Raw genomic sequence first — 55,794 nt, forward strand, 5'->3', positions numbered from 1 at the left:
AATCCGAATAGTTCACCATCGTGTTGTGCTTGGAAATCTAATGTCTTGTTGATGTTTATAGTGCGATTTTTAAAGTCAATATCTTTCCACTGTAATGCAGCTGCTTCACCCTTCCTCACACCTGTCTCAATCATTACTTTGAAAAATAACCAATGTATATATCCATATTTGTAAGCTTCACTTAAAAATGAGCTAATATCAGAGGAATCAATAAATTTGATATCTAATTTTTTATCTTCCCCTTTAACGATAGCCCCTTCACAAGGATTTCTCTTAATTCGCTCAAGGTGGTAAGCTTTCTCCAAAGCACCCCTCATAGTACCGTGAACGATTTGTCTAGTCCTTTTACTGTATCCACAATCATAAAGGTGATTTAAGAACTTCTGATACATCACAGGTTTTACATCTTTTAATTTTATTTCTTTAAAATAAGGGATAATGTGGTTCTCAATATTTCTACGATGTAATTCGTATGTGTTCTTTCTTACTGAATTCTTTTTATACTCATTAAGCCATTCATCAAGAAAGTCTTTTAAAAGGGCAGTCTCAGTAACGATTTCGTAACTGTTCAGTAGCTTATCTTCCATCTCCTGTGCAGCAAACCTTGCTTCTGGTTTGGTTTTAAATCCTCTTTTGGATTTTTCTCTCCTTTTCTGTGTTAACGGGTCTACGTACTTTATGCGATATTCCCAATTTCCTTTTCCATGTTGTCTGTAGCTTATAGGCATGTATAAACCTCCTATACATTAATAACAATTTTCTTAAGTTTACCTAGTATCTTTACATCATCAGAAATAAAACGAGGGGGATAGTTAGGATTTTCAGATTGTAAAATGCAAGTGTTGTTTCTCTTATATACACGTTTCAAAACTGCCTCATCATCGATTAAGACTGCAGCTATTTCCCCGTCCTCTACATCAGGTTGTTGTCTAATTAACACAAGATCCCCATCATGTATCCGAGCCCCGCTCATACTATCGCCTTTAGTTCTTAGATAAAAATAGGACCCTCCATTTAACCATGATTTTGGTGTGTCTTCATAACCTTCAATTTCTTCGAATGCCACTTCTCCATTTCCACAAGATATCTGTCCCACGATAGGTAACTTTTCAAATGCTGGAACTTCATAAACTACTGATTCCTCTTTTTCAGATTTTACTTGTTCATTTTCTGATCCAAAAATTTCATCTAGATCTACGTCATAAATTTTTGCTAATTTTTGTATGGTTTTTAAACTGGGTGTTCTATTTTCTCTTTCATAGTGACTATAAGTTTGTTTTGAAACACCGATCTTTTTAGCGACAAATTCTTGTGTCCATCCTTCTATTTTCCTTAATGATTTTAATTTTTCTCCAAACATTTTTAATCACTCCTGACTAGTACCTATAATAAGGTTCTTTATCGCTGGTGTCAACAATAGGTTGACAAAATATGCAGAAAACACTGGTTTTACTGTAAATTATTTGTTGACAATCGCCTCACCGTTGATTTAACATTGAGTCAACAGATAGGCGACAACATAGAAGGGAGTGAAAACATGGGGGTTATTGAAGAACAAAGGAAAGAATTGAAACTCACTCAAGAAGAAGTTGCACAGAAATTAGGAATCTCTCGTCAGTACTACAATTTAATAGAAAACAATAAGAAAAAGCCATCTGTTACTCTTGCCAAACAGTTATCCAACATATTGGGAGTTGACTGGACTATTTTTTTTACCTGATTAGTCAACAGATAGGCGACAAAAATGAAAGGGTGACAACATGGAATCTACAGATAGCTGTTCTGAACTAGAGAAATATGAGTTGAAGAAAAAACTTCTTATCGAAATTTATGAGGAGGTTCAAGAAAGGCAAGGTGAAGCTCATGATCCAGGTTCAAATTGATGAAGCTGAAGTAAGAGAGATTTACCTGAAAAAGATTGAAGAGAAGTTAGAGGAAGTTGATTCTGAATTAGTGTTTTGGGATCGAAAAGAGCTGATGAGAAGAACTTGTTTATCTTGGAACACTATCCAAAAAGAGTTCTTCTTTGATGCAGATTTCCCGAAGTACAAGGTTGGTACAAAATGGCTTTTTCCTGCGGATAAAACGAAGGACTTCTTGGTTAAGTGGTTGGAAAGAAAGAGTGTTGCTTCATGAACATTAGGGATTGGAAAGACGTTGTCTATTTACTTGGGTTCTTGGCCATGTGCACCTGGTACTTCTGGTTGATTTAGAAGGGGAGGGGTTGAATGAAGCAAATGACTTCCGGTGAAATGAAGATCTTCACCCAAAGGTTTAAAAAGAGCATGGAGCTTCCAATCGACCGTCATCATAAGGAAGGAAGTGAATTTAGCAGCTCTAAAAGTAAAACGCTTTAATCAATTTAGAAATAGGGGGAGAAAGTAAATGAAATCAACAGGAATTGTAAGGAAAGTAGACGAGCTTGGTCGTGTGGTAATTCCGAAGGAGCTTAGAAGAAATCTAGAAATCTATGAAAAGGATCCAGTAGAAATTTATGTAGAGGATGACAAGGTAATCCTTAAAAAATACATTTCGAGCGAAGAAAAAGCGGCATCTGACAGAGAAATAAAGAAGCTTGTTAAGTATTGTGATGATTTAAAAATCCGCGTTGGACCTGCTCAAAAAGAACATCTAGAGCAAATTCAGAGTCACTTACTTAAATGAAAAAAGCCACCCGGATGGCGGTCCGGATGACTTTAAACAATCAAATCATTTACGAGTACTCCTAGCTTACCATGCATGTTAGTCGCAGAGCAAGGTATAAGGAGTGGTCAAAATGATATCGACAGGTTCAGCCTGTCGTTGAGATCAGGAATGGCGCCCCCCTTTTCCTAATAGTTGAGGTGTTCCTGGTCTCAACGATGCGCTGGCATCAGATTGGGGGTGATACATATGGACGAGTATGAAATGAAATTGAGTGAAGTTGCAGACGGCGCTTTACAGGAGCAATTTAATTCAGAGCACCAACGTGTGGTAGAAAACATGTTTGATCGCAATACGGAAGCGAAAGTGAAGCGGAAAATCACCATCGAGTTGGTTTACCAGCCAAATGAACAGCGTGAAATAGCTGGTCTGACAGTCCAAGTGAAATCGAAGCTCGCTCCGGCTGTAAGTGTTCCATCCAGTGTAATGATTGGAGCGGATAGCAACGGTCAAGTAATTGGAAAAGAACTACGTTCAGGAGTCAAAGGGCAAACGTACTTTGAAGAGGACGGGATCAAACAAGATGATGGAGAAAAGATTTACGAATTCAAAAAATCCAAAGAAAAGTAAGGAGTGGCACTTTTGTTAAAAGAATTTGCTCAATACCTTGTGAAACTCGGTACTACAGATGTATTTACTGTTAACAAGCAACAATATTCTAACCAACCACTTCATTTATTGAAGAAACCGACACCTTCAACCATTGGTGTAAGGAGCTTATCTGGACTTGTCGATTATATTCAATCCGAATTTGATGGATCCATTCCACTTATGATTCATGTTGAAAGTCCAACCCGCGTTAAGGTCTTTTCCCAAACAAACGCTGATGAAGAGCGTGACCATGTGATTGTGGCCGATGCTATGATTCCTGAATTCAGGTTTGATCAATTCTATGATACGGAGGCCTTCAACATCAAGTTGCAATCATGTTTCGTTAAGAATGAAGACCGAGACATTATGTTGAAAGTCGTTGGCAGCATCAAAGAAGAAGGTGTCCAAGAAGTAGGGGACGACGGAATTTCTCAAGCAGTTACCGCTCGTACTGGCGTTGCTACTGTTGGGAACGTTAAAGTTCCTAATCCAGTGGAGTTGGCACCTCGTAGAACGTTTGTTGAGGTGGATCAGCCTGAGAGTGATTTCGTCTTCCGAATGAGGTCTGGACCGAAATGTGCTTTGTTTGAAGCGGATGGTGGGGCCTGGGAACTTGAAGCTATGGAAAACATTGCGGATTACTTAGAATCTTCTCTTGAAGATCAAGTCAAAGCAAGTCGCATTCACATTATTTCATAAAGGGAGCGGGCGATCCATATCGCCCTTTCAGAAGGAGGACAAACATGAATCAACTAAATCTCGTTACTTATGACGGGCAACTTCTCGTTGATAGTCGTGAAGTCGCTGAAATGACATACAAAAGACATGATCACTTGGTGAGAGATATAGATAACTACGTGAAAGTGATTGACCAAAACCCAAATTTGGGGACTGATGATTTTTTCATTGAAAACAACTACAGAGCAGGAACAGGACGACTTTATAAACATTATCTCCTAACCAGAAAAGGATGCGACATGGTAGCTAACAAAATGACGGGTGAAAAAGGTGTGCTGTTTACAGCTGAATATGTAACAAGGTTTGAAGAAATGGAGAGCAATCAACCTAGAGTCCTTTCTGATAAAGAACAGCTTATGGCATCCATGAAACTATCACTTGAAACGTCTGAGGAAATTGGAGAAATCAAAGAAAAGGTTTCTACGTTGGAGTCTCGTTTCGAGAATGAACTGACTCTCAAGCATGCTCAGGCACAAGCTCTTCAGCATTCTATCAAGAAGCGAGTAGAGCAATTATTTGTTGATGGAGTTATGGGAGTACTGGAGTCGAAGAAGCAAATGTATTCGAGAATTCACAGCCAATTAAGAAAGGCCTTCCAAACGCCCACATATCGTGAAATCAAAAGGGATGACTTCGACGAAGCAATGCAATGGGTGAACGCTTGGAGGCCCCTGTAATAATCGAGAAGCGGTTAGATGCACCACCATCAGCCGCTTCCTTAAATACCTGAATGCATTATACCACACATCCAGGAGGGTTACTAGATGGCAAAATTTAGGCAAGTGTACACAGAATTTTGGGACGATGCGAAAGTGACGGAAGAAATGTCACCTGAAGACAAGCTCTTTTACCTTTATTTATTAACCAACCCAAATACGACTCAAACAGGTATATATCAGATCACTAAGAAGAAAGCAGCTTTTGAGCTTGGCTATTCAAATGAAGCTATTAATAGCTTATTCGATCGGTTCATGAATTATCACAAATTGATTCGTTATAACCCGGAAACTAGAGAGATAGCCATTAAAAATTGGGGCAAATATAACCTCAACCGTGGCGGTAAACCGATGCTGGATTGCGTAAAGAAAGAATTGGGTGAAGTAAAAGATCGGACTCTTATCCATTTTGTGGGAGATAACGTTAAAAACGCGTCAATAAAGGATTTGTACGACACGTACCACGATACGTCCGCGTCAAGGGGGCAAGAAAAAGAAGAAGAAGAACAAGAAGAAGAATTAAAAGAGGAGGAACCCGTGCGTGGGGGAGACCAAATTATTCAAGCATTGATTGATAACCATATCGTGACTCCTGGGGGACTGACTGCCACTTTAAGGGACGATCTGATTGATGTCATGGAGAGCTTTGATTTTGAGGATCCAGAAGAAATGATCTTAGAAGCCATTAAAGATGCGGTAAGGGGAAATGGCCGCACATGGAAATTCATTTATCGAAAACTAGTCCTCTGGCAGAAGCAAGGTATTAAAAATAAGTCTCAGCTACTTGGAATGATTGATGTTAGCAGCAAACCTAAACAGGGGCAACGGAAAGTGAACTGGGAGGAGCTGGACGTCAGTGGATAAAAAACAAGTTCTTGAGATATTCAAAGTGTTGCAGAATATCTATCCTCGTTTTATGCCTGAATCCACAGAAGAAGCTCAAGATAAATTGAATACTTGGACAAGAATGATGCGGGACATGGACTTTAAACGAGTGATGAAGAAGGTTGAAGAACATATCATTGCCAACAAGTTCCCACCTTCAATTGCAGAAATATCAGCTTATGCTCCTAAGGATAATGAAAGCTTGAGGAAAATGGAGCAATGGAGAAAGGAAGCTGAAAATGTACCGCAAGAAACGAAAGACCGCTTCCAAGCCAAATTAAAAGAGCTGATGGAGGCGAAAACAAATGGTCAATAACTACGAAGCAGAACAAGCCGTATTAGGGGCGATTCTCTTAGAGAGTTCTATCATCGGAAATTTGACTCTGGAACCTTCCCATTTTTACAAAGGGTCGCATAGCAGAATCTACGAAGCTATGAAAGATGTAGCGGATCGTAACGAGGAAGTAAACACAGTTACTGTTTCTACGGAACTTGGCGAAGAAATCAATAAATGTGGTGGGGTAACTTACCTGATTCAACTTGCTGATGCGGTGCCAAGCACAGAACCAGTGATGCATTATCAGCAAATGATATACGATGCTTATCGAAACAGAATGAAGAGGGAATTAGCGCTCAAGTATGCTGAACAACCTGGTGACGATTCCCTTGATCAATTAATAAAATCACTAACTGACCTAAGAGGCGTAGGTGTCCAGGTAGAAGAGAAAAGTACTTATGATTATCTAACTGAAATAGCCAATGATATGGTCTCACCTCCAGATGAATCAGCCCATGGATATCCTATCGGCTTTAAGGATTTCGATGATATGACCGGTGGCGGTCCGCATAGAGGAGATTTGTTCATTATAGCTGCCCGGCCATCAATGGGGAAAACAGCCTTCGCATTAAACATGGCATCGGGTCACTGCAAGAATGGTGGATCCGCTGATGTCTTCAGTCTTGAGATGGGGGCAAAGCAACTTCTTCATAGAATGATCAGTGCTCAAGGAAATATCGATGGTCAGAAATGGCAGACGATGTGTTTCTCAGAAGCGGATTACAACAAAGGCATCAATGCTATCGGAGAAATGACCGGCTGGGACTTAGATATTCACGAAAAAGCAAGAACTGTCGCGGAAATGAGAGCGGCCATAAGACGATCTGTTAAGGAGTTGAATCGAGATAATCATATGGTGGTTATCGACTATCTGCAACTCATGAGCGTAGTTGGTTCTTACGAAAGAAGAGATCAAGAGGTTGGTTCTATTACTCGTGAGTTGAAGCTACTCGCTCGAGAATTGAATATACCAATCATCCTTCTTTCTCAGTTATCAAGAGGTGTGGAATCTAGACAGGATAAGCGCCCAATGATGAGTGATTTAAGAGAATCCGGAAACATTGAACAGGATGCGGATGTTATTGGGTTTCTATACCGGGATGATTATTACAATGACGATTCGGAAAATCAAAACATCGTTGAAATTATATTGAAGAAGCAGCGGAACGGTCCTACTGGGACAGTAGAATTAGCTTTCATTAAAGAGTATGGGAAGTTCGTGGATTTAGATAGAAGGTATGGCGAGGCCGAGGTACCTTCGGCTTAGAAATCTTATGGAGGAGTGATTCGATGAGTAAAACTTATGATGATACATTGACCACTTACAAGATGGATGAAGATGAGAGGAGAAGGCGAATGGCCGTCAATCCGTTAAATTATATTGAGATGAAAGAAAAAGGGTGGTCGGATGCAAAGATAGCGGAACAATGGGGGATGCATCCGCCTGATGTTAGTAAAAAGAAAGATTCTTGGGACTTCATAGGGAGATCGCTCGATGAAATGAAAAAAATCGCCAAAAAGAACATGAGCAAAGCGCAAAGGAATAAGGCACAATCCCATTCTATGCAGGACCAAATCAAAGAAGAAGTCCAAGAAAAAGAAGCGGAAAAAGATGTTCAGAATTCTAAACTGGAAAAGGTTTTAGAGGAAGTGAATGGGGAAATTAAGCGGCTCAATCAAATCAAAGGTGACCTGGAAGAGAAACTAAAAACGAAGTCTTTAAAGTTGGAGCAAATCTCCAAAGAATATGAAGCATTAGAGAATAAGTACCGTGATCTGGAAGAACAATTTGATGTGCTGCAGGAACAGTCTAGCTCTCCTAAACAAACTGTCCTTCTTGTCGAGAAGCAATTGAACGAAGAAAAGCAAGCTCACCAAATAACTCAATTAAAGGTTGAACATCTTCAACGGGAAAAGCAAGTACATCTCAATCAGATTGAAATCCTGACTAATAACAATGAGCGGTTCCAGCGTCAATATCGAGAGGCGCAGAAAACTCATGAAGCATTAGCGGCATACACCCAACTTGTGATGCCATCATGATTCATCCCTACAGCAAAGAACAACAGCTAAAGTCAGATAGTTTACCTTCCAAGGCCAAAAGGTCAGAATTTACTACCAAGCAAAGAAAAGAAGTGAAGCGGATCTACGGGGATTACTGCCAGATATGCATGAATCCCCATACCCAGATCCATCACAGAAAGTTCCGATCCGGGAGTGGTCGAAATAACCCAAGGAATGGAGCGCCCCTTTGTCATGAGTGTCACGCCTTTGTACATGCTCACTTTGAAGCAGCTGAAGAATTGCGTACTGAAGCGTCCGACCACTTTGGCCCTTATTACTACTACGACAAATATGATTGTTTCTTTGAAGCATTGATTGATGAGCCGACAGACAAAGCCTTTGAGGACTTTATGGAACAGGAGGAGCGGAGGGCTCTTGAAAATTTACGTGTGCGAAATGGTGGAGAAGGACCAGAACGGGGATGAAATGAGTGTTATTCGGACGTACCATAGCAAGCCACATAAATACGATTACATTATCTTTGTTGAAAAGTGAGGAGCGGAATTGATGAAAGATCTTACCGAGAAACAAGAACAGATTCTTTTATTTGTAATTAAATCCATTCAGGAGCGGGGTGTATCTCCAACCGTGAGAGAGGTCGGCGATCATGTCGGCCTTACCTCCAGCTCCACGGTGCATAAGCATTTGAATAATTTGGTTGAAAAGGGATATCTGGAGAAAAACGAGCATTCACCACGTACATTGCGATTACCTAAAAATGATTCTCCTGAGGTTAATATAACCAAGCGCTTAATAGCAATGGATGATGATGTCTCAGACATTATCCGTGTTGAAGGTCAGTGCTTCTATGTGCGGAGAGCAACCCCTGAGGATATTGAAGAATGGATTGGAGAAGAGGGGTTAGCTCAATGAATCTTGAGAAACTATACGAAATCCAGGGCGGGCTTGATGCTCACATTATTAAAGAAAAAGGGCTTGAAGGAGAAAACTTAATACCTAACTTGTTCCTTGCTTTAAAAGTCGAGGTAGCAGAGCTGGCTAATGAAACTCGATGCTTTAAGCATTGGAGTAATAAAAAAGCCAGTCCTAGAGAAGTCATTTTAGAGGAATACGCGGACGGTCTTCACTTCGCATTGAGTCTCGGAAATCATACTGGTTTCCATAAGAATCATGGAGGCTATACGCGGGGTGGAAGTTTAACTGATACCTTTAATGATTGTTTTATTGCTATTGCTGATTTCGAAGCTAATTCTAATCAACAAACTTATGACAACCTTCTAGCATCGTTCTTCCAGATTGGAAAGACCTTAGGTTTTTCACTGAAAGAAATCGAAGAAGCCTATCTGAAGAAGAACGAAATTAACCACCGTCGCCAAATGGATGGATATTGAGGTGAGAAAAGCGTGATTGAATTGATCGCTTATATGTTTCGTATTTCTGGGATGGCTGATTCTACTCTGGTGTGAAAAGGAGTGAACGTATGAAGGACCAAGTAGTTCTGATGTATGTAAAGAATGACACTTTGTATCCAGTAGCTTTAACGGAAGAGCAACACCACATGCTCCAGTCAACACTAAGGTTTTTCAACCCATTAACCATTGTGCAAAGTGAGCCACAAGGACAGGTAGTTAATTTGTTCGGCAGAAAGAAGGGGTTAGGTCGTGAAGGTGGCAGAGATTGAATACAAACGAAAGCATGTTATCGATCAGCTACATCAACTAGGGATCAAAGACACCGACGGACTGGATTATCATCAGCTGGTTAGGAAGTTGGCTATTGCAAGAGCTTCTGAAGTGGATGTAACAAGAGACAGTAACAAGTGGTTTTAGGAGGAAAGAATATGCAAAGGATTTTAGTTGCTTGTCGGATGTTCTGGTTCGACAAAGAACACGAGGACACGCTATACATGGATAACAGACAGATTCGAGAAGAACTTTGCGACGGTAGAAAGTTAGAAGTGAACCCTGATCTTGTTGCTGACTTTAGAGACATGCCATTTGAAGATGAATCATTCTACATGGTCGTATTCGATCCTCCTCACCTATTAAAAGCCGGAGAAGGTTCCTGGCTGGCAAAGAAGTACGGGAGACTAGATGAATTATGGCAGTTTGATATACAGCAAGGGTTTAACGAATGCATGAGGGTTTTGAAGAAGAATGGAACGCTGATTTTCAAATGGAATGAGGACCAAATAAGTACCAAATAGGTAATTGAAGCAATTGGCCAAAAGCCTTTGTTCGGAAACAGAAGATATAAAAACTCATTGGATGGTGTTCATGAAATAAAGCGTCCTCAGAAAAGGAGTGAAATAAATGGAAGTTAGAATACGTGATATTCAGCTTCAAATTAATCAAAAAGAAGAACAAGCAGAGCTTGTTAAAGTAATAAATGGTATTGAAATGTATAAGGACATGGATTTTGGTGGCTTTATGGTGATAGACGGAAAGAGTTACCGGCATTGTAGTTATAACATTGAAATGGACATCTTGTCTGTGAAACCTGTTGAATTGAATGAGGATCCAGAAGAATTAGAATACGAATCTGATTTTAAATGTCCTTATTGCGGAAACGTAGACTATGACGCCTGGGAGCTTGAAGATGAAGGCGAAACATATTGTGGTGCTTGTGGTTCTGAACTGGAGTACGAAAGGGTCGTGACTATTGATTATAATGTCAGACCTAAGAAATGCGCTCCAGTTACAAGAGTTTAAACCAAAAAAGTGAGGATAAGACTCATTGAGAGTAGCAAGAAAGGGTGAAAGGACATGAAAGAAGTTACAGTTAATTACCAAACAGTTAGGGACACTTGTACTTGCTGTCATCAAAAACTCCAGCAGGAAGAGAAAAACGAGAGAAAGTTTAGCTTTAGTAAAGAAGATTTTCTGAATTGGGGTAGCTGGGAACATTGGAAGTTTTGTCAGGAAGATGAAGACATACTACGAGAAAGTATTGAGGAATTTGTTTGTGAAACTATCAGATTCTTCGCTTTAAACATGGACACTAGATTAAGTGTAGGGAATAGCGAATTGGAAAAGGTAGAGAAATTCTTTAAAGAAGAAGTTGCTGCGTAGTTTTAAAGGGATTTAAGGGGAAGCAAAATGAAAAGACAAAGAAAACATAGTTACAAATGGTTGAGGTTAAAGAGAAAAACAATAGATTATCAATCAGAAACTTTTCCAACTTCTAGATTGATTAAAAGAGCAAGTGGAAAAATCGTTCCCAAACCTTTAACTACAAACGATTTTATCAATGCTAATCCAAGGAGATAAAGAAGGTGAAAGCGGTGCTAAATAAAAGGGTATTAAACCGGATAAGCGAATTGGAGAGAAATCATTGCAAAAAGTGCAAGAAGAAGAAAGGAAAAGATTCAACAGCATTAATACGTACATGTAAGGCGTGTCCAGTTGGCCAGGAACTTCTCAAGCTAGGGAGCCAGTTAGAAGTAAACAAGGTTGACAGAGTAATGGCCAAAGGTAAGGATATGACATTCTCAGATATCCGCTTCTGTATCCAAAGAGGGGTAAATCCTGAAGATATAAAGAAAGCAGCTGGTATGAGTCATGGTAAAACATTTAAGAAATACATGAACAATCATGGATACGACACTATGGGAAAAGAAATTGTTTAGGGAGGTATCATGATGACAGAACATGAACGGAACGAAATGATTGCTCGTTTAGTCTGGCAGAAAGGCTGGCACCCGGAAGCATTTGAACGAAAGACAGATGAAGAACTGATTGAGTACGATAAGCGGATAAATGGATGACATGAATTCCAACACTCGTCCAGAAGCGGATTACCTACAAGCTTACCTGGACGAGGTGCTTAGATATCAGCAGAGGATTGAAAGGTGCCATCCAGAAATGCGGGTGCGACTTATAGAACTTAAATCAAAGCAATTAGTCTTCGTAGGGAAGTTAGCGGCTGAGTTTGCAGAGATTAGTAAGATGACATACGCCACTCGAAAACAAGTTTACACTGAGGCATTCTTTGCAGCTGAAAAGTATAAGAAAGAAGAAGCGGAGAAGGCAGTCTTTGAGTGGAGAAAGCAGGAAGCTAAGGACTACGGGAACTGGCAACGATGGAAAAATGCCAAGGATACATTGAAAGAGGAAATCAATGCTTTGAAATATCATGTCAAACAGGACATTGCTGATGGAAGTAGACAGGGGTAATAGAGGGGGCTGATCGTGATGATTGAGTTACTGTACGAATACAAGCAAACGCTTCGTCACACCAAGAAGTTGCGTGATCGGTTGAAAGAATCCATAAAGACACCTAAAGACGAAGAAGATCTTGACCAATACAATCACATGATCAGCGATCTTCAATACATCATTGAATGGATAGAACACGGCCGACAACCTTATGCCAAACGTGGAATTGACCGAAGAGAAGCATACAGGAGACTTGTTTACATGGAAGAAGAAGCCATGACTGTATTAGGCAGGCCTCTATTTGCTGAAGAAGAGCATGAGGAGTTGAATGATTTCGATCGGGAGCGGCTGGAAGATTGTTTGTCTGTACTTACAAAAAAAGAGAAAGATATTTATCTTATGAATAAAGTGGAACAATTATCTTATGAAAGAATAGCTGATATTCTAGGAATTAAGAAAGGGACTGTTCAAAGTTATATTAATCGCGGGGAAAATAAGATCAAGGAACAAATCGAATCTAGTCTTTTTTGTGTAGTATAGGAGGGAATACCCCCTTCTTTGTCGAATTGGTTATTAATTACAGAAGGGGGAGTTTTTATGTTTTTACCTACAATTTATTGGTGTGATGGGAAGAAAACTGAAGAGTATTTGGAAATGTTAATTGAGGACTTTATGAAGGAGTACAGTTTTGCAACTGTTAATGGTAAAGATTCTGCTACTGAGTTGAGCGGGAATATTGGGAAAATTGCTGCTAAATACCGTAGTACTAATCAAGGAGAAACTCAAAGAGAAGGAAGTGTAAGCAGGTCTACCGCTGCACTATTTACAGATTTACATCAAATGTTAGAAGGGAAACAGTTAATTCAAAGTCTATATGGTTTTGACGAAGATATATGGAAACAGTTAACTACAGGGGAGTTTGTAGAGGTCGAAGGAGAATTCAAACAATCTCCTGCAGAATTGGTGTTATCATCTACATTGGATTTTTTTGAGCAATTTAAATCTCAACTTGAAGTAACATCTTCACCTAAAGAATTAGGAGAGTATGAATTAATGAGTTCTATAATGAACTTGCAAAAAGTTACAAGTATTATCCAGCCTTATGTAGAAGGTGACTATAAGTTTTTCACATCCCTGGATAGCGATAACTTTCATGAAGATCGCTATGAATTAGAGGGGGAGTTTACTATCCTGGGTAAGATCAAAAAGATCTACAAACCATTGCAAGAAGTGGATTTAATTAAGATGCTACCTGGTAAGATGCGATTTAAGAAAAGTCAACTCATGTCGCTCCTTAAGGACTTGCCAAATGATGAATTAGATTTTGACGTCAGTGAGATAAATGAAGATTCGTTCACTTTAAAAGGTCCTGCAATTGAATTGACTCCAATTGCTATTTATCAAAAATAAATTTCGGGGATTTATCATACCTTTTGCCAACAAGATAAATATGGATACTTTAGGGCATCTGCATATTGTAGGTGTCCTTCTTTACGACTTAATCCGGTTCGTAAGAGTGAAGAAAGGGACCTTGCATAGTAACAACAAACGTAGGGATAACAAAGTAAATAAACAAGTCGAATCTAGTCTTTTTTGCTTGTAATAAAAGACTTTTTGTTATCTTTGTAAATATTTTGCTTTTGCAAGAAGGGAAACGAACACAAAATATAGAAGGAAAGGAGGTGGGTAAAAATTACTAATTATTGGAGTGTTTTTTATGACAAACGAAGTAGCAAATGAATTTACTCTAAGGCCAGATTTTAAGTCTGATATAATTAATAGTAGATTGAGTAATTTCTTAAACAAGTATGGGGTTGAATACAACTATATTCAATCTGATATGTTTAGAGCTTTGGAAGATGGTGTGAATAATGGGTATATTCCAGAAGAGGAAGCTAACCATTTTCTCTATAGAGAGACCAAATATGGGGAAAATAGAACAATTTTTTATTACGAAATTTTTAATGATGATCTTGATGAGTTTAGAGAATATGAAGCGAATGATATGGAAGAAAGGCTAAAGAAGAAAGGATGGAAGGTTCCAGAAAAAAATCTTCTGGAATACTACCATCCTGAAGAATTAATGGTGACAGAATGCAAGGTTGAAAAAGGTCGGAAAATAGAACTAACCTTCACAGAAACAGTCTCTACTCTCCATAAAAGCAAGCAACAAACTACAGTTAAAAGAGAGAATAATTACTACTTTGTAACGATTGACTTGGAACACAACGAATATTCCTTGAGAATGAGACCAAGGTACACAATAGTACAGCCACCTGATGAAAATCCAATTCCATACACTGTGTTTTTCCATTATATAACAAGAGCAGTGCAAGATATCTTCGGCATAGAATTTATTACAACAGTCGATTTTAAAGAGACTTTATACCGTATAGCAAGAGACATGACTGAAAGAGCAGAGAAAAAGTGGCGAGAAAAAGTTAATAAACATAAGACAGAAATTGAAGAATTTGCTCAGAGTATGGAAAGTAAGTTGGATGAAATAGATAAAAATGAGTTTGATTTGGAGTTTAGATTAAAGAGGCTATTAGAAAGAGCACTAATCCAAAGTAACTTTGATGAAATGACAAAGGATGAACCTGGAAAAAAAGGCTATGTTTCTATGTTTCATTTTTCAGACGGTTCAGGCGGTAAGATAAAGGCAAGCTCAAAAGAGAAAGAAACAGCCATAGAGTTATCAGAGATTTATTACGACACTCGAGATACCATTGACAAATCTAAAGAGTACGATATACTTTGGGTTTATTGGTTCGTTGGTGATGAAGAGATAAAAACAAGGCTAGAAGTAACATCAGAATATTATCAAATTCATTTCTATAAATATATTACTAAAGAAGGGTTTGAAAATGTACTTTCCAAAATTAGAGGATATAAAAATTCATGATGAATTAAATGAGTACACCGTAAAAAGGTTAGACGAATGGCTAGGATCAAAACCGACGAGATATTTAGAATATATCAACCCTCTTGAATTTATAACAGAAATCAATATTAGCAGAGAGTTGGGACTAACATTATTTTCTGTTGCAGCTGATGAAAATAATTTCGAGGGTGATCCTTTCTTTCAGATAAAGTATATAGTGAACTGTCCACACTGCAAAGAACATTTTAAGACTTATTATAGTAACGAAGACATACCTACTTCTTTTGTAGAGTGTGAAGAAGAAGGATGTTCTTCGTTCATTCCAGCTGAGCATCCTGAGAGAGTTTATATTTTTTTTAAGACAAAAGAAAGACCAATAGTGAAAAAGAGTAAAGAAAAAAAAGTGTACAAGAAAGCACCTACAGGTTATTTAACGCGCGCTGATGAAGATGCCAGAGAACATTTTGAGTTCAGAAGAAGGTACTGGAAATATGAAGAAGAGAAAGATAAATGAATGAAACTTACAATATAGAGATATTCTTCACTATAATCAAATTGATTTTTGCAGTATTTAATATTCAACTTACCTCCGAGATTTTCAAAATAATTATTAACGTTGTAACTGGTATTGGAAGCGCTGTGATTGGTGGTGTAGTTGCGGTGTACGTAGCAAGAATGCAAATTGACTCGAACAGATTGATTCATAAGAAAAAAGAAGAGAAGATAGAAAGAAATATATGTATAATTGTTATAAGTGATTTAGAGGACATGATTGGTAAATTTAATCCTTTAATTGAAGAGTTCAAAGATGACGAAATACCTGTTGGGCTTATACAACCTATCATTATTTTGGATTCCTTAGAGAAGTTTAAGAGTGAATATTTCTACCTTTTAGGTGAAGATAATAGTATCAAAACCATAAGTTCAGTCATTAATAGATTAAAGTATATTCATGAGGGTTTAGATGAGATAATCGAGAAGGATAGCATTGACAATCTTAAGGAGTCGTGCCAAAAAACTATCTATATAATTTCTGAAATTCTTAATAAAACTAACTGAAAATACGCCTTACCTTTGCCACCTATAAGTAGAGAGAGATACTTTATAGACATCTGCATTAGCAGGTGTCTTTCTTTTAATATAGTGGTTCCAATTGTTGAAGGCAAACATATAGAGAATATGAAGTGAGGGCATCCTTTGTCCTTGCTTTTTTTATATATAGAGGAGTGAGATAGTGACTAAAGGTAATTGGAGTATAGATATAAAAGCTGGTCATTTGTCCAAGAAACTAAGGGCAGTCTCGACACGAATTATGCAAATAGCTGATGACTTGGATTATATAGAACAGAACTATTATGAAAAGGAAGGACAGGAGCTTGATTACGTTGAAACGTAAGATGGCCATCTACTCAAGAAGTGAAGCCATGAAGAAGGTACAAAAAGGGAAGAGTAACATGCCAGAGTACAAGGCCAAAGACCAGAAGCGTGCCTTCTATAAGTCGGATGCTTGGCAAGTGTTAAGGCAAGAAGCTTTAGTTCGTGACAATTATGAATGTCAGGAATGTAAACGACAAGGAAAAGTATTTACTGATCAACATGATCCTGAAAAACATAAACGTCTAGACGTAGACCACAAACAGGAAATCTATACACACCCAGAGCTAGCTTTAGAACTTGATAATTTAGAAACTCTTTGCATTCGTTGTCACAATCGAAAGCATAATCGATTCAAATTTAAAAAGAAAAAAAATAAATGGAACGATGAACGATGGTGATCCCCCGCCTAATATTTTCGACAAAAATTTTTAACCCGGGGAACGGGGAGGGGGGTCGATTTCCGAGATTTATCCTAAAAATTTACGTGAGAGGGGGGTGGGGGGATGGCGGTAGTTAAAATTACTGAACTTGAAAAACTGTTAAGAAATAGGATTGATACTGAAGATCTTGTCCAGGTTGAAAAAGTTGAAAGGTATATTCACTTAGTTAAAACCTTTCGGCGTATGAATACTGCGATTAGAAAAGAAGGTGAATCAGTATCTATTAAGAATGGAGCTCAAGAATACACCAAAGCTCACCCCCTTATTGCTGAGAGGAATAAAGTAAATACTCAGTTGCTAAGCATTGAACGTTCCTTTGGTTTTGAGGGGGGTAATCCGACCAAAAGTGATGGACCTGGTGATCCAAGTGATCTTATATGATTTCTAATAAGCATGTTGAAAACTATATAAATCTCTATGACACAGGAAAGATAAAACTTAATAAAGAACGAATTTTATTATTAGAGTATTTGAAGGAATATGTCTTATCCAGAGATGATGTTTATTTCGATGAAGAATTAATTAATAACTTTATTAAGTTCACCGAAAAGTGGTATTTCCCTTTGGAGCCTTTCCAGAAATTCATAGCAGCCTTTGTTTTTTTGTTTTATAAGGAAACAGGAAGAAACTTTTTTCGGAAGTTTTTAATAATGATGGGTCGTGGAGGCGGTAAAAACGGATTAATTTCCGCGTTGTCCCATTACCTTACAAGCGAATTACATGGTATTCCAAAGTATAATGTTTCAATAGTTGCCAACAGTGAAGATCAAGCGAAGACTTCTTTTGAGGAAGTATATGATGCTATTGAATCCAAGGAACCATTAGAAAAAGCTTTTTACCGCACAAAAGTTCAAATCAAAAACAACGCCACTAAAAGCATCATGAAATTTCGGACCTCTAATGCCAGTACAAAAGATGGTCTGCGTGATGGTTGTGTTATATATGATGAAATCCACCAGTACCAGACTAATGAGGTAGTTCGTGTATTCTCAAGTGGTCTTGGTAAAGTTCGAAACCCTAGAGAATTTTTCATCGGTACTGATGGATATGTTCGTGAAGGATATTTAGACACAATGAAAGAACGGGCTATGAACATCCTAGAAGGTAAAGATTTGGATGATTCCATGTTCCCTTTCATTTGCAAACTGGACAACCCTGAAGAAGTGAAAGATAAAACTTTTTGGGAAAAAGCGAACCCTATGTTTTCAGAACCACGCAGTGAATATGCTGAGGAGCTTTTTTATATTGTCCAAGAAGAATACAAGGAACTTGCTAATGATCCATCCAATCGCGAAGAATTCATGACGAAGCGGATGAACTTGCCAGAGGTAGACTTAACAAAAACGGTTGCCCCATGGGAAGACATTCTCGCAACGAACCGACCTTTCCCTGAACTTGAACACAGGACCTGTATTGGGGGACTAGATTTTGCAAGTATTAAAGACTTTGCAGCTGTCGGACTCCTTTTTAAAGTAGATGATGATTATGTATGGAAAACTCATTCCTTTGTTCGAAAAGGTTTCCTAGACAAAGTTAATTTACAAGCGCCGATAAAGAAATGGGAAGAGGCTAATTTGCTCACCATCGTTGATGAACCTGTCATTGACATATCCAATATTGTTAATTGGTTTGTGGAAATGAGAGAAATTTATGGACTGACTAAGATCATTGCGGATACATTCAGACTAGATCTTGTTAAAACTGCATTGGAAGCTGAGGGATTTGAATTAGAATACATTCGCAACCCTAAAGCCATTCATTCTCTGTTGGCTCCTAAAGTAGAGACGATGTTTGCTAAGCGGAATATTATATATGATGACAATCCATTGATGCGTTGGTATACAAATAATGTTTATGTGAAGATCAAAAAAGATGGCAACAAGGAATATTTGAAAAAAGATGAATTCAGGCGAAAAACTGATGGCTTCCAAGCTTTCATTCATGCTCTGTGGAAGGCGGATGATGAATTAGAAGAAGAAGCGGACTTCATGATAGCAGACATTAGCTTTTAGGGAGGTGAGAATGATTGGGTTACTAGACATATTTAAAAAGCACTCTGAACTAGACTTCATGTTGGATATGGAGCTTCTTGAGGAGAACATGAATAAAGTTCACTTGAAGAGATTGGCTATTCAAACGTGCATTAACATGATCGCTCGCACAATCAGTCAATCCGAGTTCAGGGTGAAAAAAGGCAAAGAAGTTATAAAAGATGAAATGTATTATCGGTTAAATGTGCGTCCGAATAAAAACATGACGGCAAGCACGTTTTGGCAAACAGTCATTTATAAATTGGTTTATGACAACGAATGCTTGATCATACAGTCAGATACAGATGATCTTTTAATAGCTGATGACTTTACTCGTAACGAATATCCATTGGTCGGTGACACTTTTACAGGGGTAATGATTAAAGATTTTGAATATAACCGAACTTTCAGGATGGATGATGTTTTTTACTTTCAATACAGTAATGAAAAAATTTCTACCTTGATTGATGGCGTGTTTAAAGATTACGGAGAGCTTTTTGGACGTCTGGTTGAATTTCAAAAAAGAAAGAACCAAATCCGTGCCACTGTAGATCTTGAAAGCATCAATACCAAAGATGCGGACACAATGGACAAATTACAAAAATTCATCGATAAAATGTATAAAGCCATTTCGGAAAAGTCTGTGGCTATTGTTCCTCAACAAAAGGGTTTTACCTATAATGAAAAGTCGAATACCGTTGAGACTCAAAACGTCGATGACATTAATAAAACCGCCAAAGGTTTTTTGGATCATGTGGCTAAATCTCTTGGCATTCCTATTGCTCTGCTTCATGGGGAAATGGCAGATGTAGAGAAACAGACAAGGAATTATATGACCTTCTGTATTGATCCTTTGTTGAAGATGATCGGGGATGAATTAAATGACAAGGCCATTACTAAAAAAGACTTTATGAATGGAACAAGAATGGACATACGACGCATTTCTTATAGTAATTTATTTGACTTAGCTTCCAGTATCGATAAGCTAGTATCTTCAGGCGCTTTTACTGGAAATGAGATTCGTAGAGAAGCGGGTCATGAAGATAGTGAGGATCCAAAACTTGATAAGCATATTGTAACGAAGAACTATCAAGAAATGGGATCACTTGAAGGGGGTGAGAAAGAATGACAGATGAGCTAAGAGCACAGGTGAAAGAGATGATGAATAAAAGGCCGGATATTCGTTTTGAAGCGAATGGGGAGAGCAAAGAGTACTCCTTGTATGTTTATGGTCCAATTGGCGGTTTCTTTTTCAGTGAAAACAATGCTCAAAATGTTCGACGGAAACTCCAAGATATTGATGCAGAGAAAATCCATGTTCATATCAACTCGCCTGGTGGTTCAGCGTTTGAAGGAGTTGCTATTGGCAACATTCTTAAAAATCACAAGGCTGAAACAATCGCACATATTGACGGGATGGCAGCGAGTGCAGCTTCCGTGATTGCCGTTGCTTGCGATAAAGTCATAATGCCAGAGAATACGATGATGATGATTCATCGCGCTTCCACTATTGTCTGGGGAAATGCAAGAGAAATGGAGAAAACAGCTAATGACTTAAAGAAAATTGATAAAGCGTTAGGGGCTTCATATAAAAAACGCTTCGTTGGTTCTGATGCTGACCTGGATGAACTGTTGGATGAAGAAACTTATCTCACGGCAGAAGAAGCGGTCGCTTTCGGACTAGCCGATGTAGTAGGAGAGGAAATTGAAATTCAAGATTTAGAGGATCTGGACAATGACGAGGATGGAGAGGAAGAACCTTTCCAAAATGCAAAAGATCGCCTCATCGCAAAGCTCGGCCGACAAAATGAGCCAGCTGCACAACTAAATAGTAATCAAGGTAAAGAGCATACTCCTGATCCTGCGGAACAACCAAAGCAGAACTTGAGTAAGCTCTTTTTAAATATCTAAAAATAGGGAGGCAACAAAAATGCCAATTAAATTTACGAATTTTGAAGACAAGAAGAAAGCATTCGCTGAAGCCGTTCATAATGAGGATGCAGAAAAACAATCAGAAGCATTAAATGAAATGATTGAAGCTCTTGCTGGAGATGTCCAAAAGGATATCTTAAATCAAGTAAACACACAGATGAATGATAATGCCATCATGCAGTCACGTGGAGAGAATGTGCTCACAAGTGAAGAGATGAAATTCTTTAATGCGGTAGTAGAAGATGGAGGCTTTAAAGAAACTGAAACTCTCCCTAAGACGACTCAAGAGCGAGTATTTAAAGACTTGGTAGAGGAACATCCGTTTCTTCAAGCTGTAGGGGTTCAAAACCTTGGAGCTGTGACGGAATTCATTTACGGTAATCCAGAAGGAGCGGCTGTTTGGGGTGACTTGTTCAACGGGATTAGTGGCCAACTGAACGCGACGTTCCGTAAAGAGAAGATCACTCAACTCAAATTAACAGCCTTTATTCCACTTTCCAATGATATGTTGAAATTGGGACCAGCCTGGATTGAACGTTATGTACGAACAATGATGAAAGAGGCAATGTCTGCTGGACTTGAACGGGGCTATATTGCTGGGCGCGGTCCAAATCAAAAAGAACCGATTGGTCTCTTGAAAACAGTAGATGCAGAAACAGGCGCGGTAACTGACAAGGCGGCAGCAGGGACGCTGACCTTCGAACCTGGAAAAACGACCGTCCAAGAACTCAAAGGTGTAGTAGAAAAACTTTCTACACATCAAGTGAAAGGTACAGAGAAGTACCGAAATGTAGCAGGAAAAATTGTTATGGTCGTAAACCCATTCGATAAAATCAGTGTTCAAGCGAATGCGACGGTTCAGAATGCTAACGGTGCTTATGTAACCAATTTACCTTTCAATCCGACAATTGTGGAATCGCAATTTGTTCCTAAAGGTAAAGCGGTGTTCTTTGTGAAAGGGGAATATCTTGCTGCCGTGGGAGGAACAGATCCAATTAAGAAATTTGATCAAACGATGGCACTTGAAGATGCAACCCTATATATTGCGAAGCAGTATGCAACTGGTAAGCCGATCGATGAGTATGCTGCTCAAGTCTATACCCTGCAATTAGACGACTCAGCAACCACTACAACATCAACTACTACTACGACTACAACTTCAGCCTAAGGGGATGATGTGATTGACTGAAATCACACCTAAGATTCTTGAAGAGTTTAAGAGGCGAATGCATATTTCTCATAATGAGGATGAAAATTTGAAGCATCATCTGTCATTCTCTTATAAGGCTATTCAACGAAAATGCGGCCCTTTTGATATCTTGGCCGAGGAACAAGGGAAAGAGTTAGTATTCGAACGCGCACGTTATGCTTATAACGATGCGCTTGAATACTTTGATGATAATTTTTTGAGTGAACTTAATTCATTCGGATTAGCTCTTGCCTTCGCAGCAGAGGAGGAGACAGATGAAACCATTTAAATACAAGCCTCCCAGAACACATACTGGTGAGCTCAGGACCCCTGTCTCCTTTTTCGAGTCTGAGGCTAACGAAGGGCCAATGCCTGGTGAGTCAAAGGGAGAAACTTTGTATTCGTGTTTTGCGAAAGTAGATGAGGTATGGATGAAGGACATAGAGGTTGCTAAGGCAAACGGAACCTTGTCAGATGTAACGTTGACGATAAGGGACCCTCTTTCAACTTTTCGACCAACCAATAAACACCACGTCACCATCGATCATTCTCATTACCAAGGCAAGACGTACCGGATTAAAGAAGTCCAACCTGATATGCAAAACCGTCAGTTTGTCCGCGTTATTGCAGGGGTAAGCGAATGAGTGGTGTAGATATTAAAGGGCTTCCTAAGTTGTTAGCAGAATTGGAAAAGAAATTCGGGAAAGAAGCTTTACAACGGGTGAGCGATAAGGGGTTAGAGGATGGAGCTGAAGTGTTTGTTAAAGAGTTGAAAGCTGAGTTTGAAAGATTTAAAGACACAGGAGCCTCTATAGAGGAAATAACCGTATCTAAACCTATGTGGGTAGCAGGTGTACGTACAGTGAAAGTTCACTGGAAAGGCCCTCATGATCGTTATCGAATCATCCACCTAAATGAGTTTGGGACAGTTAAAAACCCTAACCCAGCTGGTAAGGGTGCGATAGCACGAGCTATGAGGAATGCAGAAAACGCCTATCGCAATGCAATCTTAAGGGCGGTGAAGAGAGGGTTATGAAACTTCAAGAAATATATGATGCTCTGATTGCTGACCCGTATATCAAAGCACAAGCAGCTGAAAGGATTAAATTTTATGAATTTCCAGAAGCGGAAAGCCTGGTAAACACTCATATCATCATTGACCCTTTAGATGTCCCCCGACCTGCTGAATTTGCAGATGATATGTGGTTGAAGGAGAGTCACCTTTATCAGATTGATGTTTGGTCCAAGGATAATTCAATTACTGAATCGTTAGCCGTCCATATCCAGAATTTAATGTGGAGCTTAGGATTTGCCCAGCGCGGTGGAGTTCCAGAATGGGACAAAGATTTTAATGTGTTTAGAGATGCCCGCAGGTACACGGGAACCGTATATAGAGATGATTTTGACACCTTATGAGGTGTATTTTTTTATGAATAAATAAGGAGTGATTATAGTGGCTGAAAAAGATTACAAAGCGTCTACTGGTGTGGAAGAATTTTATTATGCCCCACTGGATGAGACAGGAACTAGCATAGTAAAGGCAGATCCATCACGCGTGAAGTTTTTGCAGAATCTCACGGTTGAAATGCCGCAAGAAGCAGTTAGGGCATGGGGGGATAACCAAGTTGCCGAAATTGCTGTATCAAGTGGAAACATATCCGTTACGTCTGCCTTTCATAAAGTTCCCAGCGAGGATAAGAAAGTATTGTTTGGGCTTGAAGAATCCACAAACGGCCTTCTTGCACATGGGTCTTCAGACAACCCTCCATATGTGGCTGTTGTTTTTGCGAAAACTTATGAAGATGGATCCAAAGAATGGGTTGGTCTTACAAAAGGGATGTTTATGCGCCCGAACAAATCAGGATCCACTAAACAAGAAACAACCGAATTTTCTAGTGAAGAGATTACAGCAGCTTTTATGGATCGGGAAGTTAATGGGTTTGATGATGAAAAATCAGTTGTCTTCGCTAAAGAGGTTAAAGGTGAAACAACGAAACGGGATGCTTTATTCCAAGCGGTGTTCGGCAAGTCCTACCCAACAACTACGACTACAACAACTACGACCTCCGCCTAGGGGTTAACAGATGAAATATATTCTATGCCAACCAGCCATTAAACGGTTTGAATGGGAACTTGAAGTCTGCCTTACACGGTTAAAAAAATTAGGGATTAAAGAGATTGTCCTGCTGTTTGCTCGGCAGGATGATCAAATCCCTAAGTATTTCGAAGAGAAATATCAAGCGGAAGTCCATGTGTATGATGATCGACGAAATGATAAAACATATATTCCTTCCATAAAGCCTTACCTCTGGATGAAGTATCTTGAAGAAGACCGGGCAAGAGAAAGTGGAACCTATTTCTACTTAGACAGTGATGTTCTTTTGCGGAAGATACCAGAGGTACATCCTACAGAGAATTTGTGGTTAGCCTCATCTTGTGAGAGCTATTTAAGTATTGAGTATATTGGTAGTAAGGGAGACGGTTTACTGGAGCGGATGTGCCAATTCATTGAGGTGGATCCGGTACTAATCAGAAAGAATAACCCCATCGGTGGTGCTCAATGGGCTATCCAATCCCCTACTTACTCATACTGGAAGAAAGTCTATGAAGATTCCGTAAAGCTTTTTAAATTTTTGAGTGAGATAGAATCAGAATATGTAAGAAAGCACGAGTCCGGTTATACTCCTATCCAAAAATGGACAGCGGAAATGTGGGCGCAATTATGGAATGTGTTTCATTTTAAAAAAAGTGTTGAGACTCCTAGTGAACTAAACTTTTGCTGGCCAACAGATAATGTTGATCGATACTCCGAAACGAACATTTATCATAATGCAGGGGTGATGAACGATCATCAAGGACTTTTCTTCAAGGGGAAGTATACGAATCATACGCCCTTTAACGATACATTTGAACAGATTGACCAATCAATGGCTTCCCTTAAGTATGTGGAAGCAATAGGAGAGGTGAAAACGGCAATGGCAAAAGCTAAATATGAAGTTATTGAAAGTTTCCGTGATTTGGAGGAAGACAAGGAATACTTCAAAGGGGATCGCTTTCCCAAACCAGCGAATAAGAGGGTATCCGAGGAACGACTGAAAGAATTGTCTTCAGAAAGTAATAAGGCCAAACGTCCATTAATTAAAAAAGTTGAAGAGTAGAAACAGTAGTAAATTCTTCTGTTTTATTTTATTTTCAAAAACGAAAGGGAGATTAATAAATGGCAAATCTAAAAAGACAAATGATCGAGCTGGTTAAAGAAGTAAAAGATGAAGGTGAGGTTGTAACGGAAAAGTTCCTTACTCCTGCATTCCTTCATTTTAGTGTTGTGTATGAAGCTATGGATTTAGCGGAGGAAGTTTTTGAATCAAGCAATAATTCTTTGAAAGAAGAAAAAGAAAAGATTGATAAGGCCCTTATTTTTATTGCAGATCGTCTTTATAATAAACAGTTTACTAAAGAAGAGTTGTTTAACGGTTTGCATGGTCCAAACGCTATCGCGACCATTCAGGAACAAATCATTTTTGCTGCCAACGGGGTCCAAAGTGATGAGACAAAAAAGTTCCTGGAGAAGAAGAATTAACGGATAAAGATTTCACATATGAAAAGCAGAAATACTATGCTGATAAGTTGATCATGGACATGATGAAAAATGGTAAGGACATCAATGAAATATTAAGTATGCCGTACCATTTTGTACTCGAAATACTTACAGAAAAAAATAAACCAAAAGAAGAAAAGTCTCTTATCGCTGCTTTCGGTGGATAAGGGGCTTTTTTGTGCGGTCTAAGAAAGGAGGGGGAACATGGAGAAGATAGAAGGTTTGTCCATAGGTCTCGACTTAGATTCCTTAAAGGTTGAACGCGGGCTAAAAGGTTTGAAAGACCGATTGAAAACGGTCAATAGTGAAATGAAAAGCAATATGTCTGCGTTCGATCGATCCGACCAATCCCTTTCCAAGTATGAAACTCGTCTTCAAGGATTGAATAAAAAGCTTGGCGTGCAAAAACAAGTGACCAAAGAAGCTCGGGCAGAATATGACAAGATGGTCCGAGAGCATGGTGAAGGATCTAAGCAGGCAGAAAAAGCGGCTAGGGAGTACAACAATCAAGCTGCTGCATTAAATAACCTTGATCGATATGTAGGTAATGCTCGTAAAGAGTTAGAGCAAATGCGCAAGGAGCAAGAATTTGCTAATTCCAGGTGGGGAAAGCTCAGTCAAAACCTCGGTGACTTTTCTGGTAAATTAGATTCTGCTGGCCAAAAAATGACTAGTGCTGGCCACACGATGACTATGGGGCTTACGTTACCTATTATGGGAATGGGTGCAGCGGCCATGAAAACAGGTGCAGATTTTGAAGCGGCTATGAGTGAAGTACAAGCCACTTCTGGGGCTACAGGTGAAGACTTAGAGAAGCTTGAGGGTTTAGCTAAGGATATGGGTGCGACAACAAGATTCAGTGCATCTGAGAGTGCAGAAGCCCTCAAATACATGTCATTGGCTGGATGGGACACTCAGCAAATGATGAACGGTCTTCCTGGGGTTCTCGACCTAGCGGCTGCAGGGAACATGGAATTGGCCAGAGCTTCCGATATAGTCACCGATACCATGAGTATGTATAAGATGGAAGCGGAACAAGCCGGTCATGCCTCGGATGTATTCGCTTATGCGCAAGCGAACGCTAACACGAATGTAGAGCAAATGGGCGAAGCTATGAAATACGCTGGACCTGTTGCCAACAGTCTTGGAATAAGTTTTGAAGATACGGCAGGCGCTATGATGGTGTTAGCGGATAGTGGACTGAAAGGTTCTATGGCTGGGCAAGCATTTGCTTCTTCACTTGGCAGACTAGCAAAGCCAACCAAACAGATGAAGGGCACTATGGAAGAGCTGAGTCTGTCATTCTTCGATGCTGAAGGAAATATGAAATCCATGCCTGATATCATTAAAGAGATTGAAGATGGCACTCAAGGCATGAACAAAGAACAGAAATCCGCGGCTCTTACTACCTTGTTTGGTGCCGAAGCATATAAACATTGGGCTGTTTTATTAGAAGGCGGTTCAGAAACATTAGCAGATAACACGAAAGAACTGGAAAACGCTAATGGAGCTGCTGGTGAAATGGCAGAGACCATGAGTGACAATGCTCGCGGAAAAATGAAAGAATTCACGTCTGCTCTTGAAGGATTGTCAATTATGGCATCGGAGCATCTACTTCCACCTTTTACCAAAATTGTAGAAACGGCAACGGAGTGGATCCGGAAGTTCGGTGAAATGGAGCCTAAAACCCAAAAGAACATTCTAGCCATTGCTGGATTGGCCGCAGCGATCGGACCTTTGTCTATAGTAATGGGAACTACTCTACGGACCGTGGGCCTTTTCACGGGAGGACTTTCAAAGTCCATACGTTTCTTTGGGATGATGGGCAAGAGTTCTAAGGACACAAGAAAAGAGTTGGATACATTCGGTGGAACAGCTGTCCAGTCAGGTGATCAAGCCGTCAAAAGCGCAGGGTCCTTTAACAAAGCTTCCGGAAGTCTTACAAAGGTTGGAAAGGTTGCAGGGGTTGCTAGTTTAGGACTAGGCGGTTTAATGGGACCGATGGGTCTTTTAGCTACAATGGCTATTCCTGAACTGATCAAAGGTGGAAAGAAACTTCATGATCATCTCCAAGAGGATAGCATCCCTGCCGTGGAAGACTTTGGAGATAAGGTTTCGGATTCAACCACAGAAGCGGTACTAGGATATAAAAAGCTGAATGATGAAGCTACTGCTGAATTAAATGAATTGTTCTGGAGCGGTCAAGAAATCACAGATGAGAATTCCCAAAAATTAGTGAAAACTTTTGAGGAAATGACTAGTCAAATCAGTACCGCGATGGAAACCAAATTTGATGAATCCTATCAATCGATGCAAGAGTTTTTTGCGAATTCTAAAGAGCTTTCAGAAAAAGAACAAGAAGAAATGCTAACAGGCATGCAAGAGAGTCATGAGGAAAGAAAGAAAACCCTTCAGGAGCAGTTGGCGCGTATTAAAGAGATCCGTGAAACAGCTGCAGAAGAAAACCGAGGGATCACCAGAGAAGAGCAAAGGGAAATAAACCGCATCCAAAAAGAAATGAAGACTACAGCTGTTCAAACGATGACTGAATCGGAAGTTGAACAAAAAGCCATCATGGAACGCTTGAGAAATGATGCTTCTGAAATAACCGCACGTCAAGCAGCAGATACAGTGAAAAACAGTAAGGAAGCAAAAGATGGTGCTGTAAAGGAAGCAGAAGAGAAATACCAAAAGGTAGTTCAAAACGCTATCCTACAAAGAGATGAGACGGGTGCTTGGTCTAAAGAAGAAGCGGATACAGTTATTGAAGAAGCAAAAAGACAACGCGATGAATCTGTGAAAAAAGCAGAGGAGATGCACCGCGATGTCGTTGCAGAAGCAAAGGAACAAGCAGAAGATCATGTTGATGAAGTCAATTGGGCAACAGGAGAGATCTTATCGAAATGGGATCAGTTTAGCATCGACTTAACGGTGAAACTAGGAGAAATTGGAGGCAAAGCCCTATCTAAATGGGGAGAGATGAAAGAGGACGCCATTGAAGGTGGTAAAGGCATAACATCCGGTATTGTTGAAGGGATAGATGATGGCGACTTCAGTGTAATGAAGGCTATCCGTGGAGTAGCGTCTAACTTGATTAAAACCTTTAAAAAGAAATTAGGTATACGTTCACCATCCCGTGTGTTTAAAGGTATGGGCGTCCATATTATCGAGGGGCTTTCTCAAGGTTTGTCTTGGGGGAACCTAAAAGACATTGGGGTTAGAACCCTTCAAGACTATGGCGGCGGCCTCAAGGAAGGTTGGAATAACGTCAAAGGTTTCATGAGCGGTCTCCTCGGAGGCGGAGGATCCGTTGGTGGAGATGTAGGTTCATGGCTTATGCAAGCGATTGGTCTAACTGGTGTTCCTTCTAGTTGGTTGGGTCCTTTGTCTACAATAGCTAAACATGAGTCTGGCGGTAACCCGAGAGCTCAAAATAACTGGGATATTAACGCTAAGAGAGGAATTCCAAGTAAAGGTTTAATGCAAACCATTGGACCAACATTTAATGCGAATAAGTTGCCAGGTTTAAACGACATATTTAACCCTGTTCATAATGCGGCTGCTGCTATCCAATACATTAAAAGACGTTACGGAAGTGTGTTTAATGTGCCGGGTATTAAAGCAATGGCCAGAGGCGGTAGTTATGTTGGATATGAAACAGGTGGTTTTGTTAAGAACCGAGGTCTATATGAATTGGCTGAAGGCGGACATGGCGAATGGATCATTCCTACTGACCCCGCTAGAAGGACAGATGCCCAAAAACTTTTGGCGCTAGCAGGTAAGGATATAGATCAGGGAAATAAAAGGCCGTATCAATTGTCTGCGCCAACACCTCAAGATGATAGCATTGATCTCAAAAAAGTTTATGAAAAGCTTGAACAACAAGTCGTAGAAACAAAGCAAGCGGTTTATTTGTTATCACAGATTTTGCTTAAAAATACTGACATATACCTTGATTCTGATACTTTAGGTGGTTCTTTGGAACCGGTTATTTCTGAAATACAAAAAACGAAAAGTCATAGGGGGCTTTTATAGATGAGGAAAAGTTTTAAATTCAACAATATAAGAAAGCCTTGGCTCTATTTAGAAAAGGGCCGATCCAAGCCCCCTTTCGCTGCTGTATCCAGAGAAATTTTAAAAGTTCCTGGCATGCCTGGGGGTTATTTAGAAGGAACTGAAATAGAGCCTTTAGTTATTAGACAGCCTGTTGGGTTCAAAGTTAAAGATGATGAACATGCATTACAGTTGAAAGAAGAATTGGCCGATTGGCTGTTTACGGAAAAATCTGCTCCTCTAGAGTTAGATGATGAGCCTGGGAGGACGTATTATGCTATTGTACAAAACACCCTTGATGACTTTGACCGAATAGTTTCCCTGAGAAGGGGGACTATTCAATTTTTATGTCTGGATCCATATGGATTTGGGGATGAAGAGAATGCAACGTTTTCTAATGATGGAGTAACTATCATGAATAATGGCACCGTTGAAACAAAGCCTCGGTTTGAGATCGATGTTCTTAAAGACACGTTATTTATGGACCTTGTTTCAGCAGTGGGGCCTTACATGAGAGTGGGGGAACCAGGAGAACTGGACACGCCCCCTTACGAACGCCGGAGTCTCGTAATGGATGATTTATGTACAAGCACAGAGGGGTGGAATGTCGCAGATGCGGTAGACAACGGTTATATCCGGGGGAATATTCTAGCTACTCCTGATGGTTTCGTTCCTGAAACATTCGGGGCGGCTGTTGAACCTTACGCTTGGCAAGGTCCCTCATTAAAAAAACAAATCGTTGATGTTAATGGAAACCCTATGTCCGTTGATAATTTTCAGTTAGACATTCCATTGGAATTGTTGAACGTCGGAAATGGGACAGGCATGATTGAAGCCTACTGTAAAGATATAGACAATCACATTGTTACGAAAATAGGCATAGAAGACGTGTGGCGAGGAATGGAACGTATTCAGGCGAAGATGCAGCTGGGTGATATAGGAAATCGAGAACAGTATTACACCCAAGCTGATTATGGTTATGGATGGAACGATTTCAAAGGAATTATGCGATTGTATCGGGATGATTATTCAGGGGAGAAACGTATTCGGCCATACTTTGCAATCCGCAAACCAGATGGAACACATGATTGGGTACGCTCTCAATACTATTATGAAGACGTTGAAGAAAACTATCAAAACCCTATTACCCAAATTCAACTGGCTTTCAGAAAATGGCCCTCTCGTACAGAAGCCAAAATGAAAGTGAATCGAGTGACTCTCTGGGAGTACCATACGGAACCTGAAAAAATCCCTTACCTTCTTCGTGCAGGGGATAAAGTCATCATTGATATGAAAGATCGACTTATTTTAATCAATGGGGAAGATCGGACAGAAGAGTTAGGTGAATTCGGCGTCTCATTCTTTTCGTTATACCCTGGTGGAAATACCCTGTTTCAATTTCCTGAGAATACTTTTCAAACCAAGATATATTGGTCACCAAAATACAGATGATTAAAAGTATCTTGATAGAACTCATAAGGGTTCTTTTTTTTATGAGGAGGAGTACTATTGAACAGGATTATTCCACAAAACACTATATTTATCTTGGATAAAAAAACAGATCGTATTGTAGCACATATACCTGAAGAGGAATATTGGGCAGATAATTATATTGAAGATTTCAAAAAGGGAGGTTTCCTGGATTTCAAAACGTTCTCCTATGGTCGGGCGGCTCCCTATTTAGGAAAGATGAACCGTGCGATATTCATGGGGGATGATGGTTATTACCGGGAAATGGTTATAACTCGATCCAAACAACGAAAGAAAAACATGGTGGTTAACTCCAAAGCTACCTACCATGAACTAAAAGTAGACAAGCCTATTCAACCCATCACGTTAGAAGGGCAAACGGTTCGATCTGCAGGAACGTTTGTATTGAAGGGAACAGATTGGACGCTTGGAATTACCCAAGATACCAGCATCCAAACCGTCGCGTTTGAAGAGGATATCAACCCCTTTGATGCCATTCATCAAGTAGCAAAAATCTTTGGACTAGAGATCCGTTTTCGGATAGAGACCAAGGGTAGTAAAGTTTCTGGTCGTTATGTGGATTTAGTAAAACGTGTTGGTGAGTGGCGAGGAAGAGTGATCGAGACGGGGCATGATCTAATTGATGCTGAAAAGATTGAAGATACAGATAATGTTTATACCGCACTGGTTGGTTTAGGCCCTATCCGTGAAGATGGAACACGGGAACGTGTAGAAGTTACTAATGAAGCTGCTCGTATCAATTGGGTGCGAAAAGGGAAGCATCGTTGGGGGAAATTTGAACCGAGCCTTTCGGGAGAAGAGTTTTCGAGAGAAAAATTAATTGAACTTACGGAAAAAGAGTTGCAAAGACAAATTAGTGCAGCTGTACAATTTAAGGTTGATGGAGCAGATATAGAGCATATAAGTGGTCTATCTCACCAAAAAATTCGCATTGGTGACAATCTGCGGATTAAAGCAACGGATTATAACCCTGCGATGTTATTGGATGCAAGGATCATACGAAGAGAAGGTTCTATTAAGAAACGTACCAGAAAAACGTATACCCTAGGTGAATACCTCGAACATTCAGAAGAAGAAGTGAATGCTTTAAAGAAGGACCTAAGAAATCTTCTTAAAACGAAAGCTAAAATTATTTATTCGGATACCCCTCCTGAAGATAAAGGTGTTATTTGGATTGATACATCTGACCCTGACCAAGATCTATGGAAACGATGGGATGAAGATAGCGGTAAATGGATGACTGGACCGGGTGGCCCTCAAGGACCGCAGGGGGATCAGGGCCCTCAAGGTTTACAGGGGATCCAAGGAGAAAAAGGGGATCAGGGGATTCAAGGACCTCCCGGAGAAGACGGCCAACCTAGTTATACACACATCGCCTACGCAAATAGTTCCGATGGTTCTGAAGATTTCTCAGTAGGGGACTCGACAGGTAAAGAGTATATCGGTATGTACGTTGACTTTAACTCAACAGACTCTACTGATCCTTCTGATTACGAATGGACGAAAATCAAAGGTGAAAAAGGAGATCAAGGTATCCCAGGCCCCGAAGGGGAAGACGGGCAGACACCTTACTTTCACACTGCATGGGCTGACAGTGCTGACGGGAATACAAATTTCTCTACTACTGACCCTACTGATCGTGATTACATCGGTACTTACACGGACTTCACGCAAGCCGACTCGAATAACCCCGATGATTACAAGTGGTCAAAGATTAAAGGTGAAAGAGGGGATCGCGGTCCTACAGGTAGGAACTTGATGTTAAATACCGATCAGACATTCTCATGGTCTAGTACGGACTACGAGAATAGTGAGAGAATAAGCAACGAAATGAAAATAGCCGATTCTGTAAAGCCCGATTTTAAAGGACGTACATTTACGGTTTCTTACGAGGCAAGAACGACTGACCTCGTGTACGGGACTACTAATCCGTGGTTAGGTTTCCAATTGAGAACCGACTTCACAGATGGCGATTATTCTTATGCGATCGACTTAGGGTCTCAGGCTATTCCCGAGGGAACTTCCGACGGTTGGATAAAGGTAACAGACACGGTAACCATGGCGGACAAAGAGATAGATAGAATAAGCGACAATGTAACTGTACTAATGCGCGATGCCACAGGGGACGTAGAGATACGCAAAATCAAGGTAGAGTTTGGGGACGTAGCTACTGAATGGTCTCCGGCTCCCGAGGATTTAGTAGGGCCTGAAGGTCCGCAAGGTCCTCAAGGTGAACGCGGTTTGCAAGGACCACAAGGAGATCAAGGTATTCAAGGACCACCAGGTGAAGACGGACAACCGTCATATACGCACATCGCTTATGCGGATTCCGCCGATGGAACAGTAAACTTCTCTACATCGAATCCTGACCGTGATTACATCGGTATGTATGTTGACTCGACAGTTAACGATTCCACGAACCCGGCGGACTACAACTGGACGCGAACAAAAGGACTTAAAGGCGATCAAGGTATTCCGGGGCCGGAAGGTGCTGACGGTCAAACGTCTTACCTACACATTGCTTACGCTGATTCCTCGGATGGTTCCGTTGGATTCACGACGTCAAACGCCACAGGGAAGGTGTACATCGGTCAGTACACGGACTTCACTCAAGCTGATTCGACTGACTATACGAAATATACCTGGACGAAGGTTAAAGGTGACAAGGGCGATAAGGGAGACACCGGTCCGGAAGGCCCGCAGGGACCGCAAGGTATTCCTGGCGAAGACGGGGCTGACGGTCAAATGTATTATACGTGGATTAAATACGCAGACGACAGCTCCGGTAACGGAATCGCTAACTATCCGGACGGTAAAGAGTACATCGGTATTGCACACAATAAAACGACCTCAACCGAGTCTAGTGATCCTACCGAGTACACCTGGTCGAAGATTCTTGGACCACAGGGACCGACAGGGCCGCAAGGTGACCCTGGACCTACGGGACCGCAAGGACCACAAGGTATCGAAGGACCGCCGGGTGAAGACGGAAACCCTACGTACACATGGATTCGATACGCCGATGATGCAAACGGTAATGGGATGTCTAACTTCCCTGACGGTAAATCGTACATCGGTATCGCTCCGAACAAGCTGACACAGACGGAAGGAACCGACCCTGCCGACTACACGTGGTCTAAGTACGAGGGGCCGAAGGGTGACAAAGGCGATCAAGGCGATACTGGCCCGCAAGGACCCGAAGGACCAACAGGCCCGACCGGCCCCGAAGGTCCGCAAGGCCCACAAGGTATCGAAGGCCCGCAGGGTCCGAATATCGTTGACGATGCGACAACCTTTGGCCAGGCGTTCGTAACCATCGGAAATAACTATTACTACCAAAGCACTATCGACGGAGCGAACTCCGGATCCTGGTTCCGTATCGCTAAGAACACCGGTAACCGAGCTTTCGGACGATTCTTGCTTAAAGACACCACGTCAAGCACGCATCAGACAGTTTCTTTCGAGGCATCTATTCATTACGGAAAATCTCCGTTCATCGCGGTGAACTCGTCGTCTAACTATAGCAATGTGGCGTTCTCTAAAGTTCGTCTAGTTTATAACGGGACATATGACGAGGTCTACCTGGAGGTTTACATCCCTTCGACAACTCGAGACTACCTAAGTGCTCACTTCTGGCTAACGGATAACATTCAAGACTCCGGGTGGATCGGATTAGATTGGGAGGCCGGCGGAGTTCCTGAAGGATACAGCACGTATGAACGGAAGTGTACGTACGGAAATGCTGTGCAAGACATCGCAGACGATGCAAAAGTAACGACTGACCTGTGGAAGTACGAAGATACAACGTACATTAACGGTGGTCAGATCTACACAAATTCGATCACAGCTAACCAAATCTCCGTATCAAATTTGTCGGCTATTTCAGTGGACCTCGGAACAGTAACGGCGGGCGACATCACCACGGATGCTTTTATCAACGTAGGTACAAACCTAAGCGTCGGTGACGAAATCGTACTCGGCTCCCCGAACGATTCAGGTACGAAGATTATCCGTTTCTTCTACGACCAAGAAGCAACACCGTCAGGGAGTATAGGGACGATCCAGAACGATTACATCCGAGCAACTACGTCCGGTAGCGTCCATAATATCGAGATTTCCGCAAGTGGCGATCTTTCGCTTTATTCGAGCGAGGCGATAGAACTCATGGGCGCGTACGTTGACATCGGTTCTACGACTGCAGATGTAGTAATAGACGGCGACATCCTCGAAATAGCGTCCGATCAACTTGTCGTCAACAATTCGGCGCAATTCTTAGGTAGTATCACCGCCTCGGGGACGTTTAACGCTTCGAGTAACGTGAATTTTGGTTCCGGTGCAGAGGAGTTCGAGTTCTTCGCGTCAAGCGGTAATGTCTACATCGGCGGAGAATTAAGAACAAGGAACGGGCAAAGCGGTAAATGCAGTGTAGGTGGCGCAGGGTCCGGAATAGCGAATGGGGACGCAGTTGCATCGACATTTGTTCAATTCCCTATGAAATCCGCAGTTGCACCATCAAGTATCAGCTTTAGTGCAGCTTCCAACAATTCGCCACCAAACGCAAGCTACATCAACCAAGAAGGATTCAACTTCTATGTGGAACGTGTAAATACCGCATCTTACATGTACTGGACGGGAAGTTGGTCTTATTAAGGAGGAGTATCGTTGTTAAAAGGGATTAGGGAGACTGTGCTTGAGATCGAATGCTCGGGCTGCGGTTCTGTATACTACACCGATGTTAATGGAATTACGTTAAAGAAAAACGAGTTTAACGAGTATCAAAACCTTGCATTAAAATGCACTGATTGCGGTGACTACGAACTATTCAACGTAAATATACCAATAGATGACATAGAAGAAGGAATAGAAACTGGGGAGCTCCCTGTAGATGAAGAGGTTCAGCGACATTATGTACGGATACTTCAACGCTTAGTTCGTGCCGATTTAAAAGGAGGTGATTCGGAATGAGTAATGAGAAAGTAGACGCTAACACCGTACTTGCGATTTATAAACAAAGGGTTGCCGATTTAACACATCAAAATGTAATCTTAGAAGCTAGGTTGATGGAGTTGCAAAAGGGAGCTGCCGATGATAAACGCAAAAGTAATTAACGAGAAAAGTTCAACGCCGAATAGGCGTATTTTTTATGCAAAAAAGGACCCCCCAAATCTGGGGAATCCTTTTTCTTATATATGGGAGAGTGCTATAACTCTTCGAACCTAACGATTGCATTAAGGGGGTCGAGCAATGTCAGAGCAAAAGGAAGTGGATGACATGGAGAAATTCATGACTATTCTCATGGATGTTAAAGTGTCGCTTGCTCAACAAAACCAAAAGTTGGACAACGTGCTGGATATGAAAAAGAAAGTAGAACAAACACAAGTGGTAGCTAATGAGGCTGATAGAGTTTCCAAGCAGAATAAGAAAGATATTAAAGCGTGGGACGAAAAGATGGAGAAAAAGGCTGACAAAGACGATGTGGAAAGAATCATCAAACAGAAAGACAACTGGCACCGCAACCTCCCAGCTTGGATTGCCGTGGCGATATCAGTAATTGTTTTCTTATCTCAGTACATTAGTATCTAGGAGGCTAAATATGAAAGAACAAATCAAAGAAGTAGCAACACTTGTTGGAGGTTTTTTGACAGCGATTATGGGGTTTTTGGCTACTCTCAATATACGCTATGAGTGGCTTACGGAAGCGAGTATTAGCGCTTTTGTAACTGTCGTCGTTGCTGGGGGGATGTTAGGTATCGGAGTTTATTCGGTTTGGAAAAACACCTACGTAAGTAAAAAAGGTAAAGAGCAGAAGCGTGTATTACAAGAAAGGAGATTAAAATAATGGCCAAACTGCTTAAACAAAATGGGAAATGGAATGGAAAGACAGTAGCTTTAGATGATGGTCATGGGATGGGGACTCCAGGCAAACGGACGCCATACATCTCTGAGCTTGGGCGATCCATTAGAGAGAATGAATTCAACCGAAAAGTGATAGCGTTTCTTGCGGATATCTTACTCGCTCATGGCTTCCGTGTTCTTTTGGTCGCACCAAGTGATGCAGATACACCTCTTAGTTACCGAACCAAATATGCTAATGATTATGGGGCAGACATCTATGTATCTGTCCATTTTAATGCGGTGAGTTTTGATTTTGATTACTCCACGGCTAGTGGTATTTCTGTTCATATCTACAATGGATGGATTACAGACACCACAAGACACCTGGCAGAGTGCGTAGGCAAGTATCTTCGACGTGGAACAAAGCAAGTATATCGAGGTATTAAACGGAACAACTTCCATGTGCTTAGGGAATTCCATGGCCCGGCTATCCTAACGGAAAATGGATTCATGGATGATCGAAGAGAAGCATTGCTTATGTTGGAGGAAGATTTTCAGGTGGAAGTGGCTGCCGAACATGCGCAGGGGATTTGTGAGTATTTCGGTGTAGCATATAAAGGAAAGCATTACGATCCATTAGACAAGGGGTGGCTTGAAAAAGGAAACAAAGGTGACTCTGTCAAGGATTTACAACGGGATTTACGACAGCTGGGATATTCCTTATCGATTGATGGTTCGTTTGGGCCGGAGACAGAAAAAGCACTCAAGGGGTTCCAGAGAGCCCACCATTTAATGGTAGATGGATTGTATGGACCAAACACACAAAAGGCACTCAAAGAAGCTTTGAAGCGATATTCTTCTATAGCTAATAAAGAAAAGGAGGAAGATGAAATGGCTAGAGATATCAATAAGGTGAGTCATTGGGCTGAAGATGATTGGGAAGAGGCTACCGAGAATGATTACCTTGAGGATAAACGACCAGGAGCAAAACTTACCCGAGAAGAGGCGGCTATTGTTGTAAACCGTATCCGTCACAACTTCTTAGCATTGATTGAGAAGAATGAAGAAGAGATCAAACGTTTACATTCAGCATTGGAAGACGCGGGACTGGAAAATACAAAAGAATAAATGATAAGCTATAGATGCTCTGTTCAATTAAAGTTTAGCGAGCGAGTGTTCTTACAGAGCAAGACCCACCTTCCTCCAAAGGGTGGGTCTTTTTTATGAACAAATAATATAGGATTGCATAATATATACATACCCTTATTTCTAGGGTACCGGGGGAAGTCATCCTTTTTTATTGCGGGGTGAGTGGTGAGCCCTGCTCTTTCTGCCCGCCTCTCTCAAAGGTGGGTTTTATTATGTTTCGACTATTAATTCGAAATCCTCTACATCCTCACTAAACTCCACAGGTATTCCCATAAAGTTCATGGATATTATGAGTGGATCTCCATGTTCATCTACAACGGGGCGTTTTCTTATTTGTTCTCCAAACCATTGCTCGTTGATTTTTATCTTAGTAGTCTCATCATTATAAAAGATAGCCATTTCTAAATCCTTAAAAAATCTCATTTTAAAGACCTCCATTTTCCAGTTTACTTCTCATAAAGTTGTGATATCATACATAATAACAGAACAAGCGTTCGTATAAAAGGGGAGGTAACGACAGATGAATGGAGTATTGAATCGTGCTGTAGGTACTAGGAATAACCTTGAGTTGATTTATGTCGATGGAAAAGGGAACATGAGCCAGCGGAAAATTCGTGTTGTTGATGTACGTGAAAATCATGTCCTTGCTTATTGCTACAGACGGAACAAAGTACGCTCATTTAGAAAAGATGGAATTCTGTCGGTATATCCCTGTCGAGAAAGGAAAGGTGCAGTCAATGGATAATCGAAATCGGGACCGCGGGACAATTAAGTGGACGTCTCTCATGCTTCCTGAACACGTCGAAATGATAAAGAAGGTATGGAAAGAAGATGAGCGCATTGAGAAACCTATTCTGGATGAACAACAAATCGAAGAGATTGGTTTCAAACTCCAGAGGGCGATGACAGATAGTTTGCCAGTGGAGGTACGTTTTCATAATGGGTTTGATTACTCTGAGGAAAAAGTAAAAGTGGTGCAATTGGACCCGCAGAATAGGAAAGTGAAATGTATCGGGCTACGAGATAAAATACATACTTCATTCCAGTTCGATGATATTGTGGATGTGAACATAATTTAAGCCTCACCAAACGGTGGGGCCTTTTTATTTCTCTTCGTATAAGTCTGTTAATTTGCACCCTAAAATTTTTGATAAATGGACTGCATCGTCTAAGTAAATCCTCCCTCCATTACACCACCTTGTCAAAGTATTAGGTTGCACGTTCATCTTTTTAGCAATGAAATTTTTCCTCAAACCAGACCTTTCCACAGCTTTTCCAATCTTTGTTTCTATTCTCATAATAGGAATATTCTTTTGATACTTCTGAATTCCCTTCTTAATATATCGATATTTTTTTATTGATTTATGAATAGGACGAGCTTCCTCAGGAATATGCTTTATTAAATACCACGTTAGAAACAAATCAAGAATATTCCAAATCCCTTCATACCAATGTTTTCGAGAGGTCAGGAACATTCCTTACCATTGCAACTATTTATTCCATAAATACCTAAAGGAGGTGGTGTGATGTTTGTAGAAATCAGTTCAACAATCATCATGGCAGGTGTGGCTGGATATTCTTACTTGAAAACAAACGGACCGACAACCAACGATGGGGAGAAGATCCAACGAATTTTTTCTAATTCGGGATGGACGATTAATGAAAAAGGAAAAACAAAAAAGGTTTGTATTCATCGGAAAAGAAAAATTGAAGGAGGTACAGAATATGTCCTTCAGTTGCCATTAGGGATGTCGTCCAAGGATATCATTGAGAAAAAACATGTACTTGAAGATGGTCTCAATATTCGCTCCAAATACATCGACTTTGATCCGAGGGAATTATTAAAAATCAAATGGGACCGTACAGCTTTGAAGCAGATTCGAGACATTGTAAAAAACAAAAAAATCGCACGTAAAGAAATTGCTTTGGATTTTGACGGAATGCTCAGGATCCGTGTCTATAATCAACCACTTGCAAACCAAATCGATTGGAAAGATGATTTCCTTAAAAAGAAAGGATGGTCTGTGCCTGTAGGTTGTAACCGGGAGGGGATGATCTGGCATGATTTCGACAAGTTGTATTCTTTAATTGTGGCTGGTACACCAGGTTACGGGAAGTCGCAGTTTTTAAATATGATTATCTCCGCTTTAGTGATGATGCAGCCGGATGATGTGACGTTTACACTTATTGATTTAAAAGAAGGGGCGGAGTTCAAGAAATTTGAGAACTTGAAACAAGTGAAGCGCTTTGAAACAGATCCAAAGAAAGTAAAAGAGGTACTGGAGGAAGTGGAAAAAGATATGTCAGCTATGTATCGCCGGTTTATAAAGGATGGTTACTCCAATGTAAAAGAAGCGGGGATCAAGGATCGCCACTTCATAATTATCGACGAGGGGGCAGATATTGCCGAGGATGCTGAATGCATCAAGTTATTGACCGGGATTGCAAGAAAAGGAAGGGCGGCGGGCTTTTATCCCGTGTACTCCACCCAATACCCAACATCAAGGTCGATACCGATTGATGTAAAAAGGAACATTCCGACACGGCTTTCATTCGTTTTAGATAGCGGAACAGCCTCAAGCAATGTATTAGACCAGGCAGGCGCCGAAGACTTGCCGATGATTCCAGGGCGAGCTATTTACAAGAACGTTCGTTGTCATACTGTCCAAACTCCTTATATGAGCGCTGGGCAAGTGAAACAAAGGGTTAAGCCGCACATCAGGATTAAACCTCGAAAGGATGAGGCTTATGCAGAATACAGCCATCAGGAAAAAACGAGTCGAAAGCATTCTCTTAAGTTTGAAAAAGTGTGATTATCTGACTCGCTCTCAGCTGCAACAGATCCATGACTTGAAGAGTATCCGTAATGCCAACCGAGTTTTAAAATCCATGAGCAAGTATTTGTCCTCTTATCGGTATGGATTAGAAACGGTTTATTACCTTAACAAAGAAGGGCGAGACCAAGTAGGGTGTGAGGTGATCAGGAAGAAGACGCCACAAGTTCAACACTATCTTTTGAGGAATCAACTCTGGATTTATTTGAAAAGGCCGAAGAGCTGGCAGAATGAAGTGAAGGTGGAAGGGGCAGAACACTCAATTATCTGTGATGCACAATTCGAAAAGAAGGGCGTTCCTGTATTCGTCGAAGTTGATGTTAGTCAGGCCATGGCAGTGAACAAAAGAAAAATTGAAAAGTATCGTCAAATTCAACTCATGACGGGCGAACCATTTTATTTGTTATGGGTTACGGAAATTGAAGGTCGTAAACCAAAATTGGAGAGCTATATGAATGGAATGCTGGGCTATGTCTACTCAATAGGTGAAATCAAGTAAAGGGGTGGCATCATGACGAAAACAGAGGTAATTAAATTTGGCGATTTCATGAGTGGGGATTATAAGCAAAAGAGAACCAAGAAAACAAGGAAGATGGGCAAATATGGGATAACCATTCCTGCAGCAGCATTACCCTTGGGAGCTTCTAAAGCATTCGCCTCGACAGGTGAAGTGGAAGCTGTTCCAGTTAATGTGGTAGGAGACTCGATCAGGCAAGGTATAGCGAATTCATTCGATCCTTTGATTGAATTAATGGTAGCCATCTCACTACCTATCGCTTCAGTAATGGTTACTGGCAGCGCTCTAATGATAATGATCGGAATGAGCGAGAAAGGATATGGGTGGTTGATGAAGGCTAGTCTTGGTTATGTTCTTGTCCAAATGTCACCATTGTTTATCAATGTATTAGCAGGTGTAGGAGAAGCGGTTTAGAGCTCTCATTATGAGGGCTTTACTCCTTACATAAATTTGGAACTTCAGATATACTTGTCCGTAGGTAAGAATACATACATTTAGGAGGGGGAATTATTTATGCATTGGGTATTAATGCTTTTGAGTTTCTTAATCGTTGCAGTTTGTGGAGTACTATCCATTACTTTTTTAATCATTAAGAAAAATAACGTCATCCCTACATCTGGAGTCATTTTAGGTTTGGTATTATTCATTATAGGGTTCGGCATGAGTCCTTCGGAATCTGCAAAAGGGGAAACGATCAAAGGTGACTATGCCCGCGAGGACTTCGTAGAAATCTCGCCAGATTCAAAAGTATCTATAAGCGGAGAGGTTACAGAGGAAATCGAAGATAATTTCATTTTTATAGTTGAAAACGGTGATACGGATTATACTATTACTAACACTTCTGAAGTTGAAGTAAATACTGGAGACGAGGTTTCCGCCTATGGCGTCCTAGCAGGGGTAGACGAAACAGATTCAACTATCTCCATAGATGCTGTACATATAGATGTCAAAAACTAATGTAAGAGCAGCCCGTCCACGTGGATAGGCTGCTTATTTCTTTATTTGAACAATTTCCTCAGGGCTTTACCTGTTACCTTACCAGCAGCCCGTCTTCCAACCCTCTTTCCTATACTACCCTTTCGTGCTGAATCGATATCGTTCCAGATCCGTAGCATCTTATATATCTTTGATTTTAGGCTCATATTTCCGATCCCCTTCCTAATTAATATACATTAAAAGTGCAAGCGAATGTGGGTTCATATGCACCCACAAAAACACCCACACTTTACCCACATAGATTTGAAAATGGGTGAAACGCAATGAAAAACCAAAGTCTCTTTCAACTGATTTAACGGGGTGATTTCCATCTTACGAAAAGAAAAATCACCCTAGTCCATATTCCGCACGCAAGTACACCCTTGGGAACGTGAGCAATATCTTCAAACTTATTAATTTAATAAAACCCTTAAGGCTCTTGGCTTTGAGGGTTTTTTATATTTTGGTCAACCTCTTGTTTTGTGTTTAAATATATAGAACGACCAAAATTGGACCAAAAAGAGCATAAAAAATTAATCGAGGAACGCTTTAGTATAGTTCTCGAATTTATCCATTGGGCCTTGTTCAATTTTGTTACTGATATGGGCATATACCGTATCAACAATGCTTCTGATGATGCAGGTGGGCTTGCCATTTCTGAAAAAATGCGTGGTCAAATTCGTGGGTTAGATCAAGCTTCTCGTAATGCTCAAGATGGAATTTCTTTAATTCAAACTGCAGAAGGTGCATTAAATGAAACTCATGATATCTTGCAGCGCATGCGTGAACTTTCTGTTCAGTCTTCAAACGAATGAAAATACAGAATTTAACACTCAGACACTATTGGATGGAGATGTCAATGCAAGTTTTCAAATTGGATTAATGAGGGGCAAAGTATTGACATATCTATAAATGATATGGGAGCACAAGCTTTAAATGCAACCGAAACACTAACAGGTGCGACTGAAGATTTGACTCATATGGAGCCACTTTAACTGGAGCTAATGTATTAAGTAATGAAGCTGGAGACGCTGTAGCAGTAAATGTGAATGATAACTATTATAATCTTTCGGATGTAGAAAATAATGGAAGTGATGACGGCTTTGTAGTTAAAGAAGGTACCTCTGAATATGGTGCAGGAGCTGCTATGATTGATGATGAAACTGTTACTAAGGGAATCGATATTTCTTCCCAAGCTTCAACTGATGCGTTCATTACCACTTCAGATAATGCAATTCAGTCAGTTTCAGCAGAACGTTCTAAATTGGGGGCAGTCCAAAATCGTTTGGATCACACTATCAATAACCTTGGAACATCTTCTGAAAACCTAACTGCTGCAGAATCACGTATCCGTGACGTAGATATGTCTGAAGAAATGATGAAATCAAACGAAGTCATCTATCTTGTCTCAAGCTTCTCAAGTGATGCTCGCGAAAGCAAACCAGCAACCACAGGGAGTTCTTCAACTTCTACGTTAATTAATATAAAAGAACTTATTTGATATTAACCTAATACCGTAAAGTTGGAATACCGATTAAATAAGGTTTTTTTACTCTTATCGTAGAGTATTTATTTAGCGTATGGGCGGCATGAGGTGATAGTGCCCAAAACCCTTTTAACATAGGGTTTGGGAACAATTTGACTGGATTATGACTGGTTTTTAAAATCGGTTACTAAATTTACAAGCCTCTCAAGAGTTTATAAACTCTTGAGAGGCTTTCTTTTAAGTAGCAGTCATTTTATTTATAGCTACATAAAAAAGTCCCCTTGCCAATCTCTCCTGGAACAATTTTTATTAAGTGATAGGACGATTATCTCGAAATTGAGTCTTCAAGTATAGGGCAGTATTTTTGAAGACTTGATTTCGAGAAAATGGATCAAAGCTTTTATATTTTTAGATGATAAATACGGTAACATTATTGATATTAAAGACTTTTGTGAGGAATATTTTCACTTAACCAGTAAGAAACTACATTTCATTCAACAGTGGTAGTTATTTAAAAAATTATATAGATAAAGAGCTAAAACTTGTTTAAGTGATACTGGTACTGGGTTAAACATCTATATATCAAAATTTAAAGGAGGAAATTTCTTTTATATCACACGAACAGTATCAATCAGTCATTCAGTCTTTACAGGAGTGTATGGAAGCTTGTAACCACTGCTATGATGCCTGCCTGCAGGAGGATAATGTGAAAGAGATGGTAGAGTGTATACGATTGGGTAGGGAATGTGCAGACATCTGCAGATATCTTGAACAAACTTTAGGACGCGGAACTCCTTTTTCTAAAGAGCTGGCCAAAGTTTGTGCTCAAATCTGCCAAGCATGTGGAAACGAATGCAATAAGCACGACCACGACCATTGGCAAAAATGCGCTGACGCTTGCTTCCGGTGTGCTGATGCATGCAAGAGTATTGCTTAAGAATTTTTCACTAGAATTATGGAAAGATACTTACAGACCAGTCTAAAAACTGGTCTATTTTTAATTTTACCAAATACGTTTTATGATACCCCTGCGCGGTAAACGTCTAACGAGTAAACATATCTATATAAAAAGGAGGAAACTAATGACGCATCATCCTCATACCCCTCAAACCACTCGAAAGAACGATGAAGATCATAACCATGAGAACCATGGGCGTGACAGCCATCATGAACCTGATCATGAAGGGCATGACCATCATAATCATGATGGTCACGGGCATCATGGCCATGAAGGACATGACCACGGAGCTATGGTAGAAGAGTTTAAGCGAAGGTTTTATATTTCTTTATTTGTAACCATCCCTATTTTGCTGTTGTCATCAATGATCCAGGATTTTATAGGTCTGGAATTTTCCTTTCCCTTTGATCAATATGTATTATTCGGGTTAGCAACCTTCGTCTTTTTATATGGGGGATGGCCGTTTCTGACAGGCTCCGTAGACGAGCTGAAACAAAGAAATCCGGGAATGATGACCCTTATAGGCCTAGCTATTGTCGTTGCATATGGGTACAGTTCCCTTGTCGTATTTGGGTGGACAGGCAAGAACTTCTTCTGGGAACTCGCAACCCTCATCGATATTATGCTCCTCGGTCATTGGATTGAGATGAAGTCAGTCATGGGAGCATCAAATGCTTTACAAGAACTCGTGAAACTTATGCCGCATGAAGCGCATCGATTAAAAGATAATGGAGAAACAGAAGATGTTCCTCTCAGTGAATTGGACACAGATGATCTTGTCATCGTCAAACCAGGGGAAAAGATCCCGGTGGATGGGTTGATTACAGAAGGAAAATCAGCTGTTGATGAATCCATGCTGACCGGTGAATCGATCCCTGTAGAAAAAACGGAAGAGGATGAAGTGATCGGAGGTTCCATCAACAAAGAAGGAAGCCTTACGATTCAAGTGAAAAATACGGGTGATGACACGTATCTTTCCAAAGTAATTACATTGGTAGAAGAAGCCCAGAACTCAAAATCACGAGCTCAAGGCTTTGCTAACCGGGCAGCCAAATGGCTGTTTTATCTGGCCCTTGGGGCAGGAATTACAACCTTTATTGTATGGGTGGCCTTAGGTTTTGCTTTTGATGTTGCCTTGGAGCGCATGGTAACGGTCATGGTTATTACATGTCCACATGCCTTAGGATTAGCCGCCCCGCTTGTTGTCGCTGTTTCTACTTCCCTTTCAGCAAAACAGGGGTTATTAATCAGAAACAGAACCCAGTTTGAGAATGCCCGTAACATCGATGCCGTTATTTTCGATAAAACAGGTACATTGACAAAGGGTGAGTTCGGCGTCACGAATGTGATTCCAACAGAAGGGAACGAAGAAAACGAGGTCCTGTATTGGGCGGCAAGTGTGGAGCAAAATTCGGAGCATCCACTGGCTCGAGGCATTTTGGAAAAAGCACAAGACAAAGAAATCTCGCTAGGTAAAGTTGAAGATTTTGAGCCCATTACCGGAAAAGGGCTAAAAGGAATAATAGATGGAAGAGAAGTTAAAGTCATGAGTCCTGGGTATATGAAAGACAAGAATTACTTCTATGATACAGAATCCTTTAGTAGATTATCAGAAGAAGGGAAAACAGTGGTATTCGTTCTCCATGATGATGAGTTGTTAGGAATGGTGGCTCTTGCTGACATGGTTCGTGACTCAGCTAAAGAAGCAATCGCTGAATTAAAATCTAAGAACATCCATTCCGTTATGCTTACGGGGGATAATGAAAAAGTCGCCAAATGGGTAGCCGATCAATTAGAGATGGAAGAAGTCTATGCGGAAGTGTTACCTAACCATAAAGCAGACAAAGTAAAAGAAGTACAAGCTAAAGGAAGAAAAGTGGCCATGATTGGTGATGGAATTAATGACGCACCAGCCCTGGCTACGGCCGACGTTGGAATAGCTATTGGAAGTGGTACAGATGTTGCCGTGGAAACAGCTGATATTGTCCTTGTTAAAAGCAATCCTAAGGATATCGTATCGATTGTAACTCTATCACGAAACACGTATAGGAAAATGGTTCAAAACCTATGGTGGGCAACAGGTTATAACATTTTTGCCATTCCTCTAGCCGCAGGGGTGTTGGCTCCTAATGGAGTTGTTCTTAGTCCTGCTGTTGGAGCCATTTTAATGAGTTTGAGTACTGTTGTAGTGGCCATAAATGCAAAGATATTAAAAGCAGAATAAAGACAAAATCATAAGAGACGATGCAGTAGTTAGCTGCATCGTCTTTTTAGGCAATAAGAATCAATGTACCGGCAATAAATAAGTTGAGAGAGACTCATCCTTATTCTCCTCAGTCAGTTAAACCAACAATCCTACGGACAGTGATCCTGCAGGGCAACATTACTAACATCCAACTCATGGTAAGGTTCTACAAAGGAATTTTAGAGCATTGACTCTGTGAGACATGGGAGGGTTCACCTTCATGAGAATTGTGGGCATCCATAAGTGCGACCATAAGTTAATCACAACCCAAAGTTTAAAGAAACTAGTAATTGGGTGTACACTGACCGAGTGAATACTGTCTTTCATTCCCTTAAGTTCATCAGAAATAAAGAGGAGTACTTCCTCAAACCACGAGCTTGAATATCTTCGATTAATTCTTTCCACACATAGGCGGATTCTGTTGGAGCGACGGTATAGGCAAGGACTTCTTTAGAGCCCTCCTCTCGAATCCCCACGTCAATATAAACGGCTTCTTTGGACTCGCTTTACAAGAATAAAAGCCGCGTCTAAATAAACGCATATATAACGTGGATAGTAAACGCTGGCGAAAGGCTTTCACTTCTTCTGTGACGGCTGTGATCATGTTTGAAATCGTTGGATGCCTCCAAAGCAGTTGCTTTAAAGATACCCTTCAGTCATTTATTTCTTACCATTTGGTTCTTCTCTTGATCGAGTTCTTCGATAATTTCTTCTTTTATCTCTTCGTACATATCTTCCTTGATTTCTTCATATATTTCTTCTTTCACATCATCGAAAAGCTCTTCACGAAATTCCTCTTTAGCGAAGTTAAGTCTTTCTATTCGTTTATTCTTGCGATCCATTTTCCAATTTTTTCTAAACATCCTTAACATGGAGACGATCATGAGTATCATAATGAATGAAAATGGTAAGGCAGCAATAATCGAAGCCGTTTGCAGGGCTCCTAATCCGCCTCCACCGCTTAATAGAAGGACGCTTGCGGATCCCGCAATGAGAAACCCCCAAATTAATTTAACCGACATTAGCGGGTTAAGGCTACCACGAGATGTCATTGCACCTAGTACATAGGAAGCTGAATCCGCAGATGTGATGAAGAAGATGAGAATTAGAAGCATGGCTAGGATACTGGTAACCCCACTTAATGGCAGCTGCTCTAGAGTGGCAAATAGAGCAAGTTCGACGTTATCCGTTACTAGACCTGCAATTCCGCTATTCCCGTTCATTTCTAGGTTTAAGGCTGTTCCTCCAAACGTGGTAAACCAAATAATGGCTAATAGCGATGGTACAATCAGCACGCCTGCCATAAATTCACGAATCGTTCGTCCGCGTGAGATTCGGGCAATAAATAGCCCCATAAAAGGAGCCCAGGAAATATGCCAAGCCCAGAAAAAGATGGTGTTTGTACCGAGCCATTCGCTTTCTGAAAAAGGTGTCAATGTTAGGCTCATCGGAACAACATTAGAAATATATCCGCCAAGTGTTGTGACGAAACTTTCAGCAATGAACAGTGTTGGACCTACGATAATTACAAATATAAGGAAGAGCCCAGCGATTACCAAATTAATATTACTTAGAACTTTTATTCCCTTGTTTAGACCTTTGGCAGCAGAGAACATAAACAAAAAGGTTACGATGATAATAATAACAATTTGAGTCAAAGCATTATTAGGAATCGGGAAAATGTGAGAAAGGCCCCCCGTAATCTGCATAGCACTAAGTCCAAAAGTAGTTGCAACTCCCGTACATGTAGCTAGTACGGCTAAGATATCAATCGTTCGCCCTGCCCAACCATTAATCTTGTCACCTAATAGTGGATAAAAAGCAGAACTAATTAAAGCTGGCCGATCTTTTCTAAACTGAACATAAGCAAGCGTCAAACCGACAATGGAAAAAATTGCCCATGGGTGTAAGGACCAATGATAGGAACCATAGCGGAGTCCGGCGAGGGCTGCTTCTCTTGTTTCTGGTATGTATCCAACTGGTGTGTCTAAATAATAAAGGACGGGTTCTGCAATACCCCAGAAAACAAAGCCGACACCAATTCCTGCGGCAAAGAGCATGCCAATCCATGAAGTCCAGGAATATTCAGGTCTATCTGACGGTTTCCCTAAGCGAAGTTTTCCATAAGGACTTATGGAAAGGAAAATGACAAATAGTACGAAAAAGGCGGTAATAAGCATATAAAACCACCCAAAGTTGGTAATCATCCAACCGAGTGCATGTTCAGCCGCACGATTCAGAGACCCTGGTGATAATGCCCCCCATAGGACAAATAATGTAACCAGGATTGCGGAAATAAAGAATACTTTCGCTGGTTTTTTTGTTGAATATGAATAGTTTTTTTCGGTCATCTTTTAAACGAATGACTCCTTTCATTTTTGTCGCTCTACGTAGTTTTAAGATATGTAATAGTATGTACACCCTACCTTTTAAACTCTTAAAGACTTTAATAAAATGTACCACCTACTTCACATTTTTGTAAAATTTTGATTATACAAAAAAAGATGCCTTTTAACCACAATAAATTCTGTATGCTTTAAATTGCTAAGTAATTCGAGGATAAAACAATTGAATCATCATTCCCATTTTTCGTGACTCTCCTAAGGTCTTTGAATGGGGAAAAATAGGATACAACTCCCCTAAACGAAAGGCATCAATGGCATCAGTCTTTACTTTCCTTAAGCTCATTTTTTTTAGCTTCATGGTAATGACCAGTAGATTCAAAAACGACCACTGGAGGTCGCCCTGTGATCTCTTTCACTTCTACCCAAGACCGATAAAAACCATGTAACCCTAGGCTTGAACACATAGCTTTTTTTGTAAGGATCTTTTTTCTGTAAAAAAGGCTTGTACTTGGCATTTTCCCTTCGCAATATCCAGACCAATGACTGGATCCATTACTTATCACGTCTCCTTTTTTAGATTCGCCGGCAGCCCCTAACATATCTTGTAGTGTCATAGATTCGCTTGTTATACGGGATCCAGTTTCCAATCATGGCTATGTTTTAATGAAAGTAAGGGGCCACTTCTGACCGGATATTGACTGGATTCTCTTTATCAATACTAATATCTTATTTATCCTCGTACTAATGTCGTAAAGTTGGAAGACCGATTTTAGAGGGGTTTTTATATCTTATCTTCTAGTATTTATGTTACTCAGAGTATGGGCGGCATGATGTGATAGTGCCCAAAACCCTTTTAACATAGGGTTTGAGAACAATTTGACTGGATTCTGACTGGTTTTTAAAATCGATTACTAAAAATCAACAGGCCTCTCAAGAGTTTATAAACTTTTGAGAGGCCTTTCTTTTATTGTAAGAGATACATGTGGCAAAGGGATAATTTTGAAATAATTGCTATTAAGTGATAGGACGATTATCTCGAACCTGAGTCTTCAAGTAATACGAGGCTAATCTAAAAAAATGGAGATGGATGGAATGTTAATGATAAATCCAAACATAAATATGAAGAAAAAAATTATTGATATTTTACAAGTAACAGTTGCAGGTAGTTATTATAAAAGTTAAGGCTGTGATTTATTCATAATAGTATTCGGTTATTATGTTACTTAAAAAAGTATCATAGAAGTTATAACACTCATTTGTGAATGAGAGAATTAAGATAAAATAACAAAAAAGCTTAAGAGTAGGTTCCTAGGAAGATTATGAGATCGAAGAATTGTGTTGGTCATAAAAATTCTAGGATTAGTTTAATAAGACAATATTAAAAATGAACTTCCAAGGATATGGAAGTTCATTTTTCTACTATCAATATTGAACTTTAACTTTTTTTATTTCTAATAGCAAGCAGAGTTATTCTTCGCTTTCCGTGTCAGATCCTTCAGAACCAGAATCGCCTTCCGTGTCATTGTTTTCACCAGAGTCTTGTTCTTCTGTTTGGTCCCCATTCCCCATGTCTTCCTCATCTTCACCGTCGCCACAAGCTGCCAATGTAAGTACAGAAGTCAAACCTAGAGCTAACATCCATTTTTTCAACATATAGAAAGTCTCCTTTCAAATAGGGTACACTACATATATACCTTGTACATGTAAAGGAGGGATAAACAGAAAATAAATAATTGGTAAATTAATGAAAATTATGATTTAATCCAAGCATTTTTACTATATTCTCTTTGTTCCCAATACCCTGTATGTTCATTATCAATTAACTCTATATTGTTTAACTATTTAACTGATTTATACGCATACCTGTCAAAAACAATGAGGCGTATGGGTCCTCTGTTCCGGTTTTCAATCAGTTCGCCGTCAATCAGCATCGCGACCATGACATTTTTGTCCATGGCCTGTTCACTCGAAAGAGTGTGTAAACCGCCGTCTTGAGAGTTTTACTTGCTTTACCTCATCATTAATCCCCGCATGATCAAGCAAATCTTTAAGTTTGATCCCTTCCCATGTAACATTATATGCACTTCAGCCGGTCACACAACCAGGGAAAGTACTGCACGCTGACTTTAGAGGAAAAGCAACTGTAGAACCATTTGTGGAATAACAGGAAACCTTTTTATAGTTGGGGATCGTCAGGAAAATGCGGCTTTACAACGTTTAGGAAATTGTTATCCATAAAAAAAGCCGATTTCAGGAATCGACTGTTGTATTAATGCACTTCTTTAGTAGAGTAAATAAAGAATAATATTCAATTGGGGGTAAACGAACATGTCTAATAGTAATAAAACACCATTGCATCTCTGGTTAATAGCTTTATTTTTTATTTTTATATATTCTTATGGAGTTTATGATTACTTTATGATGCTCGGACATGATGCTGATTATTATAATTCCAAAAATTATGGAGAGGCAGTACACAAATATTTTACAAATTATCCTATAGGACTTTTAGTTTTATGGACAATTAATATTTTTGGCAGCATAATTGCTTCCATTTTGCTCTTGTTTCGCACTCGTTGGGTAGTTTGGATAGCCCTAATATCAGCTATTTCTATGTTACTTTTAGAAGCTATAACCTTTGCCTTTAAAAATCGTTGGGAAGTTCTAGGACCTTTTATATCTATGTTTGATATAGGGTTACTTATAATAACTTGGGCATTCTTCTTTTATTGTAGATATTTAGCAAAAAGAGGGGTATTAAAATAAAACGAAAATACTGCATAAATATTTAGATGCAGTTATCTTTAATTAAAGGGCGCTATTCAGCAGTAAAATAAGGGGGCAATCAATTGTACAAGACAAAAATGATATCAATTGCTTCAGTTTCAGCTGGTGAAAAAAATACAGAAACTTAGGAGCTAAGAAATAGATTCAGATACGCTGAAACATTGTTTTTTGATAACTGTGACTTTCATGGGCTCCGGATGATCTAACTCAATGGGTTAACTCATGTCCTTGTTCTTTGATGCAGACAAGGCAAGCTTAGGAAGGTTAAGGTACACGGTGATAGGCTTCTTCACTGTCGGGCTCGATCAAATGAATCAAGCCTCTCGTGACGAGTAGTTGAACGTGATCGGAAAAGTAGTAGACGTCTATATATACCCGGTAGCCGTAGAGTACGATATTGTCCTGTTGGATTCGATGCTGCATTTTTATAAAAGGGATATCGAGAACGAAACGAACTTCGTCAAGCGTATTGCTACAGAGTTGAAAACGGTGGGGTGTTGGCCATTTTTATGATGCAAGGGCAAAAAGAGAGGCATACTTGAAGCGTGCGCTGGATGAGATGGAGGTTGAGTGGGAAGTACTTACTGACCGCTATACAGACTACCTGGAATTCAACGCACTCTATCATATGTATATCTTGAAAAAGGCCAGTTGAATATACGTTTTGCATACGTTTTGCTAAATAGTCTATGAAGTGGAGTAGATAATTAATGGAACGAGTATTAGTTGCGGGTGCAACCGGTTACCTAGGACGATATGTTGTAAAAGCACTAAAACAAAAAGGTTATTATGTAAAAGTATTGGTGAGATCCCAAGATAAGTTAAATCAAGAGGGTGCCTTTTCTTCTCCCTCTATCTATGATTTTGTTGATGATATTGTTATTGGGGATGTTACTAGGCCACAAACGATTAAAGATGTATGCACAGATGTTGATTTCGTTTTTTCTTCTGTAGGCATAACAAAGCAAAAGGACAATTTGACATTCATGGATGTAGACTTTAAAGGTAATCTTAATTTATTGAGAGAAGCGGAACGAAGTAATGTCCAAAGATTCATGTATATTAATGTACATGGAGCTGAGGAATGTCTCTCTACTCTAATTAAAGCAAAGCAAAGATTCGTAAATGAACTAAAGCGTAGTTCAATACATCATATTATTATCAATCCTACAGGCTACTACTCTGATATGACTGAATTTTTAACCATGGCTCGAAAAGGAAGAGTGTTTCTGTTTGGTAAGGGTTTAAATAAAATGAATCCCATTCATGGAGCTGACCTTGCTAATGTTTGTGTTTATGCATTTGTTAAAGAAAACTCAATCCTTGAGGTTGGAGGACCAGATGCTTACACTTATCGTGAGATGGCTGAATTAGCTTTTAAGGTAGTCAGCAAAACGGAAAAAACTATTACAGTTCCTGAATGGTTAGTTAAAATCAGCTTACCCTTGTTAAAGATTATCAATAAAAAGCAATATAATTTGTTTCTATTCTTCTTTTATATGATGACCCATGATGTTGTTGCTGAATCCCATGGTAAGGTGGATTTAAAATCATATTTTGAAAGTGTTAATGAACAAAGGAGGCAATAATGTATACGAAGCTAAATCTCATTCAAGCAACAATTGATTTCATTATGGAACATGGTCTCGAAAAACTAACTATTAATAAGGTAATTAAAAAGGAAGAAAGTAGTAAAGGGCCCTTATTATTACTACTTTTCAAATATTGACGACTTGATGAAAGAAGTATTTTTCATTCCTTAAATCATAGCCTTGTTGAGTTTTCATACTGTAACAAGGTCATTTAATGAAAATATCAACCTATTCGGGCATTATCTAATACAAACGTCTAAGAAAAAAACTCTTGAACATGCTCAGGAACCAAGGAGGTTCGGATCAATTTCATAATCTCCGTATACTTCATAAAGATATTCATCGACTTATCCATATGAAAGATATAGAGAAAATAAAGCTTCACCTTGAAAAGTTACCACAGAATCGATTGATCTTAGACAAAATCAATCAATACCGAAAGATATGTGGGGTGGAAGGGATCGAAGCATCCAGTCTTGAAGAGTAACAAAGGAACTTATAATGTAGTACATAACTTTAGATGGAACGCCGGATGCTGGGAAAACTAGCACGTCCAAGGTGTGGAGCAGGGGAGAAGCCGGAGATGACTTCAAACGCTTACCTACTGCTAACTAATCTAAAACGATAGAAAAATCATTCAGAAAGGATCAATATGACTGAAATAATAAGTTCATTAATATATATTGTTTTATTAATTAGTGTTTCAGTACTCTTATTTTTTATTGTAACTTCTGTATGGGGTACTGGTGAACCAGGTATTATCTTTCTTTTATCAATAATCAGCGCCCAGCTACTATTAAGTAATTTTGCGGAAATGAGACAATCTAAAAGTTAATCTAATGACGAAAGCACTTTTATCTCGAAGCTGAGTCTTCATGAAAAGGGGGCAATACTGCCGCAACAGGTTGAATATTATTTCATTACAATATTTTGTAAAAGTTAGATTTTAGGAAACAGAAAGGATCGAGTTGGATTGTATTTATTCATATCTATAGTTTTATGTGCAATACTAGGTTGGTTATTGATGATGGCTGGCCCACTATTAGGAGGGATTATTGCATTTGGAATAGCTGCCGGCTGTTTGTTTAGGGGTGTTTACCTCTTGAATAAGCTTGTAGTGGAGTTAGTTGGCAAGGACTAAAAATACTTTAGTTTGATACTTAATATTGGAACTATAGAAGATATTACCTCGAATTCGAGTCTTAAATAAACGGGGGGGCGATTGCTCAACAGTGTACTGAAACTTCTTTAACTAAATGACAGGAAAACGATAGATTTGATTATGAATTACTATTAGATTTAACGGTTAAAGAGTTAAATTAAAATCAATAGCCTTTTCATAAAGACGGTAATTTCTGCTGTTCCATGAATGGTGAGTAAGTACAGGAGGAGTGTAAATGCAAAAGGTAGCAAAATACATTAGTATTAGTTTGTTTGTAATCGCAGGTCTATTGTTCTTGGTGGGCTTATTTATTGATATTGCCTTTTCATGGTTATACACAATGCTGTTTTTAGTTCCATCTCTTATAATTCATGAGCTCTTACAGATGCCTGCAAAGGGAAAAAAGAAGGATATACTCATTTGTTTACATCAGTGTTGCTTCTCTAATGTTTGGGCTCGGAGCGTTAGAATTAATCATTGGCTGAGGGTAATTCTCGAAACCAAGTCTTCCTGTAACGGGGGCAATAATTAAATAATTTGATGGCCCTTGTAATGCTGGTAGTAAATTGTAAGAAGAAAACAAAAAAGTTTTATACACAATGTCGAATGAATGAAAGATTCAAAATGTGTTATTGTTTTAATATTCAGAAACTTACGATGTAAACACTCATATTTGGAGGTGTATAATTCTCAATCATTCTGTATTTAAAATAAGACTTTCTCTTCAAAACCTACAGGGTTCCTTCTTATAAGGGGTAAATGA

General features: G+C 39.9%; 67 protein-coding genes and 5 pseudogenes (1 of these 72 cut by a window edge). 63 read left to right on the top strand and 9 right to left on the bottom strand.

Features of this window, described 5'->3' with window-relative positions; genetic code table 11:
• Positions 1–728, bottom strand: the 5' portion of a protein-coding gene (locus BLW54_RS09415; protein WP_074734257.1) for a site-specific integrase. The gene continues 418 nt to the left of window position 1, outside the view; 728 of the gene's 1,146 nt are visible here — the first part of the coding sequence; the start codon lies at positions 726–728; the stop codon falls past the left edge of the window.
• Positions 729–739: 11 nt separating this feature from the next.
• Positions 740–1,360, bottom strand: a complete 621-nt coding sequence (locus tag BLW54_RS09420; protein ID WP_074734259.1) for a LexA family protein — start codon at positions 1,358–1,360, stop codon at positions 740–742.
• 177 nt (positions 1,361–1,537) lie between these two features.
• Between BLW54_RS09420 and BLW54_RS09425 the strand changes: the two genes are divergently transcribed.
• The 51 genes and pseudogenes from BLW54_RS09425 (at position 1,538) to BLW54_RS09640 (ending at position 38,109) form a co-directional block, all read left to right on the top strand.
• A complete protein-coding gene (locus BLW54_RS09425) occupies positions 1,538–1,720 on the top strand; it encodes a helix-turn-helix transcriptional regulator (protein ID WP_074734260.1) in 183 nt (60 codons plus the stop codon).
• Between the two features lie 143 nt (positions 1,721–1,863).
• A complete protein-coding gene (locus tag BLW54_RS09430) occupies positions 1,864–2,136 on the top strand; it encodes a group-specific protein (protein ID WP_074734262.1) in 273 nt (90 codons plus the stop codon).
• Between the two features lie 92 nt (positions 2,137–2,228).
• Positions 2,229–2,357 (top strand): hypothetical protein, encoded by a 129-nt coding sequence (locus BLW54_RS21160; RefSeq protein ID WP_279626544.1) that lies wholly within the window; start codon positions 2,229–2,231, stop codon positions 2,355–2,357.
• Between the two features lie 28 nt (positions 2,358–2,385).
• Positions 2,386–2,664, top strand: coding sequence for an AbrB/MazE/SpoVT family DNA-binding domain-containing protein (locus BLW54_RS21165; RefSeq protein WP_074734264.1), 279 nt, complete (start codon positions 2,386–2,388; stop codon positions 2,662–2,664).
• A gap of 228 nt (positions 2,665–2,892) precedes the next feature.
• A complete protein-coding gene (locus BLW54_RS09440; protein ID WP_074734266.1) occupies positions 2,893–3,273 on the top strand; it encodes a hypothetical protein in 381 nt (126 codons plus the stop codon).
• A 12-nt stretch (positions 3,274–3,285) separates the two neighbouring features.
• Positions 3,286–3,993, top strand: coding sequence for a hypothetical protein (locus BLW54_RS09445; protein ID WP_074734268.1), 708 nt, complete (start codon positions 3,286–3,288; stop codon positions 3,991–3,993).
• 44 nt (positions 3,994–4,037) lie between these two features.
• A complete protein-coding gene (locus BLW54_RS09450; protein WP_074734270.1) occupies positions 4,038–4,709 on the top strand; it encodes a Rha family transcriptional regulator in 672 nt (223 codons plus the stop codon).
• Positions 4,710–4,796: 87 nt separating this feature from the next.
• Entirely contained in the window at positions 4,797–5,612 is an 816-nt protein-coding gene (locus BLW54_RS09455; protein ID WP_074734272.1) for a DnaD domain protein, read from the top strand.
• Positions 5,605–5,949: a replicative helicase loader/inhibitor gene (locus tag BLW54_RS09460; RefSeq protein WP_074734274.1), complete on the top strand. Its 345-nt coding sequence runs from the start codon at positions 5,605–5,607 to the stop codon at positions 5,947–5,949. The genes BLW54_RS09455 and BLW54_RS09460 overlap by 8 nt, the downstream gene beginning before the upstream one ends.
• Positions 5,939–7,237 carry a replicative DNA helicase gene (gene dnaB, locus BLW54_RS09465; RefSeq protein ID WP_074734276.1) on the top strand — a complete coding sequence of 433 codons (1,299 nt, stop codon included), beginning with the start codon at positions 5,939–5,941 and terminating at the stop codon, positions 7,235–7,237. Before BLW54_RS09460 ends, dnaB begins: the two co-directional genes overlap by 11 nt.
• Before the next feature lie 23 nt (positions 7,238–7,260).
• Positions 7,261–8,013, top strand: coding sequence for a hypothetical protein (locus tag BLW54_RS09470; RefSeq protein WP_074734278.1), 753 nt, complete (start codon positions 7,261–7,263; stop codon positions 8,011–8,013).
• Positions 8,010–8,459, top strand: coding sequence for an HNH endonuclease (locus BLW54_RS09475; protein WP_074734280.1), 450 nt, complete (start codon positions 8,010–8,012; stop codon positions 8,457–8,459). The genes BLW54_RS09470 and BLW54_RS09475 overlap by 4 nt, the downstream gene beginning before the upstream one ends.
• An 82-nt stretch (positions 8,460–8,541) precedes the next feature.
• Complete coding sequence (locus BLW54_RS09480; RefSeq protein WP_074734282.1) at positions 8,542–8,907, top strand: LexA family protein; 366 nt, start codon at positions 8,542–8,544, stop codon at positions 8,905–8,907.
• Positions 8,904–9,386 carry a dUTP diphosphatase gene (locus tag BLW54_RS09485; protein WP_074734284.1) on the top strand — a complete coding sequence of 161 codons (483 nt, stop codon included), beginning with the start codon at positions 8,904–8,906 and terminating at the stop codon, positions 9,384–9,386. The genes BLW54_RS09480 and BLW54_RS09485 overlap by 4 nt, the downstream gene beginning before the upstream one ends.
• An 89-nt stretch (positions 9,387–9,475) precedes the next feature.
• Positions 9,476–9,676 carry a hypothetical protein gene (locus BLW54_RS09490; protein WP_074734286.1) on the top strand — a complete coding sequence of 67 codons (201 nt, stop codon included), beginning with the start codon at positions 9,476–9,478 and terminating at the stop codon, positions 9,674–9,676.
• Positions 9,657–9,824 (top strand): hypothetical protein, encoded by a 168-nt coding sequence (locus tag BLW54_RS20690; RefSeq protein ID WP_167358799.1) that lies wholly within the window; start codon positions 9,657–9,659, stop codon positions 9,822–9,824. The genes BLW54_RS09490 and BLW54_RS20690 overlap by 20 nt, the downstream gene beginning before the upstream one ends.
• Positions 9,825–9,835: 11 nt before the next feature.
• Positions 9,836–10,280, top strand: a pseudogene (locus BLW54_RS09495) (class I SAM-dependent methyltransferase).
• Positions 10,281–10,307: 27 nt separating this feature from the next.
• Positions 10,308–10,706, top strand: a complete 399-nt coding sequence (locus BLW54_RS09500; protein ID WP_074734288.1) for a TFIIB-type zinc ribbon-containing protein — start codon at positions 10,308–10,310, stop codon at positions 10,704–10,706.
• 54 nt (positions 10,707–10,760) lie between these two features.
• Entirely contained in the window at positions 10,761–11,066 is a 306-nt protein-coding gene (locus BLW54_RS09505; RefSeq protein ID WP_074734290.1) for a hypothetical protein, read from the top strand.
• 27 nt (positions 11,067–11,093) lie between these two features.
• Positions 11,094–11,264 (top strand): hypothetical protein, encoded by a 171-nt coding sequence (locus BLW54_RS20695; protein ID WP_167358800.1) that lies wholly within the window; start codon positions 11,094–11,096, stop codon positions 11,262–11,264.
• A gap of 5 nt (positions 11,265–11,269) precedes the next feature.
• The gene (locus tag BLW54_RS09510) at positions 11,270–11,623 is read left to right on the top strand and encodes a zinc-finger domain-containing protein (protein ID WP_074734292.1); all 354 of its coding nucleotides are present in this window, start codon (positions 11,270–11,272) and stop codon (positions 11,621–11,623) included.
• A gap of 9 nt (positions 11,624–11,632) precedes the next feature.
• Positions 11,633–11,761: a hypothetical protein gene (locus BLW54_RS21170; RefSeq protein ID WP_279626545.1), complete on the top strand. Its 129-nt coding sequence runs from the start codon at positions 11,633–11,635 to the stop codon at positions 11,759–11,761.
• On the top strand, positions 11,754–12,170 hold the full coding sequence (locus BLW54_RS09515; protein ID WP_083391504.1) for a hypothetical protein: 417 nt from the start codon (positions 11,754–11,756) through the stop codon (positions 12,168–12,170). Before BLW54_RS21170 ends, BLW54_RS09515 begins: the two co-directional genes overlap by 8 nt.
• An 18-nt stretch (positions 12,171–12,188) precedes the next feature.
• On the top strand, positions 12,189–12,692 hold the full coding sequence (locus BLW54_RS09520) for a sigma-70 family RNA polymerase sigma factor (RefSeq protein ID WP_074734294.1): 504 nt from the start codon (positions 12,189–12,191) through the stop codon (positions 12,690–12,692).
• Between the two features lie 57 nt (positions 12,693–12,749).
• Positions 12,750–13,562, top strand: coding sequence for a DUF6414 family protein (locus BLW54_RS09525; RefSeq protein ID WP_074734296.1), 813 nt, complete (start codon positions 12,750–12,752; stop codon positions 13,560–13,562).
• A 307-nt stretch (positions 13,563–13,869) separates the two neighbouring features.
• Positions 13,870–15,057, top strand: coding sequence for a hypothetical protein (locus tag BLW54_RS09530; RefSeq protein ID WP_074734298.1), 1,188 nt, complete (start codon positions 13,870–13,872; stop codon positions 15,055–15,057).
• Entirely contained in the window at positions 15,020–15,550 is a 531-nt protein-coding gene (locus tag BLW54_RS09535) for a hypothetical protein (protein ID WP_074734300.1), read from the top strand. The genes BLW54_RS09530 and BLW54_RS09535 overlap by 38 nt, the downstream gene beginning before the upstream one ends.
• The gene (locus tag BLW54_RS09540) at positions 15,547–16,095 is read left to right on the top strand and encodes a hypothetical protein (RefSeq protein ID WP_074734302.1); all 549 of its coding nucleotides are present in this window, start codon (positions 15,547–15,549) and stop codon (positions 16,093–16,095) included. The genes BLW54_RS09535 and BLW54_RS09540 overlap by 4 nt, the downstream gene beginning before the upstream one ends.
• 175 nt (positions 16,096–16,270) lie before the next feature.
• Positions 16,271–16,432, top strand: a complete 162-nt coding sequence (locus BLW54_RS20700; RefSeq protein WP_167358801.1) for a hypothetical protein — start codon at positions 16,271–16,273, stop codon at positions 16,430–16,432.
• Between the two features lie 58 nt (positions 16,433–16,490).
• Complete coding sequence (locus BLW54_RS09545; RefSeq protein ID WP_074734647.1) at positions 16,491–16,811, top strand: HNH endonuclease; 321 nt, start codon at positions 16,491–16,493, stop codon at positions 16,809–16,811.
• A 105-nt stretch (positions 16,812–16,916) separates the two neighbouring features.
• Positions 16,917–17,234, top strand: coding sequence for a P27 family phage terminase small subunit (locus BLW54_RS09550; RefSeq protein WP_035518821.1), 318 nt, complete (start codon positions 16,917–16,919; stop codon positions 17,232–17,234).
• The gene (locus BLW54_RS09555; protein ID WP_074734304.1) at positions 17,231–18,865 is read left to right on the top strand and encodes a terminase TerL endonuclease subunit; all 1,635 of its coding nucleotides are present in this window, start codon (positions 17,231–17,233) and stop codon (positions 18,863–18,865) included. The genes BLW54_RS09550 and BLW54_RS09555 overlap by 4 nt, the downstream gene beginning before the upstream one ends.
• A gap of 4 nt (positions 18,866–18,869) precedes the next feature.
• The gene (locus tag BLW54_RS09560) at positions 18,870–20,012 is read left to right on the top strand and encodes a phage portal protein (RefSeq protein WP_074734306.1); all 1,143 of its coding nucleotides are present in this window, start codon (positions 18,870–18,872) and stop codon (positions 20,010–20,012) included.
• On the top strand, positions 20,009–20,794 hold the full coding sequence (locus tag BLW54_RS09565) for a head maturation protease, ClpP-related (protein WP_074734308.1): 786 nt from the start codon (positions 20,009–20,011) through the stop codon (positions 20,792–20,794). Before BLW54_RS09560 ends, BLW54_RS09565 begins: the two co-directional genes overlap by 4 nt.
• A 19-nt stretch (positions 20,795–20,813) precedes the next feature.
• Positions 20,814–21,983: a phage major capsid protein gene (locus BLW54_RS09570; protein WP_074734310.1), complete on the top strand. Its 1,170-nt coding sequence runs from the start codon at positions 20,814–20,816 to the stop codon at positions 21,981–21,983.
• A gap of 58 nt (positions 21,984–22,041) precedes the next feature.
• Positions 22,042–22,293 (top strand): hypothetical protein, encoded by a 252-nt coding sequence (locus tag BLW54_RS09575; protein WP_074734649.1) that lies wholly within the window; start codon positions 22,042–22,044, stop codon positions 22,291–22,293.
• Positions 22,280–22,648 carry a head-tail adaptor protein gene (locus BLW54_RS09580; protein ID WP_074734312.1) on the top strand — a complete coding sequence of 123 codons (369 nt, stop codon included), beginning with the start codon at positions 22,280–22,282 and terminating at the stop codon, positions 22,646–22,648. The genes BLW54_RS09575 and BLW54_RS09580 overlap by 14 nt, the downstream gene beginning before the upstream one ends.
• Positions 22,645–23,040, top strand: coding sequence for a hypothetical protein (locus BLW54_RS09585; RefSeq protein WP_074734314.1), 396 nt, complete (start codon positions 22,645–22,647; stop codon positions 23,038–23,040). The genes BLW54_RS09580 and BLW54_RS09585 overlap by 4 nt, the downstream gene beginning before the upstream one ends.
• Positions 23,037–23,420, top strand: a complete 384-nt coding sequence (locus BLW54_RS09590; RefSeq protein WP_074734316.1) for a hypothetical protein — start codon at positions 23,037–23,039, stop codon at positions 23,418–23,420. Before BLW54_RS09585 ends, BLW54_RS09590 begins: the two co-directional genes overlap by 4 nt.
• 37 nt (positions 23,421–23,457) lie before the next feature.
• The gene (locus BLW54_RS09595; RefSeq protein ID WP_074734318.1) at positions 23,458–24,078 is read left to right on the top strand and encodes a major tail protein; all 621 of its coding nucleotides are present in this window, start codon (positions 23,458–23,460) and stop codon (positions 24,076–24,078) included.
• A 10-nt stretch (positions 24,079–24,088) separates the two neighbouring features.
• Positions 24,089–25,162: a hypothetical protein gene (locus BLW54_RS20965; protein WP_074734320.1), complete on the top strand. Its 1,074-nt coding sequence runs from the start codon at positions 24,089–24,091 to the stop codon at positions 25,160–25,162.
• A gap of 59 nt (positions 25,163–25,221) precedes the next feature.
• A complete protein-coding gene (gene gpG, locus BLW54_RS09605) occupies positions 25,222–25,584 on the top strand; it encodes a phage tail assembly chaperone G (protein WP_035518803.1) in 363 nt (120 codons plus the stop codon).
• 53 nt (positions 25,585–25,637) lie between these two features.
• On the top strand, positions 25,638–25,769 hold the full coding sequence (gpGT, locus tag BLW54_RS21175; protein WP_392387174.1) for a phage tail assembly chaperone GT: 132 nt from the start codon (positions 25,638–25,640) through the stop codon (positions 25,767–25,769).
• Positions 25,770–25,806: 37 nt separating this feature from the next.
• Positions 25,807–29,637 (top strand): phage tail tape measure protein, encoded by a 3,831-nt coding sequence (locus BLW54_RS09610; RefSeq protein ID WP_074734322.1) that lies wholly within the window; start codon positions 25,807–25,809, stop codon positions 29,635–29,637.
• Positions 29,638–31,107, top strand: a complete 1,470-nt coding sequence (locus BLW54_RS09615) for a distal tail protein Dit (protein WP_074734324.1) — start codon at positions 29,638–29,640, stop codon at positions 31,105–31,107.
• Between the two features lie 57 nt (positions 31,108–31,164).
• Positions 31,165–35,796, top strand: a complete 4,632-nt coding sequence (locus tag BLW54_RS09620; RefSeq protein ID WP_074734326.1) for a phage tail spike protein — start codon at positions 31,165–31,167, stop codon at positions 35,794–35,796.
• 12 nt (positions 35,797–35,808) lie between these two features.
• Entirely contained in the window at positions 35,809–36,111 is a 303-nt protein-coding gene (locus BLW54_RS09625; RefSeq protein ID WP_074734328.1) for a hypothetical protein, read from the top strand.
• Complete coding sequence (locus BLW54_RS20705; protein WP_167358802.1) at positions 36,108–36,254, top strand: hypothetical protein; 147 nt, start codon at positions 36,108–36,110, stop codon at positions 36,252–36,254. The genes BLW54_RS09625 and BLW54_RS20705 overlap by 4 nt, the downstream gene beginning before the upstream one ends.
• 136 nt (positions 36,255–36,390) lie before the next feature.
• Positions 36,391–36,729, top strand: coding sequence for a hypothetical protein (locus BLW54_RS09630; RefSeq protein WP_074734330.1), 339 nt, complete (start codon positions 36,391–36,393; stop codon positions 36,727–36,729).
• 10 nt (positions 36,730–36,739) lie between these two features.
• On the top strand, positions 36,740–36,985 hold the full coding sequence (locus BLW54_RS09635) for a phage holin (RefSeq protein WP_074734332.1): 246 nt from the start codon (positions 36,740–36,742) through the stop codon (positions 36,983–36,985).
• Positions 36,985–38,109 (top strand): N-acetylmuramoyl-L-alanine amidase, encoded by a 1,125-nt coding sequence (locus BLW54_RS09640; protein ID WP_083391505.1) that lies wholly within the window; start codon positions 36,985–36,987, stop codon positions 38,107–38,109. Before BLW54_RS09635 ends, BLW54_RS09640 begins: the two co-directional genes overlap by 1 nt.
• A 231-nt stretch (positions 38,110–38,340) precedes the next feature.
• Here BLW54_RS09640 and BLW54_RS09645 read toward each other — a convergent pair whose 3' ends face one another.
• Positions 38,341–38,553 carry a hypothetical protein gene (locus BLW54_RS09645; RefSeq protein ID WP_074734334.1) on the bottom strand — a complete coding sequence of 71 codons (213 nt, stop codon included), beginning with the start codon at positions 38,551–38,553 and terminating at the stop codon, positions 38,341–38,343.
• Between the two features lie 97 nt (positions 38,554–38,650).
• Here BLW54_RS09645 and BLW54_RS09650 point away from each other — a divergent pair, with 97 nt between their 5' ends.
• The gene (locus tag BLW54_RS09650; RefSeq protein WP_074734336.1) at positions 38,651–38,875 is read left to right on the top strand and encodes a hypothetical protein; all 225 of its coding nucleotides are present in this window, start codon (positions 38,651–38,653) and stop codon (positions 38,873–38,875) included.
• The gene (locus BLW54_RS09655; RefSeq protein ID WP_074734338.1) at positions 38,868–39,209 is read left to right on the top strand and encodes a YolD-like family protein; all 342 of its coding nucleotides are present in this window, start codon (positions 38,868–38,870) and stop codon (positions 39,207–39,209) included. Before BLW54_RS09650 ends, BLW54_RS09655 begins: the two co-directional genes overlap by 8 nt.
• 24 nt (positions 39,210–39,233) lie before the next feature.
• Here BLW54_RS09655 and BLW54_RS21290 read toward each other — a convergent pair whose 3' ends face one another.
• The gene (locus BLW54_RS21290; protein ID WP_074734340.1) at positions 39,234–39,605 is read right to left on the bottom strand and encodes a helix-turn-helix domain-containing protein; all 372 of its coding nucleotides are present in this window, start codon (positions 39,603–39,605) and stop codon (positions 39,234–39,236) included.
• A 51-nt stretch (positions 39,606–39,656) separates the two neighbouring features.
• Here BLW54_RS21290 and BLW54_RS09665 point away from each other — a divergent pair, with 51 nt between their 5' ends.
• The 7 genes and pseudogenes from BLW54_RS09665 (at position 39,657) to BLW54_RS09700 (ending at position 47,124) form a co-directional block, all read left to right on the top strand.
• On the top strand, positions 39,657–40,943 hold the full coding sequence (locus tag BLW54_RS09665) for an FtsK/SpoIIIE domain-containing protein (protein WP_074734342.1): 1,287 nt from the start codon (positions 39,657–39,659) through the stop codon (positions 40,941–40,943).
• A complete protein-coding gene (locus BLW54_RS09670) occupies positions 40,879–41,463 on the top strand; it encodes a replication-relaxation family protein (RefSeq protein ID WP_074734344.1) in 585 nt (194 codons plus the stop codon). The genes BLW54_RS09665 and BLW54_RS09670 overlap by 65 nt, the downstream gene beginning before the upstream one ends.
• A 12-nt stretch (positions 41,464–41,475) precedes the next feature.
• The gene (locus tag BLW54_RS09675; protein WP_074734346.1) at positions 41,476–41,895 is read left to right on the top strand and encodes a hypothetical protein; all 420 of its coding nucleotides are present in this window, start codon (positions 41,476–41,478) and stop codon (positions 41,893–41,895) included.
• Positions 41,896–41,994: 99 nt separating this feature from the next.
• Positions 41,995–42,438, top strand: coding sequence for a hypothetical protein (locus BLW54_RS09680; protein ID WP_074734348.1), 444 nt, complete (start codon positions 41,995–41,997; stop codon positions 42,436–42,438).
• Between the two features lie 620 nt (positions 42,439–43,058).
• Positions 43,059–43,934 (top strand): annotated as a pseudogene (locus BLW54_RS21385) (flagellin).
• 618 nt (positions 43,935–44,552) lie between these two features.
• On the top strand, positions 44,553–44,879 hold the full coding sequence (locus BLW54_RS09695) for a four-helix bundle copper-binding protein (RefSeq protein WP_074734350.1): 327 nt from the start codon (positions 44,553–44,555) through the stop codon (positions 44,877–44,879).
• A 145-nt stretch (positions 44,880–45,024) separates the two neighbouring features.
• The gene (locus tag BLW54_RS09700) at positions 45,025–47,124 is read left to right on the top strand and encodes a heavy metal translocating P-type ATPase (protein ID WP_074734352.1); all 2,100 of its coding nucleotides are present in this window, start codon (positions 45,025–45,027) and stop codon (positions 47,122–47,124) included.
• 324 nt (positions 47,125–47,448) lie between these two features.
• Here BLW54_RS09700 and BLW54_RS20425 read toward each other — a convergent pair.
• The 5 genes and pseudogenes from BLW54_RS20425 to BLW54_RS21295 form a co-directional block, all read right to left on the bottom strand.
• A pseudogene (locus BLW54_RS20425) lies at positions 47,449–47,761 on the bottom strand (transposase); the annotation flags it as partial.
• A 40-nt stretch (positions 47,762–47,801) separates the two neighbouring features.
• Entirely contained in the window at positions 47,802–49,496 is a 1,695-nt protein-coding gene (locus BLW54_RS09710; RefSeq protein WP_074734354.1) for a BCCT family transporter, read from the bottom strand.
• Between the two features lie 277 nt (positions 49,497–49,773).
• Positions 49,774–50,043: pseudogene (locus tag BLW54_RS20860) on the bottom strand (IS110 family transposase); the annotation flags it as partial.
• Positions 50,044–50,957: 914 nt separating this feature from the next.
• Positions 50,958–51,143 (bottom strand): hypothetical protein, encoded by a 186-nt coding sequence (locus BLW54_RS09720; RefSeq protein ID WP_035505177.1) that lies wholly within the window; start codon positions 51,141–51,143, stop codon positions 50,958–50,960.
• 185 nt (positions 51,144–51,328) lie between these two features.
• Positions 51,329–51,451, bottom strand: a pseudogene (locus BLW54_RS21295) (molybdopterin-dependent oxidoreductase); the annotation flags it as partial.
• A gap of 367 nt (positions 51,452–51,818) precedes the next feature.
• Here BLW54_RS21295 and BLW54_RS09730 point away from each other — a divergent pair.
• The 3 genes from BLW54_RS09730 to BLW54_RS09735 all read left to right on the top strand — a co-directional run bounded on the left by BLW54_RS09730 (position 51,819) and on the right by BLW54_RS09735 (position 53,866).
• Positions 51,819–52,256 carry a hypothetical protein gene (locus BLW54_RS09730; RefSeq protein WP_035505175.1) on the top strand — a complete coding sequence of 146 codons (438 nt, stop codon included), beginning with the start codon at positions 51,819–51,821 and terminating at the stop codon, positions 52,254–52,256.
• Between the two features lie 363 nt (positions 52,257–52,619).
• Positions 52,620–52,790 carry a hypothetical protein gene (locus BLW54_RS20715; protein WP_155996959.1) on the top strand — a complete coding sequence of 57 codons (171 nt, stop codon included), beginning with the start codon at positions 52,620–52,622 and terminating at the stop codon, positions 52,788–52,790.
• Positions 52,791–52,987: 197 nt separating this feature from the next.
• Entirely contained in the window at positions 52,988–53,866 is an 879-nt protein-coding gene (locus BLW54_RS09735; RefSeq protein ID WP_035505173.1) for an SDR family oxidoreductase, read from the top strand.
• Positions 53,867–55,794: the final 1,928 nt, after the last annotated feature.

It is taken from the genome of Halobacillus karajensis (assembly GCF_900108515.1).
Taxonomy (GTDB): Bacteria; Bacillota; Bacilli; order Bacillales; family Halobacillaceae; genus Halobacillus; species Halobacillus karajensis.

What these genes read in the sequence shown, in the direction of transcription:
- dnaB (WP_074734276.1), top strand. Translation starts at nt 5,939, where the DNA reads ATGGTCAATAACTACGAAGCAGAACAAGCCGTATTAGGGGCGATTCTC.
- BLW54_RS09570 (WP_074734310.1), top strand. Translation starts at nt 20,814, where the DNA reads ATGCCAATTAAATTTACGAATTTTGAAGACAAGAAGAAAGCATTCGCT.
- BLW54_RS09655 (WP_074734338.1), top strand. Translation starts at nt 38,868, where the DNA reads ATGGATAATCGAAATCGGGACCGCGGGACAATTAAGTGGACGTCTCTC.
- BLW54_RS21165 (WP_074734264.1), top strand. Translation starts at nt 2,386, where the DNA reads ATGAAATCAACAGGAATTGTAAGGAAAGTAGACGAGCTTGGTCGTGTG.
- BLW54_RS09590 (WP_074734316.1), top strand. Translation starts at nt 23,037, where the DNA reads ATGAAACTTCAAGAAATATATGATGCTCTGATTGCTGACCCGTATATC.
- BLW54_RS09665 (WP_074734342.1), top strand. Translation starts at nt 39,657, where the DNA reads ATGTTTGTAGAAATCAGTTCAACAATCATCATGGCAGGTGTGGCTGGA.
- BLW54_RS09500 (WP_074734288.1), top strand. Translation starts at nt 10,308, where the DNA reads ATGGAAGTTAGAATACGTGATATTCAGCTTCAAATTAATCAAAAAGAA.
- BLW54_RS21170 (WP_279626545.1), top strand. Translation starts at nt 11,633, where the DNA reads ATGATGACAGAACATGAACGGAACGAAATGATTGCTCGTTTAGTCTGG.
- BLW54_RS09505 (WP_074734290.1), top strand. Translation starts at nt 10,761, where the DNA reads ATGAAAGAAGTTACAGTTAATTACCAAACAGTTAGGGACACTTGTACT.
- BLW54_RS09650 (WP_074734336.1), top strand. Translation starts at nt 38,651, where the DNA reads ATGAATGGAGTATTGAATCGTGCTGTAGGTACTAGGAATAACCTTGAG.
- BLW54_RS09615 (WP_074734324.1), top strand. Translation starts at nt 29,638, where the DNA reads ATGAGGAAAAGTTTTAAATTCAACAATATAAGAAAGCCTTGGCTCTAT.
- BLW54_RS20705 (WP_167358802.1), top strand. Translation starts at nt 36,108, where the DNA reads ATGAGTAATGAGAAAGTAGACGCTAACACCGTACTTGCGATTTATAAA.
- BLW54_RS09425 (WP_074734260.1), top strand. Translation starts at nt 1,538, where the DNA reads ATGGGGGTTATTGAAGAACAAAGGAAAGAATTGAAACTCACTCAAGAA.
- BLW54_RS09430 (WP_074734262.1), top strand. Translation starts at nt 1,864, where the DNA reads ATGATCCAGGTTCAAATTGATGAAGCTGAAGTAAGAGAGATTTACCTG.
- BLW54_RS09440 (WP_074734266.1), top strand. Translation starts at nt 2,893, where the DNA reads ATGGACGAGTATGAAATGAAATTGAGTGAAGTTGCAGACGGCGCTTTA.
- BLW54_RS09710 (WP_074734354.1), bottom strand. Translation starts at nt 49,496, where the DNA reads ATGACCGAAAAAAACTATTCATATTCAACAAAAAAACCAGCGAAAGTA.
- BLW54_RS09490 (WP_074734286.1), top strand. Translation starts at nt 9,476, where the DNA reads ATGAAGGACCAAGTAGTTCTGATGTATGTAAAGAATGACACTTTGTAT.
- BLW54_RS09535 (WP_074734300.1), top strand. Translation starts at nt 15,020, where the DNA reads ATGTACTTTCCAAAATTAGAGGATATAAAAATTCATGATGAATTAAAT.
- BLW54_RS21160 (WP_279626544.1), top strand. Translation starts at nt 2,229, where the DNA reads ATGAAGCAAATGACTTCCGGTGAAATGAAGATCTTCACCCAAAGGTTT.
- BLW54_RS09540 (WP_074734302.1), top strand. Translation starts at nt 15,547, where the DNA reads ATGAATGAAACTTACAATATAGAGATATTCTTCACTATAATCAAATTG.
- BLW54_RS09610 (WP_074734322.1), top strand. Translation starts at nt 25,807, where the DNA reads ATGGAGAAGATAGAAGGTTTGTCCATAGGTCTCGACTTAGATTCCTTA.
- BLW54_RS09420 (WP_074734259.1), bottom strand. Translation starts at nt 1,360, where the DNA reads ATGTTTGGAGAAAAATTAAAATCATTAAGGAAAATAGAAGGATGGACA.
- BLW54_RS09480 (WP_074734282.1), top strand. Translation starts at nt 8,542, where the DNA reads ATGAAAGATCTTACCGAGAAACAAGAACAGATTCTTTTATTTGTAATT.
- BLW54_RS09645 (WP_074734334.1), bottom strand. Translation starts at nt 38,553, where the DNA reads ATGAGATTTTTTAAGGATTTAGAAATGGCTATCTTTTATAATGATGAG.
- gpG (WP_035518803.1), top strand. Translation starts at nt 25,222, where the DNA reads ATGGCAAATCTAAAAAGACAAATGATCGAGCTGGTTAAAGAAGTAAAA.
- BLW54_RS20965 (WP_074734320.1), top strand. Translation starts at nt 24,089, where the DNA reads ATGAAATATATTCTATGCCAACCAGCCATTAAACGGTTTGAATGGGAA.
- BLW54_RS20695 (WP_167358800.1), top strand. Translation starts at nt 11,094, where the DNA reads ATGAAAAGACAAAGAAAACATAGTTACAAATGGTTGAGGTTAAAGAGA.
- BLW54_RS09730 (WP_035505175.1), top strand. Translation starts at nt 51,819, where the DNA reads ATGTCTAATAGTAATAAAACACCATTGCATCTCTGGTTAATAGCTTTA.
- BLW54_RS09575 (WP_074734649.1), top strand. Translation starts at nt 22,042, where the DNA reads ATGCATATTTCTCATAATGAGGATGAAAATTTGAAGCATCATCTGTCA.
- BLW54_RS09475 (WP_074734280.1), top strand. Translation starts at nt 8,010, where the DNA reads ATGATTCATCCCTACAGCAAAGAACAACAGCTAAAGTCAGATAGTTTA.
- BLW54_RS09470 (WP_074734278.1), top strand. Translation starts at nt 7,261, where the DNA reads ATGAGTAAAACTTATGATGATACATTGACCACTTACAAGATGGATGAA.
- BLW54_RS09530 (WP_074734298.1), top strand. Translation starts at nt 13,870, where the DNA reads ATGACAAACGAAGTAGCAAATGAATTTACTCTAAGGCCAGATTTTAAG.
- BLW54_RS09555 (WP_074734304.1), top strand. Translation starts at nt 17,231, where the DNA reads ATGATTTCTAATAAGCATGTTGAAAACTATATAAATCTCTATGACACA.
- BLW54_RS09670 (WP_074734344.1), top strand. Translation starts at nt 40,879, where the DNA reads ATGCAGAATACAGCCATCAGGAAAAAACGAGTCGAAAGCATTCTCTTA.
- BLW54_RS09675 (WP_074734346.1), top strand. Translation starts at nt 41,476, where the DNA reads ATGACGAAAACAGAGGTAATTAAATTTGGCGATTTCATGAGTGGGGAT.
- BLW54_RS09635 (WP_074734332.1), top strand. Translation starts at nt 36,740, where the DNA reads ATGAAAGAACAAATCAAAGAAGTAGCAACACTTGTTGGAGGTTTTTTG.
- BLW54_RS09580 (WP_074734312.1), top strand. Translation starts at nt 22,280, where the DNA reads ATGAAACCATTTAAATACAAGCCTCCCAGAACACATACTGGTGAGCTC.
- BLW54_RS09735 (WP_035505173.1), top strand. Translation starts at nt 52,988, where the DNA reads ATGGAACGAGTATTAGTTGCGGGTGCAACCGGTTACCTAGGACGATAT.
- BLW54_RS09525 (WP_074734296.1), top strand. Translation starts at nt 12,750, where the DNA reads ATGTTTTTACCTACAATTTATTGGTGTGATGGGAAGAAAACTGAAGAG.
- BLW54_RS09700 (WP_074734352.1), top strand. Translation starts at nt 45,025, where the DNA reads ATGACGCATCATCCTCATACCCCTCAAACCACTCGAAAGAACGATGAA.
- gpGT (WP_392387174.1), top strand. Translation starts at nt 25,638, where the DNA reads ATGGACATGATGAAAAATGGTAAGGACATCAATGAAATATTAAGTATG.
- BLW54_RS09520 (WP_074734294.1), top strand. Translation starts at nt 12,189, where the DNA reads ATGATTGAGTTACTGTACGAATACAAGCAAACGCTTCGTCACACCAAG.
- BLW54_RS09720 (WP_035505177.1), bottom strand. Translation starts at nt 51,143, where the DNA reads ATGTTGAAAAAATGGATGTTAGCTCTAGGTTTGACTTCTGTACTTACA.
- BLW54_RS09450 (WP_074734270.1), top strand. Translation starts at nt 4,038, where the DNA reads ATGAATCAACTAAATCTCGTTACTTATGACGGGCAACTTCTCGTTGAT.
- BLW54_RS09515 (WP_083391504.1), top strand. Translation starts at nt 11,754, where the DNA reads ATGGATGACATGAATTCCAACACTCGTCCAGAAGCGGATTACCTACAA.
- BLW54_RS09485 (WP_074734284.1), top strand. Translation starts at nt 8,904, where the DNA reads ATGAATCTTGAGAAACTATACGAAATCCAGGGCGGGCTTGATGCTCAC.
- BLW54_RS09550 (WP_035518821.1), top strand. Translation starts at nt 16,917, where the DNA reads ATGGCGGTAGTTAAAATTACTGAACTTGAAAAACTGTTAAGAAATAGG.
- BLW54_RS09545 (WP_074734647.1), top strand. Translation starts at nt 16,491, where the DNA reads ATGCCAGAGTACAAGGCCAAAGACCAGAAGCGTGCCTTCTATAAGTCG.
- BLW54_RS21290 (WP_074734340.1), bottom strand. Translation starts at nt 39,605, where the DNA reads ATGTTCCTGACCTCTCGAAAACATTGGTATGAAGGGATTTGGAATATT.
- BLW54_RS09585 (WP_074734314.1), top strand. Translation starts at nt 22,645, where the DNA reads ATGAGTGGTGTAGATATTAAAGGGCTTCCTAAGTTGTTAGCAGAATTG.
- BLW54_RS09630 (WP_074734330.1), top strand. Translation starts at nt 36,391, where the DNA reads ATGTCAGAGCAAAAGGAAGTGGATGACATGGAGAAATTCATGACTATT.
- BLW54_RS09640 (WP_083391505.1), top strand. Translation starts at nt 36,985, where the DNA reads ATGGCCAAACTGCTTAAACAAAATGGGAAATGGAATGGAAAGACAGTA.
- BLW54_RS09565 (WP_074734308.1), top strand. Translation starts at nt 20,009, where the DNA reads ATGACAGATGAGCTAAGAGCACAGGTGAAAGAGATGATGAATAAAAGG.
- BLW54_RS09680 (WP_074734348.1), top strand. Translation starts at nt 41,995, where the DNA reads ATGCATTGGGTATTAATGCTTTTGAGTTTCTTAATCGTTGCAGTTTGT.
- BLW54_RS09455 (WP_074734272.1), top strand. Translation starts at nt 4,797, where the DNA reads ATGGCAAAATTTAGGCAAGTGTACACAGAATTTTGGGACGATGCGAAA.